The sequence below is a fragment of the Amycolatopsis sp. NPDC004378 genome (assembly GCF_053602455.1).
Map to the genome: position 1 here is coordinate 276,692 of NZ_JBSGDR010000001.1, position 57,523 is coordinate 334,214.

Below are 57,523 nucleotides of genomic sequence, written 5' to 3' on the forward strand. Positions count from 1 at the left end.
ACGGACGCCGCCAGCAGCGTCACGGTGACGACCCAGGACGCGTCGGCCGCCGAAGCGTTCAGCAGCCGCGGGAACACCGGGATGAGCGGCACGACCAGCGTCTGCATGAACGAAGCGACCAGCCCGCACGAGGCGAGCACCACGACGATCGCGGAACCGGACCGTCCGGGTCGGGACACCACCACACCCCCAGTGCGTAGTTAGTACGCATCATGCAACTTCATGCACTGTACCCACGCTCTGGGGGATTTCCGCCTCGATTGGTGCTCTCGTCACAGCCAGGTGCGCACGCCGCCGTGCCCGGAGCAGGTGCCGGAGCGGTGCTGGCTGTAGCTGTAGCTGCCGTCCTTGCAGAGCGCCGTCGCGCCGGACGGGTTGTCGCTGGGCCGGTGGACGCAGTTGCCGCTCGAGTTCACGTAGTAGTCCGCGCCGCACTCGGCGGGTTTCGGCGCGGCCTGCGCGGTGGTCTTCGGCGCGGTCTTGGGCTTCGCCGCCGCGGTCGTCTTCGGCGCGACGGCCTGCGGTGTGGTCACCGGTGCCGCAGTCGTGGTGACCGGCGCCTCGGACGTGGGCGTCTCCGTCGTGACCGGAACGGAATACGCCGGCGTCGAAGACGTCGAAGCCGGTGCTTCGAGAACGCCGACGCTGCCCGGGTCCTTGACCTGCGGAGCACCGACGCCACAGCCCGCGACCAGCAGGCCTGCGGCCAGGATCAACCCCAGTTTCTTGCTCACGAACACCCCTTAGCTACGCGAACCAATGCCGCAGAGTCGCTCGCTCCGGAGTGTTTGTTACGCCGTTGGACTCGACGCTTCGCGCGCGAAGGCCGCTGTCATGGAGGACAACGCGCGTAGCGCTGTGAAACGCCGTGAAGGCCCCCTCGCGACGCGAGGAGGCCTTCACGGACTTACGGCTTATTCGTAGATCTCGCCCTTGGCGGCCTTCTCCACCAGCGAAGCCGGCGGCTCGAAGTGGTCGCCGTACCGGGCGGCCAGCTCGCGGGACCGGTCGACGAAGCCCTGCAGGCCACCCTCGTACTGGTTGATGTACTGGATGACACCGCCGGTCCACGCCGGGAAGCCGATGCCGAAGATCGAGCCGATGTTGGCGTCCGCGACCGACGTCAGCACGCCTTCGTCGAAGCACTTCACCGTCTCGAGCGCCTCGGCGAACAGCATCCGCTCCTTGAGGTCCTCGAACGGCACCTCGGTCGAGCCGGACTTGAACGCGTCACGCAGGCCCGGCCACAGCCCGACGCGCTTGCCTTCGGCGTCGTACTCGTAGAAGCCCGCGCCGGTCGAGCGGCCCTTGCGGTCGTACTCGTCGAGCATCTTGTCGATGACGGCCTCGGACGCGTGCGCCTTCCACGTACCGCCCGCGGCTTCGATCGCCTCGCGGGTCTCCTTGCGGATCTTGCGCGGCAGCGTCAGGGTCAGCTCGTCCATCAGCTGCAGCGGCGGCGCCGGGTAGCCGGCCTGCGAACCCGCCTGCTCGATCGACGCCGGCTCGACACCCTCGCCCAGCGCGGCGACGGCCTCGTTGATGAACGTGCCGATGACGCGCGAGGTGAAGAAGCCGCGGCTGTCGTTGACGACGATCGGGGTCTTCTTGATCTGCAGCGTGTAGTCGAAGACCTTCGCCAGCGTCGCCGGCGACGTCTTCTCGCCGCAGATGATCTCGACCAGCGGCATCTTGTCCACCGGCGAGAAGAAGTGGATCCCGATGAAGTCCTCGGTGCGCTGCACGCCCTCGGCGAGGGTGGTGATCGGCAGCGTCGAGGTGTTGGAACCCAGGACCGCGTCGGCGTTCACGACGCTCTCGATCTCGCCGAACACCTTGTGCTTCAGCTCGACGCTCTCGAACACGGCCTCGATGACGAAGTCGACGCCCGCGAAGTCGGCCGGGTCGGCGGTCGGCTTGATCTTCGCCAGCAGCGCGTCCGACTTCTCCTGCGTGGTCTTGCCGCGTGAGAGGGCCTTCTGCTCGAGCTTCTCCGCGTAGCCTTTGCCCTTCTCGGCCGCCTCCTGCGAGACGTCCTTGAGGACGACGTCGATGCCGGCCTTCGCCGACACGTACGCGATCGCGGCGCCCATCATGCCCGCGCCGAGCACACCGACCTTCTTGGCGGTGTACTTCTCGAAGCCGTCCGGCCGCGAACCGCCGGAGTTGATCGTCTGCAGGTCGAAGAAGAACGCCTTCGTCATGTTCTTCGAGACCTGGCCGGTGACGAGGCTGATGAAGTAGCGCGTCTCGATCAGGATCGCGGTGTCGAAGTCGACCTGCGCGCCCTCGATCGCGGCGGCCAGGATCGCCCGCGGCGCCGGCATGTTCGCGCCCTTGATCTGCTTGCGCAGGTTCGCCGGGAACGCCGGGAGGTTGGCCGCGAAGCTCGGGTTGGACGGCGTGCCGCCCGGGATCTTGTAGCCCTTGACGTCCCACGGCTGGACGCCGCCCTCGGGGTTCGCCTTGATCCACGCCTTCGCGGCGGGGACGAGCTCCTCGACCGTGCCGACGAGCTCGTGCACCAGGCCGAGCTCGAGCGCCTTGGCCGGGCGGTGCCGCTGGCCCTGCAGCAGGACGTTCAGCAGCGCGCTCTGGATACCCAGCAACCGGACAGTGCGCACGACACCGCCGCCGCCGGGCAGCAGGCCCAGCGTCACCTCGGGCAGGCCGATCTGGCTGCCCTTGACGTCGGCGGCGATGCGGTGGTGCGTCGCCAGCGCGATCTCGAGACCGCCGCCGAGCGCGGCGCCGTTGATCGCCGCGACGACCGGCTTGCCGAGCTGCTCGATCCGCCGCATCTGCCCCTTCATGAGGCTCGACGACTCGGTGAACTCGACCGCGTTCTCGGGCTTCGCCTGGATGAGGTCGTTCAGGTCGCCGCCGGCGAAGAACGTCTTCTTGGCGGACGTGATGACGACGCCGGTGATGGAGTCCTTCTCGGCCTCCAGGCGGTCGACGGTGACGCCGAGCGACTCGCGGAAGTCGGCGTTCATCGTGTTCGCCGACTGCTTCGGGTCGTCCAGGGTCAGCGTGACGATGCCGTCGGAGTCCTGCTCCCAGCGGATGGTCTTGCTCTCGGCCATTGTGGTCCTCACACCCGCTCGATGATGGTCGCGACGCCCATGCCGCCGCCGATGCACAGGGTCACCAGGGCGCGGCGCGCCTGGCGGCGTTCCAGCTCGTCGACCACGGTGCCGACCAGCATCGCGCCGGTGGCGCCGAGCGGGTGGCCCATGGCGATCGCGCCGCCGTTGACGTTGACCTTCTCCTCGTCGAGGTGCAGGTCCTTGATCCACTTGAGCACGACGGACGCGAACGCCTCGTTGAGCTCCCACAGGTCGATGTCCTCGGGCTTGAGGCCCGCGGTCTTCAGCACCTTCTCGGTGGCCGGGGTCGGGCCGGTGAGCATGATCGTCGGCTCGGAGCCGATCGACGCGGTCGCCACGATCCGGGCGCGCGGCGTCAGCCCGAAAGTCTTGCCGATCTGCTCGGAACCGACGAGCACCAGCGCGGCGCCGTCGACGATGCCGGAGGAGTTGCCGCCGGTGTGGACGTGGTTGATCTTCTCCACCGAGTGGTACTTCTGCAGCGCGACGGCGTCGAAGCCGCCCAGCTCGCCGATGCCGGCGAAGGCGGGCTTGAGCTTGCCGAGACCCTCGATGGTCGAGCCCGGACGTCGGTGCTCGTCGTGGTCCAGCACGGTCACGCCGTTGATGTCCTTGACCGGCACGACGGACTTGGCGAAGTAGCCACCGGACCAGGCCGCCTCGGCGCGGTCCTGCGAGCGGACGGCCCAGCGGTCGACGTCCTCGCGGGAGAAGCCCTCGATGGTCGCGATCAGGTCGGCGCCGGTGCCCTGCGGGACGATGTAGTTGTCGTACGCGGTGGCCGGGTCCATGAACAGCGCGCCGCCGTCGGAGCCCATCGGCACGCGCGACATCGACTCGACGCCGCCGGCGATGACCAGGTTGTCCCAGCCGGAGCGGACCTTCTGCGCGGCGGTGTTGGTGGCCTCCAGGCCGGAGGCGCAGAAGCGGTTGAGCTGCACACCCGCGACGGTCTCGGGCAGGCCCGCGTTCAGCGCGGCGGTGCGCGCGATGACCGCGCCCTGCTCGCCCACCGGGGAGACGACGCCGAGGACGACGTCGTCGATCACCGCGGGGTCGAGGTTCGGGTGGCGGACCTTGAGTTCGTTGATCAGGCCGACCACCAGGTCGACCGGCTTGGTGCCGTGCAGGGCACCGCCCTTGTTCTTGCCGCGAGGCGTGCGGATCGCCTCGTAGATGTAGGCCTCGCTACTCACAGAACAACTCCTCGCGAGCGTGTGGGACGTCTTCGTACCGTGGCCGATGATACCGGCCAGTAGTGCTAATGACCATTAACATATCGCCGGACAACCCCATGGTGTCAATGGGTTGCACCTGTGCCGTTAGCCGCTATCGTCAACTCACCATGACCGACTCCGTGCGTAACGTGCGCCCCCGCGACCGCAAGGCCCAGCTGGCCGCGGTGGCGGCGGAGCTCTTCCGCGCACGGGGCTTCCCCGGCGTCGGCATCAAGGACATCGCGGACGCGGCGGGCGTCACCGGGCCGGCGCTGTACCGGCACTTCGCGGACAAGCAGGCGATCCTGGCGTACGTCGTCCTCAGCGGCTTCGAAGACCTCGAAGCGGCGACGGCGGAGGCGTTGTCGGACTCGGTTTCGCAGGCCGACCAGCTGGAATCCCTCCTCGGCCGGCTCGCGACGCAGGCCGTCGAACGCCGTGAGATCGCGGCGCTGTGGCGCTGGGAGGGCCGTCACCTCCCGAAGGAAGACCAGCGCGAAATCGCCCGCCGTTCGACGCTCGCGCTGACGTCGTGGTCGAAAGCACTGCAGGTGCGACGCCCGGAGCTGGCGGCCGACGACGCGGAGCTGCTCTGCTGGGCGGCGCTGTCGGTGTTCGGCAGCGTGTCGGTCCACCACACGTCGGTGGCGCGCCGCCGGTTCGCCCAGTTGCTGGTCGAACTGGCGCTCGGTGTGCTCAACGCCACACTCCCGACGCCGTCTTCACCACCCTCCGAACCGGTGCTGAGCCTCGGCACCCCGTCCCGCCGCGAGCAGGTCCTGGCGGCGGCGACCGGCCTGTTCGCCCAGCGCGGCTTCCACGACGTCAGCATGGAGGACATCGGCGCGGCGGCGGGCATCGCGGGCCCGAGCGTCTACCGCCACTTCCCGAGCAAAGCGGCCCTGATGGTGGCGATCGGCCACCGCGCGGCGGACCGCCTCGCCCTGGCGGCCGAGCGCGCACTACAAGCATCAGACGAACACGACGCCCTCCGCAGGCTCGCGGCGTCGTACGTGCACACGATCCTCCACACGCCGGAACTGCTCGTCTCGTTCTCGGCCGACCGCGTGACGATGCCGGACCGCGACAAGGCGGACCTGCTGCGGGTCCAGCGCGACTACGTCGCCCAGTGGGTGACGCTGCTGTCGGCGGTGCGCCCGGAACTACCCCCGCGCGAAGCGAAGATCACGGCCCACGCGGGGTTAACGATCGCTAACGACCTGGCCCGGACGCGACGGGTGGCGTCCCGGCCCCACTTCGAAGCCGAGCTGACGACTTTGCTCCACACCGTCCTCGGCGTGACATAATATCCCCGGAACGGTGGCGTTTCGAACCACTCGGGTGACAATTCTGGGACATCTCGCCGGGAACCATCACGGAAACGCGACCGAAAGCGGAAAATCACCCACCCGGAAATGACCGTTCGGATGACCGGATCCGGCACCGAACGCCACTGACTCCCGTGTGTGGACACGGAAGTAACACAGCGAAGTCGGGTGCGCGGGCCGCCGCGAGAATCGCCGGAGCGCGTAGAATGACTCGCACGGTCGCCACCTGGGGAAACGTCGAACGATGCCTCGCCTTCGGCAGCGATTCGCTTGCCTGCTAGGTTTTCACCCCTCCAGACCGGCTCCACTGAGAGGGGACGTCGCTATGCGCGGAGACCCGGAGATCTCGAGCGAACTCCTCGATCTCGGTGCCATGCCGCTGTCCGCGCTGCGCGCACTCGACTCCGTCGCGCTTCGACGTTCATTGCGGCACGCCGTCGAACGGACCGCCCACATTCCCGTCACGGCCAGCTCGAGCGGCGGGGCCAAGCGGGTCGATTGATCCAGGAAAAGGGTTTTTCGCGTGCCGAGACCGAACCACGCAGTTTCCGAACCGGCCCCCCACACCCTGTCCTGGGCGATGTTCGACCAGCTGGCCCGCGGCGAAGGCGGGGCCGACGGCGTGCGCGCGCTGCGGGCCGTGGAACGCAGCCGGCGGCTGCTCCTGCTGCGCTGGCTGATCGACGAAGCCGCGGCGGTGCCGGGACCACTCCCCTCGCCCGAGGCAGCTTGGGAACTGCTCACCCAGGTCGAAGAAGCGGCCCCGGAAGCGCTGAACACGGTGCTCGCCCATCCGTACACCGGCTTCTGGGCCGGCTACGCGACGCGGATGCTCCACGAGCACCTGACTCCCTCGCAGCCACCGTGGATGATCGTCGGGCACATCCACGCCCTCGCCGCGGCCGCCGCCGTCCACGCGGGGCTCGGCTTCGTGCTCGACGTCCCGGCCTGGGAGGGCCGGGTCGCGCTGCCCACGCTCGGGCTGGCCCGGCTCACGCACCCGGACACGTTCTCGGTCGCCCGCGTGCGCAGCGAACACGGCGTCGTCCGGATAGCCAACGAGCACGCGTCGGTGACCCTGCCGGCCGACCCGGCGACCGACGCCGACGGCTGGTCGGGCATCCGGACCATCGCGCCGGGCTCCGGGGACGCCAGGCTGAAGCTGCGCATCGACGACGTCGACCCGTACCGCGGGCTGTTCGAGCCGGTCGCCCCCGACCGGCTGCGCCCCGAGGCTTTCGAAGCCTGGCGGGACGTCCTCGGCCGGGCCTGGCGGATGATCGCCGACCACCTGCCGGAGTTCGCCGCGGCCCTGCCGGCCGGGCTCGACTCCGTCGTCCCGGCGCCCGCGGTCCCCTTCCGGCTGCCCAGCGCGTCGACCGGGGAAGCCTTCGGCAGCGCGGTGATCGCCGAGCCCGACGACCCGGCGCCGCTGGCGGCCGCGCTGGTTCACGAGTTCCACCACATCCGGCTCGGCGGGCTCCTGCACCTGGTCCGGCTGCACGACGACGACCGCACCGAACGGCTCTACGCGCCCTGGCGCGAGGACCCGCGACCGCTCGGCGGCGTCGTCCACGGCATCTACGCCTTCTTCGGCGTGACGTGGTGCTGGATGGCGTTTTCGGCCGCGGCCCCGGCCGACCGGCTCGCGGCGTTCGAGTTCGCGCACTGGCGTGGCCAGACCTGGCGGACGCTGCTGGCGGTCCGGGACGACCCGGCGCTGACCGACGCCGGGAAGCGCTTCCTCGACGGGATCGCGCAGCAGCTGAGGCCGTGGCAGGACCTGCCCGTCCCGGCCGAAGCGGCGGACTGGGCGGACACCCTGACGACCGACCACTACGCCGGCTGGCGGACGCGTCACCTCCGGCCCGCGCCGGAAACGGTGAAGGAGCTCGTGAGCGCGTGGCTGGCGGGCGACCCCCGGCCACCCGCCGTCGACCTCACGGGATCCGTCGTCCTGGACACCGTTTCGGACGGCGAATGGCACAACGCCCGCACGGACCTCGTCCGGCTGCGGCTCGGCGATGACGGCGAGGCGCGGCTGGCGGAGCTCTGGCGGAAGGTCCACGGCGCGCTCGAAGCCGACTACGCGTACGTGGACGGGCGGATCGGCGACGCCGCGGCCGGCTACCGGGCCGTGCTCGCGGCCGACCCGGACAGCCCGGCCGCGCTCGTCGGGCTCGGCCTCACGCTGTCCGGCACGGGCAGCGGCGCCGCGGAAACCCTGCTGCGCTGCCCGGAACTGGTCCGCTCGGTCCACCGGGACCTGCGGACCGGCACGCCCGAACCCCCGGCGGTCGAGGAGCTCGCCGAATGGCTCGGCCAGGGCTACAGCGGCATCGGGTCGATGTCGCATTCGGCCCGGACGCCGCCTTCGGCCGCCGCCAGCATCGGGTGACCGTCCCGCAGCACGTGCTGGAGCCGGGCCACCACGGCCAGCTGTTCGGCCCGGCCCTCCAGGTCCCGGCCCAGCCGCTGCAGGTCGATGGCCCGGTTGAGCCGGACCGCCAGCGTGCCGGGGTGGTGGTCGCCCTGCGTGCTGCGCGCCCGGATCAGCACTTCGGTGTCGAGCAACAAAGCGCGTTCCAGCTCGCCCAGCTCGAACCAGCCGTTGGCCAGGTTCGTCGCGCACGCGATGGTGTGCGGGTGGTCGCCGCCGAGCCGGTCGCGGAGCCGCTCGAGCGACCGTTCGTCCTGCCGCACCGCGGCTTCGGCGTTTCCCCGCCGGCGCAACGTGACAGCCAGGTCCACCTCGGCGGCCACGGTGTGCGGGTGGTGCTCGCCGAGACTGCGGCGGTAGAGCTCCAAGGCACGCAGCCCCAGCTCGAGGGCTTCGTCCGGGCGGCCCGCGTGGCGCAAGTCGATGGAGTGCGCGAGCGCGCACGCCACGGCGTTCGGGTGCGCTTCGCCGTAGCTGAGCCGGAACTGCTCTAGCGCCCGGCCCGAAAGCGTCAGCGCCGCGGGGAAGTCGCCGTCCTTGCGCCGGGCCACGGCGAGGAAGTGGTTGCGCCGCAACACCCCGACCGTGCCCTCGCCGAACAGCTCGCGCACCCGCTGGACCACTTTCTCCTGCTCGACCCGGGCCCACGTGTAGTCGCCCAGCTCGCGGCGGCTGATCACCAGCAGCGTCAACGTGGTGATCGTCGCCGCGTTGTCCTGGCCCAGGACCTGGTGCCGGAGCCGGTAGGTCTCCGTGCAGAGCCGGCGCGCCTTCTCGTACTCGCCGGTGAGCAGCCACGAGACGACCAGGTCGGAAGCCGCGTCGAGGGTGACCGGGTCGTCGACGCCGAAGAGCTTGCTGGCCTTCGTGTAGGTCCGCAGGTTCAGGTCCCTGGCCTCGAAGAAGTCGCCTGCCGCCTTCTTGTCCACCGCCACCGAGAGCTGCGCGTTGAGCACCTCTTCGGAGTCTTCGTCGGCGATCTCGCGGTACAGCTGCAACGTCCGCTGGTTGATCTCGGCCGCTTCGGCGTAGCGGCCGAGCATGCAGAGGAAGAACCCGAGCCGCTCGGAGGCTTCGAGCGTCTGCGGGTCCGGGCGCTCGGCGCTGCGCTCCCGCGACCGCTCGGACCAGCGCCGGACCGCGTGCCCCGCGAGCGCGACGGCGCCGTGGTGGTCACCCCAGTGGTAGAGGAACTTCATCAGGTTGATCACGAGCTGGCGGACCCAGTGATCGTCGCTCTCGATCAGCTCGGCCGCGTACATGTGCGGCACGATTTCCTGGTAGCGCGGCCATTCCCGGGTCGACGCCGGGGCGTTCGGGTCGGTCTTGGCCAGCAGCATGTGCGCCCCGTGCTGCATGACGGCGCGTCGCGACGGTGACATCCGGTTGCGCAGCACCAGCTGCACGAGCCGGTGCAGCAGCAGGGTGTCGCTGCGGTGGTCGAGCCGGGCCAGCCCGCACCGGTTGATGTCGCGCAGGACCCGGCCGAGCCGCATGGGGTCGCGCAGCGCGAGGTCGAGCTCCGGGGCGATCGAGACGCCGTGAACGCCGGTGAACAGGTTCCGGGAAATGGGTTCGGGCGCGAAGAACGCGCAGACCTGCAGCAGCTGGTACGCGGCCGGGTCCAGCGTCCGCAGCTGGTCGAACGAGACGCTCCAGGCGGCCGCGATCGGCACCTCGTACTCGGCGGGCATCGAGGCGTCGAGGATCTCGGCGACCTTCTCGTCGAACAGCCGCAGGTACTCCTCGATCGGCATGCCCGTTTCGGCGCGCCAGGTCGCCGCCTGGGCCAGGGCGAGCGGGAGGTCGCCGAGCTTGCCCGCGAGTTCGTCGGCCTGCTCGTCGGTGATCACCGGGTCCCGCCGGCACAGCAGGTCCTTGCTCTCCGCCCGCTCGAACAGGCCGACCTCGATCGGCTCGGCGACGGTGCCCGTCCAGCCCGGTGCGCGGGAGGTGATCAGGATCCGGCCGGGACCGCCGGGGAGGAACGGGGCGACCTGCTCGGGTGCTTCGGCCGAGTCGAAGACGAGCAGCCAGCGGACGTGGGGCGTGCCGGTCCGCAGCGCTTCCAGCACGGCGGGCACCGCCGTGACCGACTCGTCGGCCCCGGGCAGGTGCAGCTGGCGCGCCAGCTCGGTCAGCGACGCCCGGATCTGCATCTCCTGCGCGGCCCGGATCCACCAGACGACGTCGTAGTCCTGCAGGTGGCGGTGGACGTACTCGATGGCCAGCTGCGTCTTCCCGAGCCCGCCCATCCCGTGCAGCACCGCCCGCGAGTCGCGGTCGAGCTCGCGCGCGAGGGTCGCGAGAAGGTCGCGCCGGCCGACGAAACCCGGGTTGCGGCTGGGCACTTCGCCGAGGACCGCGGGCGAGTCGGTGCTCACCGGCCCGGCGCTCCGGGACGGCTCGGTCTCTTCGTCCTCCGGGCGGGCGCGCCCTTCCGCCCTCGGCTCGGCCTCTTCCAGCTCGAGCTCCAGCGCGCGCAGCCGGTCGGCCCGGGCCAGGTACGGCCCGGACAGCGCCCGCATGACCGCCTGCTCCAGCCGCACCTCCGGGGCCAGTTCGACGGCCGGTTCGGGCAGCCGGGCCCGCTCCGGATCGGCCAGCGCGTCCCGCAGCCGCACCAGCACCGGGTACTCGGCGCCGAAGCGGTCGGTGGCCGCGACCACGACCTCCGCCGTCTCCGACCGGCGCCCGGCGGCCAGCAGTGCCGCCCGCACCGGCGCCGGGATCTCGAAGACGACGTCGTCCCAGCTCCGCTCCGGGCCGGTGTCGCCGGGGAGCTCCAGCAGACCGCTGGTGAACACCTCGGCGAGGTGCGTCGTGCCCGCCTCCGGCACCAGCTCGGCCTGGACGAACCGGGCGATCGGCAGCGTGACGGGCACCGCGGCCAGGAGCTTGGCCAGCCGGAACGCCGGCTCCGACGCGACGCCGTGGAACCGCCGCACGCGTTCCTGCGGAGTCACCGGAAGTGCCTGGTCGTCCGCGCGGGTGACCGGGTTCGGCTCGCCGGACACCAGCAGCACGGTCGCGGTGACGGGGTCCCGGTGCGTCCGGGTCACCAGCCGCGCCCACCAGCCGAGCCACCGCGCGTCCAGTTCGAGGAGCGGGATCGGTACCGGGCGCGGTCCCGGCTCGGCGGGCTCGTCGGCGGTCAGCCAGGCGTCCGGCAGCTCGACGCCGTAGGTCCCGTTGGGCCGGAGCGGCCCGGGGGTCTCGAGGAGGGCCTGCTGCGGGTTCAGCCCGCCGTGGCCCCACAACCACTGCGGCAGCAGGTGCACGACGGCCACCGGCATCGCGCCGCCCCACTGCGCGAGCAGCGGGGCGACGAGGTCGTCGCGCCACAGCTCGTTCGCACCGTCGGTCAGCACCAGCAGCACCCGGTGCCCGGCCGGGTCCAGCAGCTCCGCCGGCGGCCGTTCCGGTGCGTCCGCGGTGCCGCCGCGGAGCACGGCCCGCACGGCTCCGCCGGGACCGCGTTCGGCCGCCAGGAGCCGGATCCGGATCGACTGGAACGCACCGAGCTGCTTCAGCAGGGCGAGGAACGCGTCGATCGTCGGCTGCCAGAGGGCCATCGACGGTCCCGTGTCCAGCACGACGGTGAGGTCGAGCCCGCGGACCCGCCCGGGAACCGTGACCGGCAGCCAGATCCGGTCCTGGACACCGGTCTCCGCGGTGAGCTCCTCGTCGAGGACGGCGTCTTCCGCCCACGGCGACGACCGGGTCAGCTTGAGCAGCCGGAGTGCGCGGACGATGTCCGCCGCCCCCGGCAAGGGCGACGCCGGGGACCTGCTGCCCGCGCCCGGGTTCGCCGAGAGCGACGCGACGGCCTCACGCGAGAGGCCGGCGACCATCCGGTGCGGCGGTCGGGCTTCCGAGACCACCGGTTCGGGCGGCTCGCCGGCCGGCTCGGGCGCCCGGCGCGGTGCTTCCGGCACCGCTTCGGGGGCGTGCTCCGGCCCCGGCGCGCGCGGGGAACCGGTGTCCGCGTCCCTGATCGCGGCCGCCAGCCACAGCGCGTCGCCGACCTCGCTCCAGGTCGCTCCGGAGCCCGGCGAACCGCCACCCGGCCGGTCCACGTCAGCGCGCCAAGGGGTTCAGCTGCCGCCACAACGCGTCGACGAGATCCGACCACGACTCGTCGTCCGGCCGGTACGCCCCCGAAGTGGCCAGGAAGATGGCGTCGAGCAGCTTGTCCGCCGGAAGACCACCCGCGGCGGCACTGCGGGCGAGGAACTCGGCGATGAGCCCGGGACTTTCCGGGCCGTCGAGGGCGTGGCTGGCGACGATCGCGGCGAGTTGCTCGGCGTTCGGCTCCTTGGTCTCGAGGCGGAGGCACCGGCGCAGGAAGGCCGGCGGGAAGTCCCGTTCACCGTTGCTGGTGATCACGATGACCGGGAACGCGCAGCAGAGCACGCGACCGCCGTCGATCTCGGCCGTGCCCTCCGGGTCCGCGGTGAACACCTCGACCGAGCGCATGCGGTTGCGCACCCGGACCAGTTCGGGGATGTCGAACTCGCCGTCTTCGAACACGCTGAGAAGGTCGTTCGGCAGGTCCGCCTCGGACTTGTCCAGCTCGTCGATGAGCAGCACCCGCGGCAGCCGCCGGGGCAGGAAGGCCGTGCCCAGCGGGCCGAGCCGGACGAACTCGCCGATCGGCGGCTCGCCCGCGCCGGGCTCGTCGGCGGCCAGACGGGCGCCCGCGGCCTGGGCGCGGCCGATGGCGTCGTAGCCGTACAAGCCCGCTTTGACCGTCGTCCGGGATCCGATCGGCCAGCGCAGCACCCGGCCGAGCCGCAGCTCCCGCGCGATCCGGTAGGCGAGGCTGGACTTCCCGCTGCCCGGCCGCCCGGTGACCAGCAGCGGACGCCGCAGGTACAGCGCCGAGTTGACCATCATGACCTCGAGCGGGTCGACGTGGCGAGTCGTGCGGATGTGTTCGGCGCCGAGCCGGCGATCCGTTTCCCGCTCGTCCTCGGGTGCCGGGCCGGCACCGGGCGGCGGCACGCCGGAGAACCGCCGCCACGGCGGCGGCTCCGGCAGCACGTCCATCAGGTCGATGCCGTCGAGCGGCCGTCCCGAGCCCTGGTAGACCGACCAGACCGGCGGGCCGTCAGGATGCGCGGTCTCGCTCATCCGGGCCTCCCTTCCGCGCACCGGCGGGGAACGGCGGGCCGTCGAGGAAGACCAGGCGGGCCGGGTCGTCCCAGAGGATCACCAGGTTGCGCGCCAGGGTCAGGTGCACCGGAATGGCGACCTCGCGGAACGCCTCCCGGCGGGACGCCTGGACGCGCGCCGGGAGGTCGTCGAGCCCGCCTTTTTCGACGAGCCACGAGACCACCTCCCGCAGGAGGTCCGGCGAGGCGTCGGGGTGCCAGAGCAAAGCCGGCAGACCGGACCGCAATCCCGCCGCGAGTGCGTCCGAGCCCGGCCGCGGACGGGGCGGCGGAGCACAGTCGAGTATCATGACCACCCATTTCTCGTCGCTCAGGATCGCGTCGAGCTGGTGCCTTTTCCCGGTATCTTCACTGTCGCAGAAATACACCCGTTCAGCCGAGGGATCGGCCATCATCGCTTCCCACCGTATCCGCCAGGCGCGGTGCCATTGGCGGGACCGCATCCGTTCCAGTGACCGGACGACGATCGGGTAATCGAGGAACAACGGCCGCGGGTCGCCGCTTTCGTGCTCCTTGCACCACAGGTGCACCGGCAGGTTCAGCAATGAACGCGGCAACACGAACTCGAGCGCGACTTCGCCGCGGTACTCCGCCCACGCCCGTTCGGCGTCCACGACGAGCGCGTCGACGTGGTGTTCCAGCTGCTCGACCTCGACGGCGACGAGACCGCCGCGCGCGGGTGGCCATTCCGCCGGATCCTCCTGCCGCCAATGGGAAACCAGGTGCCGGTCCGGGTCGATCCCGTCGGGTTGCACGACGATCATCAGGTGCAGCCGCGCGCCTTCCGGCACCGCCCGTTCGCGTTCCGCGCGCAGTTCGTGCAGCCGTGGTTCGGCCTGCAACCGCCGCGCCTGGGCCGTGTTCCAGTCGCGCAGCCGCTCGCCGAGCGCGGGAGCGCATTTCGCCGCGAGCAGTTCGACGAACGTGAGCGACGGCGGCAACCCGCTCGCCGGGGTGTTGAAGTCGGAGAGGACGTAGAAGGCTTCCCACGCGTCCCGCACCTCGGGCACCGGGCCGGCTTGCCCGGCCGCGCGCCGGACCAGCGCCGTCAGGTGCGGGGGCACGACGCCCGACAGCACCGAGCGCAGCCACGCCGATTCCGGCTCCGGCAACAGGTCGTGCATGCGCGGCTGGTGCACGAGCCGGCGGATCGCGTCGGATTCCGGGGAGCCCGGGCGCATCATGCGGACCGCACCGGCGAGCGCGCTCATCCCGCCGTCCGCTTTCGCGCACGCGTTGACGACTTCGATCAGGTGGTCCCGCCCGGTGGCCTGTTCCGGAACGGTCAGGGGAAAACCCAGGTTGTCGTGGATCAGGTCGAGCAGCAACGCCCGCCCGGCCGGATCGACGGCGAGCCCGGCGGCCGCGAGGACGTTCACGATCGCTTCCCGGACCGCGACCCTGGTCCCCGGCGAAGCCCGGTATTCCTGCCGCGGTCCGTAGACCCTTTCGCCGGCCGACACCTGCCGAACACCTCCCCGTCGTGCGAGCCCGGGAAACGTGAGTTTACCTATCCGGACCCGGCGGAAAAGGGGCAAAAGCTGGACAAAGAATCAGGCGGGCCAGTTCGCGATGATCTCCGCGAGCGCGGTGACCTGGGGCGATTCCGGCTCGATCGTCTTGATCGCGTCCAAGAGGTCGTCGAGACCGTTCGTGAAACGCAGGCAAGTGCGCGCCAGCGCGATCACGTGCAGGCGGTCTTCGGCGTGGTAGGGCACCACGTCGGCGATTTCCCGGCGGGGGAACAGGTCCAGCAGCAACCGGCGGCTGTCGGCCTTGCGGACGCACGGAACCGCGAGCAGCGCGTCCACCAGAACCATCAGATCGGCGGGGGTCGACGGCCGGGTCACGCGCACCGGGAAGCCGTTCGCCACCGCGCCCAGCAGGCGCAGCCACGCTTCCGTCTTCGTTTCCTTGACCTCGACGGGGATTCGGCGGTAGGAATCGGCGTCGGCCGCCGGATCCGCGCGCACGACGTCGCGGAAGAACGTGTCGGAAACGATCAGCGCCAACGCGGCACCCGATTCCTTCAGCGCTTTCTTCACCGCGGGCTCTTCCAGGAGGCGGAACGCGAAACTCGTCGCGTCGCTGATGGTGCCGTGGCTGCCCTGGTAGACCTCGCCGGCGTGGAGGGCCACCCGCAGGCGGACGTTCGCCTCCTCCGCGTGCACCGCGTTGTACCGGCGCAGCTCCGCGAGCATCCGGTCGGGCAGCTCCGCCACCAGGTCGGCCTTCGCCACCTCCGGGGGCAGCTGGATCATCGCGCCGTCGCCGGTGTTCTCCATGAAGAGGACGTCCCAGGGCACCCCGACGTCCGCGAAGGCCGAGCGCATGAGCTTCCAGAACCCCTCGTGGACGACGAGCCGGTGGGCCGTCGTGCGCCTGGGGTCGTTGTAGCCGGCGATGTCGACGGCCATGATCGTCTTGTGGTGCGCGGCCGCATAGGAATGCACGACCCACCTCCCCACGTCCGCCGTCCATTGTCCCAGACGTATGCACGTCCGGCCATGTTCGCGCAGGGCGTTACCGCGAAACGGGACCTCCTTGACCTGCTTTCGTCCATAATTCGGCGTGCCCACGAGACGCCTGCACCTGGTGAGCGCGGACGAGGACCACCGCGTCTCCACCATCGAGCTCTTCTTCGACCTGGTCTTCGTCTACGCCATCACCCAGACGACCCAGCTGATGGCCGACCACCTGAGCCCCACGGGCGTCGGGCAGGGGCTGGCCATGCTCGCCGTCCTGTGGTGGTGCTGGTGCAGCTACGCCTGGCTCGGGAACACCATCCACGTCGACCACGGGGTCGCGCGGCTGGCGATGTTCGGCGCGATGGCCGTGATGTTCCTGGTGTCGCTGACCATTCCCGAGGCCTTCGTCGACCACCCCGGCGGGCTGTTCGCGCCCGCGTTGTTCGTCGTCTGCTACGCGCTCGTGCGGTTGCTGCACCTGGTCGCCTACCTCGGCGCCGCGCGCCACGACCCGGGGTTGCGGCACGTGCTGCTGCGGATGTTCGTGGGGCTGCTGCCGAGCGTCGCGCTGCTGGGCGTGGCCGCGTTCCTGAGCGGGCCGTGGCAGCTGGGGCTGTGGGTCGTGGCGCTGCTCGCCGACTACCTCAACGTCTACCTCACCGGGCCCGAGGGCTGGCGGCTGAACTCGCCCGCGCACTTCGCGGAGCGGTTCGGGCTGATCGTGATCATCGCGCTCGGGGAGTCGATCGTCGCGATCGGCATCGGGATCGGGGCGCTGCCGATGTCGTGGCTCGTCGCGGGCGCGGCGGTGTGCGGGCTGGCGCTGGCCGCCGGGATGTGGTGGACCTACTTCGACGTCGTCGCGCGCGTCTCCGAGCACCGGCTGACCCGGGCCACCGGGATCGAACGCACGAAGCTCGCCACGGACTCCTACACCTTCCTGCACCTGCCGCTGATCGCCGGGATCGTGCTCGTCGCCCTCGGCCTGAAGAAGGCGTTCCTCTACATCGCCGACACCGAGCACCACACGCCCGGCGAAGCACTGCACGGCGTGCCGATCTGGACGCTGACCGGCGGGCTCGCGCTCTACCTCGTCGCGCTCAGCTCCCTGCGCAAGCGCAACCTCGGCAGCTGGAACCACCAGCGTGTGGTGCTCGCGGTGCTGCTGGTCGCGGCGACGCCGCTGCTGGAGCACGTGCCCGCCGCCGCGCTGCTCCTCATCGTCGCCGGGCTGGTGCTCGGGCTCATCACTTTCGAACGACTCCGGTTCGCCGAGTGGCGCAGAAAAGTGCACACCGCTCACTCGTAAGTGAGCCCACACTGGCGCCGAGCGGCCTCCCGCGTTAACCTACTGGCGAGTAGGTAACGGATGGAGGGCCACATGGCTGCGCCAAGGAAACGGGACGCGATGGGCTGGGGCCTTTCCGCGCTGACCCGGCTGGCCGGGAGCAAGGCCGTCGACCGGGCGGGGCTGCGCAAGCCCCTCGAAGGCCTGGTCACGGCGGGAACGCGCAACGGGTTCCGCGTCGCCGGCGCGGCGACGCGGTCGTTCAAGTCGGTGCAGAAGCTGGGCAAGCCCGCCCGTCTCGCGCCGGCCGGTGACACCGGGTTGTTCGATCTCACGCCGAGTGAAGACCAGCAGCTCATCGTCGAGACGGTGACGGAGTTCGCCGCCGAGCAGCTGCGCCCGGCCGCCGCGGACGCCGACGCCAAGCTCGAGGCACCCGAGGGACTGCTGACCAGGGCCGCCGAGCTGGGCATCAGCCTGGTCGGCATCCCCGAGGAGCTCGGCGGGGTCGGCACCGAACGCTCGGTCGTGACCAACGCGCTCGTCGCGGAAGCGCTTGCGCACGGCGACCTCGGCCTGGCCGTGGCCGTGCTCGCGCCGTCCGCCGTCAGCACCGCGCTGGTGAGCTGGGGCGACGAGCAGCAGCAGGCCGACTACCTGCCCGCGTTCGTCGGCGAGAACGTGCCCGCCGCGGCCCTGGCGCTGCAGGAGCAGAAAGCGCTCTACGACCCGTTCAAGCCGGCGACGAAGGCGCGTCGCACGCCCAAGGGTTACCAGCTCGACGGCGTCAAGTCGCTGGTCCCGCGCGCGGCGCAGGCCGAGCTGTTCATCGTGTCGGCCGACCTCGAAGGCCGCGGCCCGGCGCTGTTCCTCGTCGAGTCTTCGAACGCCGGCGTGACCATCGAGGCCGAGCCGGCGATGGGCCTGCGCGGCGCCGCGACCGGCAAGCTGCACCTGGAGAAGGTGTCACTGCCCGCGGGCGCGCTGCTCGGCGGCGGCAAGCTCGACGTCTTCACCGACCTCGTCCGGCTTTCGCGGCTGGGCTGGGCGGCGCTGGCCGCCGGCACCGCGAAGGCCGTCCTCGACTACGTCGTGCCCTACGTGAACGAGCGCGTCGCGTTCGGCGAGCCGATCAGCCACCGGCAGGCGGTGGCGTTCTCCGTCGCCGACATCGCGATCGAGCTGGAGGGCCTGCGGCTGGTGACGCTGCGCGCGGCGGCGCGGGCCGAGCAGGGCAAGCCTTACGCGCGAGAGGTCGCGCTGGCCCGGAAGCTCGCCGTCGACAAGGGCATGCAGATCGGCAACGCGGGTGTGCAGCTGCTGGGCGGGCACGGCTTCGTCAAGGAGCACCCGGTCGAGCGCTGGTACCGCGACCTGCGTGCCATCGGCGTGATGGAAGGCGCCGTCCTTCTTTAGGCTTCGGAAAGGCGTTAACGATGATTAACCTGGAAACCCCCAAGAAGGCCGGCGCGCTGATCAACCAGGCGTACCAGGCCGCGGCCGAGGTGTTCCGGCCGATCTCGCGCAAGTACGACCGCGCGGAGCACACGTACCCGGCCGAGCTGGACATGTTCGCGGCCCTGCTGGACGGCCTGAACTCGTCGGGCGAGGGCGGCGCGGGCGCGGCGGGCGTCCGGCGGTCCGCCTCCGAGAAGGAGGAGAAGGGCAACCGCAACGGCGCCAACCTGAACGTCGTGCTCGGCACGATCGAGATGTGCTGGGGCGACGTCGGGCTGCTGCTGTCGATGCCGCGCCAGGGCCTCGGCAACGCGGCGATCAGCTCGGTGGCGACGGACGAGCAGCTCGAGAAGTTCTCCGGCATGTGGGCGGCGATGGCGATCACCGAGCCGAGCTTCGGCTCGGACTCGGCGGCGGTGACGACGACGGCCCGCCTCGACGGCGACGAGTACGTGCTGAACGGCGAGAAGATCTTCGTGACGTCGGGCGAGCGCGCGGACGCGGTGGTCGTCTGGGCGACGCTGGACAAGTCCAAGGGCCGCGCGGCGATCAAGTCGTTCGTGGTGGAGAAGGGCACGCCGGGCTTCGAGGTGGTGCGCGTCGAGCACAAGCTCGGCATCCGCGCGTCGGACACGGCGGTGCTGCGCTTCGAGAACTGCCGAGTGCCTCGCGAGAACTTGCTGGGCTCACCGGAGATCGACACGAAAAAGGGCTTCGCGGGCGTCATGCAGACGTTCGACAACACGCGCCCCCTGGTGGCGGCGATGGCGATCGGCGTCGCGCGGGCGGCGCTGGAGGAGACCCGGAACATCCTGACCGCCGCGGGCGTCAAGATCGACTACGACCGCCCGGCGAACTCCCAGCACGCGGCAGCGGCGGAGTTCCTGCGCCTGGAGGCGGACTACGAGTCGGCGTACCTCCTGACACTGGAGTCGGCCTGGATGGCGGACAACCGCAAGCCGAACTCCCTGCAGGCGTCGATGGCCAAGGCCAAAGCGGGGCGTTCGGTGGTGGAGATCGCACTCAAGTGCGTCGAACTGACCGGGGCTTACGGCGAGGAATCACTCCTCGAGAAGTGGGCCCGGGACGCGAAGATTCTGGACATCTTCGAGGGGACGCAGCAGATCCAGCAGTTGATCGTGGCTCGGCGGATTCTGGGGAAGTCCAGCGCCGAACTGAAGTAGTTGCGACGCAACGGAAAGCCGCCCGGTCGCTTGCCCTTCTCGGGGCTCTGCGACCGGGCGGCTTTCGCGTCGGCGGGGGCGGGGCTTCATGATCAGGCCGCCTCCAGGCCGTCATCAAGGGCAGGCCGTCCGAACACCGCGTCGACCGCCTCCCGCGCCCGCTGGTGACTCGACGGGACCAAGTGCGTGTACGTCCGGAGCGTGAAGCCCGGGTCCGCGTGGCCAAGGTAGTCGGCCAGCTCCGTAATCGACACCGCACGGGCCAGGAGCGTCGAGGCGTAGAAGTGACGGAGCGCATGCATTCCGTCGGCCCGCCTCCGGTACTCGATCCCGGCTTTCCGGGACGCTCCGTACCAGACAACCTTTCGTGAACAGGTCCCCCGAGTACAGCCGGAGTCAGCAAGAGCCGCCTGCGACAGCCCACGCCGCCGCCGGTAGAACGCGATCCGCTCATCGATGCTGAGCCGGTCACCCGCACCACGCATGGCTACAGACTAGCAGCGTCCCCTCAGTACAAATCTACTTCATCGAGCACGGGCAGCAGCGATCAGTTTTACCTTGATCTCATCAGTCAGCCCAACCTCTCCAGCGTTTCCTTTTGGACCGAGCAATCGACGCGCGTCTTCTAGCGTCTCCCTAATCTTTCGCCTTACCACTCGGGCCGGAAGATCTGCCAGCTTCGAACGAAGCTCATCCGCGAGAACTAGAAGATCCTCTGGAACCGCGTCAAGAACCGACATGTTCAACATCAAGGGTAGATTAGCGGTCTTCCGACCAGCTCGCTTCCGCACTGGCCCTATTGCAAGATAGTTGAGCATGAAGTCTGGACTAATAGCAGGGGTAGCGGGAGGCTTACCTTCGATTTCTCCGGCTATCTTATCCCGAACCCTGAACGCTGTTCGGTCGAGCGTTAGCCACCAACTCTTATAGCCGAAAGCTGATCGATTCTCACGCCGCTCTTGCCTTCGCATAACAATGCCTACATAGTTCTCCACGTCGTGGTTAACCAGACGGTCGCGCGTCGCCGCATCCATCACAGGTATACCCAAGGCGGCCTGCCGACGTTCTTTATACTCCCGACTCCGGTACCACACTTCGGCGACAGCTGCGCGCAACTCCACAGGAGCCCGATTAACAAAATCAGTCAGCGACTCATTTTCAACACCATGCTCCTCTGCGAGATATTCGGCAATATCCACCTCCGGCTCAACCTTACCGCAAAAATTCTCTAACCAATTCTCAAAATCAGAATCCTCGCGGCCTGCAAGTCGATGAGCATTGAAAAGGAAGGGTATTGAACCGTGGGCACCCTCGCGCGAGATGGCCCGGAAATACGTTCGACAACGACGAATATGCGTAGCCAGTTCTTCGATTACACCGTCGGTAACCCGCAAATAAAGGCCACACTCTTTGGCGGCCGCCAAAAGTTCCGAATGCGCGCGCTGATCTTCCTCAAGCAACTCTTCAGCGAAAAGCGGCAAGACAACAGATGAGTCCAACCAAATATCGCCTTCCGCGAATATCTTCACAACGGCCGACTGCACATCCGGAGTCTCCCTCATAAAGGAGAAAAGAGTGTACGTGTCCGCAAGGCTTCTCAAATAAACCCGCACATCCGGAGGCGGCGAGACCAGAAGAGTCTGAAGTGTAGCGGCGATCACATGAACGGGCAACAAAGGCTGCTTTCCAGATTTAGTAACCACGTCAGAAACAACCGCTTCGATATCAGCGGGCTTGACGTCGGCACCTTGATCACGCGACACCGCAATCGCGAAAGCTTCCCCGCGACTTAAGAGAACATTTTCGATCATAGCCCGACAGGAATCGATCAATTCATCAAGATCTACTTGCTTTATGTCGACGCCAGATTCAGACGCGGAAGTAGTTAACGCCGTGGCCAAGTGGGTTCGCAGGGCGGAATCCTGCACCTCAAGATCCGTTAGGCGATTAGCCAGTCGAACACGCTCAGCCCAAGTGAGGCAAAATTCGTCGATTTTTTGCCAATGCCGCAGGTATTTCTTATTCAACCTGATTAGCGCACCGTCAACTTGCTCCTGCAGGATTCGCCCGTGATGACCCGGCAGAAGAGACGACACCATCTCATAGACTTTATTCCGAGTTAGCCTATTATCGCTATCAGTGTCGCGAAGCACAGATCTAACAATCGCCTCAAAGCAAACTTTTGTCAATCCCTTTTCACGACTGTCGTCTTGCCACTGTAACCCTAAATATACGAAGGCTGCCTTCGCTTCAGTGTCATCCAAAGCTTGCGCTTGTCGCTTGATTAGGTTATCTGGTTCGACAATCAAAGGATCAACGACCAACCTGGCCAACTCTTCAGCCTCAGCCATCGAAGCCGAACTCTCGTTGCGCACCGAAATAAGCCAGTCCAAGCCGCGCGGGTCGAGGTGAATACCGTACTTTGCGCGAGCAGTCCGACGAAGCTCCACACTCTTTGAATCAATCGGCTGGTTTGTTACATACACTAACACTTTGACGTTTGGAAACGTATCCTTGATACGCTTGCATGTCTCCGATATTTTCGTCGCAAAGTCCACGCGAACCGAGTACTGAACTAGCGTCGAAGGATCATCTTCCACTGAAAACAGGAGAGCATCAGCGCCGCCGTCCCCGGACATACCACTAACTGGTCGTATGTTGGGAAATTCATCTGCCAGGAAGACCGTCGCCAGCCGTTCAAACGGCCGCCACTGCGTGGGGTCAAGATTCTTCAGCGCAAGCGCAAAACGCTCGGTCGTAATGCTCATCTGCGACGTCCTCACAAAGCTAATCTAACTATCGTTTCAACATCAACGAAATATCTTCACCCACTCAGGGCAAGATGCCCCCAGAGGTGTTGCCGAACTTGGCTCTATGGGATCAAGGGCGCGCCGCCGCTTGCGGCGCGCCTGTCGCCTACGTAGCCCCTCGCCTGGGCAGCCGCATCCGCTTCCGACACGGCGGGCTGCCACTCCGCTCCGCCCGCCCGCCCGCCGGCCGGGCGGGCGGGCGGGCGGGCGGGCGGGCGGAGCGGCCGCCAGCAGGTCAACTGGCGTGGCGCCGCCCGGCGGCGGCAAACGGGTCCCCTGAGCCAACGTTGGCCTCCCTCCACGAGCGCTTGTGCCATTCGGGTCGTCCGTGACTCAATCTCCGTTACGCACTGTCGTAAGGGACCTCCATCCCGACGCCCGATCGTGACAACCGCCGGTAGCACCGCGTCAAGACGGTGAAGCGTGTCTTGACCCGGCACCACCGGCCACGTGCTGGCTTCGTATCGAGATGCAGGGCGAGTGTGGCTGGGGTCCGCCAGGCCGTCTCCAGGCCGTCAGAGGCCAGGGAGCAGCGACAGACGACGGGAACTAGCGAGACGCATCAGCGCAGCTCAGAAGCGGTTTTCGCCCAAGATCACGAGGCCAAGGAAAACCGGCTGAGAAATCCTCGACATCTTCGAGGGGACTCAGCAGATTCAGCAGCTCATCGTGGCTCGCCGGGTCCTCGGCAAGACCTCCGCGAAACTCAAGTAAGTCCGTGAAGGCCACCTTGCCCCCTCAAGGTGGCCTTCACGGTTTTCAGGATGTGGCGAGCCGGTCGTCCAGGAACTCGTCCAAGTAGCGCCACGTCGTGCCGCGGGCCTTGCGGCCCGTCAGGACGCCCAGGTGGCCGCCCGGGGCGGTCTTGAAGCGGACCTCCGGGGCCTTGTCCAGCAGCTCCACCACTCGCTCCACCGAAGGCCTCGGGGCGATCGTGTCGTTTTCGCCCGCCACCACCAGGGTCGGGACGCGGACCGAGGACAGGGAGATGATGCGGCCGTTCAGGTCCACCTTGCCCTCCGCCAGGTCGTTCGTGCGGAACAGGCGGTGGTACAGCTGGCCGAACGTGCGGCCCGGGTAGGCGTACATGTTGCTCATGAAGTGGTCGACCGCTTCGATCTGGGCCAGGTAGTCGCGGTCGTCGAGGTGGGACAGGATCGCGATCGGTTTCGTGATTTCCTTGCTGATGCCCGTCGCGCGGAAGACCCGGCTGACCAAATAGGACGGTGCGCCGCCGAAAGCCCGGTAGATCGGGGTCAGCAGGTGGCCGCCCGTCAGGTCCACCAGGGGGCGGAACGGGGCGACGATCGGGATCGCCGTGAAGTCCACCGGGGAGCCGATCGCCGTGATCGACGCGATCGGGAGGTCCGGTTGGTCCGCGTTCACCAGCAGCGAGAAGATCCCGCCCAGCGACCACGACACCAGGTGCACCGGCTGGCCGCCCGCGTCCGCGCTCACCTTGCGGATCGCGCGCGGCAGGACCTCGTCGATCCAGTGCTCGATGCCCAGGCGGCGGTCCGAAAACGCGACCATGCCGTAGTCGACGAGGTACGCGTTGCGGCCGCCCTCGACCAGGTGCTCGATGAGGCTGCAGCCGCGGCGCAGGTCGAAGCAGATCGCCGGCGCGGCCAGCGGCGGCACCAGCAGGATCGGCGGCCCGGACACCGGACGGCTGCTGTGCGTCATCCGGTACACCGAGCGGTTGGGGCCCTGGTCGATCAGCACCCGCGGCATCGGGCGCAGGTCGGCGACACCGCCGTGCAGCACCTTGCCGACCACGTTCGAAGCCGCGGCGGCCAGCCGTGCGGGCGGTGAAACCATTGTTCGAGCCTCCTGGACGTCGATTCCCGTCAATCTTGCCGGGTACCACCGGCGGACTCAACACCGCCCACGTCCAAATCGGACACTCGCTAGGCCGTCCGAGTTACTCCGTGCCCGCCCCGGGCGCGCTTTCCGCCGCGCGCGCCTCGTAGTCCGCGCGAGCCGGGGAATGGGCCGCTGAAGCCAAAAGCTGGTCCGCCTTCAACGCCCGCGCGAGGACTTCGCCCGCCCGCCGCGGCAGCAGGCGGGTGAGCTTGCCCATAGTTCCCACGGACCGGGGCACGTAGACGTCGAAACGAGGTTTGCGCAGCGTGGATACGATGGCATCGGCCACATCTTCCGGGCGCGAGGACTTGAACAGCTTCGCTTCGCCGAGGCCGCTCGCCAGCTCGGTCCGCACGATCGCGGGCATCACGCACGAAACGTGCACACCCGACCCGTGCAGCTCCAGGTGCACCGCCTCGGACAATCCGACCACGGCGTGCTTGGTCGCGCAGTACGTCGCCGCGCCCGGGAACCCTGCCTTGCCGGCGAACGAAGCGACGTTCACGATGTGCCCGGACCGCCGCGGCCGCATCCGTTTCATCGCTTCGCGCGTGCCGTGGATGACCGCGTGCACGTTGATCTCCAGCTGACGCCGGGTCGTCGCGTCGCTCTCCTCCTCGAGGTGCGAGAGCGGCATGATGCCCGCGTTGTTGATCAGGACGTCGATGCGGCCGTGGCGGCGCTCCACCTCGTCGAGGAACTCGGTGAAGCCGCGGATGTCGGTGACGTCCAAGGGGAGCGCCTCGGCGTCCAGCTCGCCGGCGGTCTTCTCGGCCCGGACCTGGTCGAGGTCGCCGATCACCACCTTCGCGCCCAGCCGGGACAGCGCCGACGCGGTCGCCGCGCCGATCCCCTGCCCGCCGCCGGTGATGACGACGACCTTGCCCGCGAGCTCCTCGGCCATGGCGACTCCTTCGTCTGTTGGCAACCCGTCAACAGTGTCACCCCTGGCTCGCGATCGCGCTACCCCACGCGCTGCTCCAGCACCTGCCCGACCCACTCCTCGACGTGGAACCGCACTGTCGGCTTGAAGCCCTGGCTCTCGTAGTAGCGCTGCAGCGCGCCGTCGCCGCCCGCCCAGCAGTCGACGCGCACGAGGTCGATGCCGCGCCGCCGCGCTTCGTCGAGCGCGTACTCGACCAGCCGCCCGCCGACGCGCCGCCCGGTGAACCGCCGCGACGTGATCAGCAACCGGACGTACAGTTCACGCTCGTCAACCGGCGGCACGTGCGGGTCGTGCTCCTCCGACACGATCAAGGCGCCGGCCGCCTCGCCGTCGACCATCGCGATGCGCAGGCCCGGGTCCGCGGCCATGCCTTCGACGCGTTCGACGCGGCTCGGGACGCGGCTCCACGGCTCGGTCCCCCACTGCTTCGCGCTGCCCCGCGCGACCAGCCATTCGACGGCTTCGTCGAAGAAGCCGAGCAACGTCTCGACGTCCCCGGAATCACCCGAACGGATGACGATGTTCTCCATGTGCCCTGTCTTACCGCATGCGGGGGTACGCGCGGGCCGACTTCGGCGATCCACGCCTCGTTCAGCCCGCGGCTCGGTTCGCTTCATCCGAGCTTCAAGGAGCGCTGATTGACTTCGTCCGTTCCCCACCTCTCTCGCGACGAGGACGAATTGACTCATTCAGTGCCTCCCGACGGCGATCCGTTGGCCGCGTTCACCGTCGAACTCGAAGAAATCAAGGCAAAAGCGGCAGCCGCGCAGGAACGGCTCCAGTCGGCCACCGCCAGCGCGCAGTCGCCGGACGGCGCGGTCTCGGTGACGGTCGGCCCGAGCGGCGTGCTGCAGGACCTCCGGTTCGGCCCCCGCGCGTACGAGCGGCCGCCGCACGCCCTGGCCGGAATGGTGATGCAGCTGGTCGGCCGGGCGCAGCAGAAGGTCTCGGCCCAGGTCGCCGACGCGTTCGGCGGCATGGTCGGCGAGAGCTCGGCCGCCCGCGAGCTGCTGGACGAGTTCCTGCCGCAGCCCGAACCGGAGACGCCGCCGCCCCCGGGCAAGAGCGATGTGTTCATGCCGGAGCAGGAGGCCGAAGACCGGCCGCCCGCGCCGCCGCACCGCCCGCCGCCCGGCCCGCCGCCGCAGCAAGGCCCGCCGCGCCGTCGTCCCCGGCCCGCGCCGGAAGAGGACGAGGGCGAAAGCAACCCCTGGTAGTACGGAGGAGATCCGGTGGTTTCCGGAGAAGGTTTCTCGGTCGACCCGGCCGAGCTGCAGAAGTTCAGCCAGTTCCTGTCCGGCACCACGCAACCGGCGGTGCAGGACGCCGCGAACCGGATGCAGGCCGCCAACGGGTTCGACAACGCCGCGTTCGGCATCCTGCTCGCCCAGGTGCTCGCCGTGCCCTCGCGGATCACGATGGGCGTGATCACCGGAGAGATCACCAAGCTCGTGGGGGACATCGGCAAGTCCGCCGACGACGTCAAGAAGGCCGCCGAGACGTACTCGACCCACGACTCGAACACGGCGCAGGGTTTGAGCACCTTCGAAACGGAGCTGGGCAAGTGACCGTCCCCATCACGTCCGCGAACTCCACCACGGGCGCCGGCGTCTTCGACAGCTGGAAGCAGGTCGGCGACTCGATCGGCAAGGTCCAGACCGAGCACGGCGGCGACCTCGCGGCCGTCAGCGTCGAGCTGGGCGTCAACGTCGTCAGCGCCGTGCTCGACACCGTCGCGTTCGCCATGGACCCGCTGGCCAAGCTGATCGCGGCCGGCCTGGGCTGGCTGATCGAGCACGTCTCGTTCCTGAAGTGGCCGCTGGACCAGGTCGCGGGCAACCCGTCCGAGGTCACGAAGGTCGCCAACGAGCTGCACAAGATCGGCGAATCGCTGCGCAACACCAGCACCGAGCTGGACGAGACGCTCAAGGCGACGATCACCCAGTGGCAGGGCAAGGGCTACGACAGCTTCCTCAAGTCGATCAACGACCGCAAGGGCTGGATCGACGCCAACGCCAAGGCGGCCGACGTCGCCGGCTACATGGTCGAGACGACCGGGGCCCTGATCGGCGCGGTCCGCTCACTGCTGCGCGACATCATCACGACGATCCTCGGCGACATCATCTCCACGATGCTGATCGCGCTCGCGCTGGCCATCCCCACCTTCGGCGCGTCGATCGCGGTCGGCGTGACCAAGTGCGTCGCGACGGTCTCGGTGCAGGTCGCGGCGATGATGGCGAAGCTCGCCAAGGTCGTCGCCTACGCCGGTCGCACGCTGGGCCGGCTCACCGGCCTTTCGAAGCTGGTCAAGGGGAAGCCGGGTTCCTCGGGCGCGGGTCACGAGCTGAGCAACCTGCCCCCGCACGGCGGCGGCGTGCCGAACTTCTCGCGGCCGCTGCCGAAGCCGCCCGGCACCGCCGTCACGCACGACGGTCCCGGCGGCGGTGGCGCGACGCCGAGCACCCGGCCCCCGGGCGACGGCACGACCCCGAACTTCTCGCGGCCGTTGCCCCCGCCGGGAACGGCGGTCACCCACGACGGACCGGGTGGGGGCGCGACGCCGAGCACCCGGCCCCCGGGCGACGGCACCACGCCGAACTTCTCGCGCCCGCTGCCCCCGCCGGCCGCCCCGCCGAAGCCGACGCCGCCGAAGTCGCACCTGAGCGACCACGACATCTCGACGATCAAGAAGCACGAGGACTGGCTGAAGACGAAGTTCGGCGACAGCTACAAGAAGATGAAGTTCGTCGACGACTGGCTGAAGGCGAAGGCCCCGGACTACTACCCGATGCTGAAGGCCCTCTCCGACGCCAAGAGCTCGAAGAACTTCGTGGGCTGGGCCGGCAAGGACATCGTGCAGGTCGACCGCGGCCTCACCGACATCCAGATGCAGGCGGAGGCCGCCTGGGCCGAGGAAGACAAGAAGGAACAGCAGCAACCGAAGTGAGCCGCGCGAAAGGGCTCCTCACCGGCTGGTGAGGAGCCCTTCGTGGTTTCAGGCGACGCCGAGGTGGCGCGAGATCAGCATCTTCTGGACCTCGCTCGTGCCCTCGCCGATCTCGAGGATCTTGGCGTCGCGGTAGAAGCGGCTCACCGGGAACTCGTTCATGAAGCCGTAGCCGCCGAAGATCTGCGTCGCGTCGCGCGCGTTGTCCATCGCCGCGTTCGAGGCCACCAGCTTCGCGATCGAGGCTTCCTTCTTGAACGGCTCGCCGCGCAGCATCTTCGACGCGGCCTGGTAGTAGGCCAGGCGCGCGGTGTGCGTGCGGACCTCCATGTCGGCGATCTTGAACTGGATCGCCTGGTACTCCCCGATCCGCTTGCCGAACGCGACGCGGTCCTTGACGTACTGCAGGCACTCGTCGACGCACCCCTGCGCCAAGCCCACCGACAGCGCGGCGATCGCGACGCGACCTTCGTCCAAAATGGACAGGAACTGCGCGTAGCCGCGGCCGCGGACGCCGACCAGGTTCTCCGCCGGGACCCGGACGTCCGAAAAGGACAGTTCGTGGGTGTCCGAGCAGTTCCAGCCGACCTTCGAGTACTTCGGCGCCACCTCGAAGCCGGGCGTGCCGGACGGGATGAGGATCGCCGAGATCTCCTTGCGGCCGTTTTCCATCACGTCCGTCACGGCCGTGACCGTGACCAGGCGCGTGATGTCCGTGCCCGAGTTCGTGATGAACGCCTTGCTGCCGTTGACGACCCACTCGTCACCGTCCAAAGAGGCCCGGGTGCGCGTCGCGCCCGCGTCCGAGCCGCCGCCCGGCTCGGTGAGGCCGAAGCCGCCCAAGGCTGTCCCCGCGCACAGGTCGGGGAGCCACTTCTCCTTCTGCTCCTGGGTGCCGAAGCGGAAGATCGGCATCGCGCCGAGCGAAACGCCGGCCTCCAGGGTGATCGCGACCGACGAGTCGACCCGCGCCAGCTCTTCCAGGGCCAGGCACAGCGCGAAGTAGTCGCCGCCCATGCCGCCGAACTCTTCGGGGAACGGCAGGCCGAACAGGCCCATCTCGCCCATCTTGGCGACGATCGCGTACGGGAACTCTTCCTTCTCGTACAGCTCGCCGATCACGGGCGCGACTTCGGCGTGCGCGAAGTCCTCGACGGTCTTGCGGAGGGCCTCGTACTCCTCGTCCAGGCGGAAGTCGATCACTGCTGCTCCTCTTGGGGCGAAACTACGGCTAGGGTTTCGTCGAGCGCGACCTGCTGGCCGGTCCGGACGGGCAGTTCGCTGACCACGCCGTCGATCGGCGCGGTGACGGTGTGTTCCATCTTCATCGCTTCGACGACCAGCAAGGGTGTTCCGGCCTTCACGACGTCACCCGCCGCGACCTTCACCACGAGCACCGTGCCCGGCATCGGACTGGTGACCGGCCCGGCCCCCGCGGTCTCGCCGCGCGAAGACAGCACGAATTCCTGCTCCCCGAAGGGAAAGCTCAGGCCGTCACGCGCCAGCCAGACCGTCCGGTCCGGACCGCAGGCCTGGCGGTAGCGGTGGAAGCCGCCGGCGTGCCGGACTTCGAGCACGTCGCCGTCGCGGCGGGCCGAGACCTCGACCGGCTCGCCGTCGTCGACGAAGACGGTCGCGGCCGACGGCGTGCCCTGCACCCGGACCGCGGCACGCGCCGCGCCGGACTTCAGCCGGAACGTCACCCCGCCGGAGCCGCCCATCCGCCAGCCGTCCGGGACGTCCCACGGGTCCACGACGGACCCAGCCGGCTGCAGCTCCAGCAAGCGGTCCAACGCGGCCGCGACGAAGAACTCCGGCGGCACGCCGGAAGAGACCAGATCGGACAGCCGCCGGTCGACCAGTTCGGTGTCGAGCCGTCCTTCGCGGACGTCGGAATCGGCCAGGAGCCCCCGGAGGAACGCGGTGTTGGTGCCGACGCCCAGCAAGGCCGTGTCGGCGAGGGCCCGGTCCAGCCGGTGCAGCGCCGACGCGCGGTCCGGGCCCCAGGCGATGACCTTGGCCAGCATGGGGTCGTAGTTCGAGCCGATCACCGCGCCGCGCGTCATCCACGAGTCGACGCGCACGCCGTCGCCGGACGGCTCGTGCACCGCCAGCACCGTCCCGCCCGTCGGGATGAACCCGCGCGCCGGGTCTTCGGCGTACACCCGTGCTTCGACGGCGTGTCCATTGAGGACGACGTCTTCCTGGTTGACGGTCAGGTGTTCCCCGGCCGCCACCCGGACCTGCCACTCGACGAGGTCGAGGCCGGTGACGAGCTCGGTGACCGGGTGCTCGACCTGCAGCCGGGTGTTCATCTCCATGAAGAAGAACTCGTCGGGGTTCTTCGCCGACATGATGAACTCGACAGTGCCCGCGCCGACGTACCCGACCGAGCGCGCCGCTTCGGCGGCGGCGGTGCCCATCTTCTCGCGGGTGGCCTCGTCGAGAAGCACCGACGGCGCTTCTTCGATGATCTTCTGGTGCCGCCGCTGCAGGCTGCACTCGCGCTCGCCGAGGTGGATGACGTTGCCGTGCTCGTCGGCCAGCACCTGGATCTCGATGTGCCGCGGCGTCGTCACGAACCGCTCCATCAGGAGCGTGTCGTCGCCGAACGAGCCCTTGGCCTCGCGCCGCGCGGACTCGATCGCCGCGTCCAGCTCCCCGGGCGCGTGCACCAGCCGCATGCCCTTGCCGCCACCACCGGCGGACGGCTTGAGCAGCAGCGGATAGCCGACTTCCGCCGCGGCGGCCGCGAACCCGCCCTCGGGGATGTCCGCATCGGACGCGCCGGGCACGACGGGGACCCCGGCCTTCGACACCGTCGCCTTGGCGCGGATCTTGTCGCCCATGGCGTCGATCGCCGCGACCGGCGGGCCGATGAACACCAGCCCGGCGTCCTCGCAGGCCTTCGCGAATTCGGCGTTTTCGGCCAGGAAGCCGTAGCCCGGGTGCACGGCCTGCGCGCCCGACGCCCTGGCGGCGTCGACGATGGCCGGAATCGAGAGGTAACTGCGCGCGGCTTCGGCCGGGCCGATGCGCATCGCCGTGTCGGCCTCGCGGACGTGCCGCGCGTCGGCGTCGGCGTCGCTGTAGACGGCGACCGCCCGGATGCCGAGCGCACGCAGCGTGCGGATGACGCGGACGGCGATCTCGCCGCGGTTCGCTACCAGCACTGAGTCGAACATGATCACATCCGGAAGACGCCGTAGTTGACATCGGAAAGCGGTGCGTTGGCCGCGGTCGAGAGCGCGAGGCCGAGCACCGTGCGGGTGTCCGCCGGGTCGATCACGCCGTCGTCCCACAGCCGCGCCGTCGAGTAGTAGGGGCTGCCCTGCGCCTCGTACTGCTCGCGGATCGGGTCCTTGAACGCCTCTTCGTCCTCGGTGGACCATTCGCCGCCGCGGGCCTCGATGGCGTCACGGCGGACCGTCGAGAGCACCGACGCCGCCTGCTCGCCGCCCATCACCGAGATCCGCGCGTTCGGCCACATCCAGAGGAACCGTGGCGAGTACGCCCGGCCGCACATCGAATAGTTGCCGGCCCCGAACGAGCCGCCGATAACGACCGTTAACTTCGGCACCCGCGCGCAGGCCACCGCGGTGACCATCTTCGCGCCGTGCTTCGCGATGCCGCCGGCCTCGTACGCGCGCCCGACCATGAAGCCCGTGATGTTCTGCAGGAACAGCAGCGGGATCGAGCGCTTGTCGCACAGTTCGATGAAGTGCGCGCCCTTCATCGCGGACTCGGCGAACAGCACGCCGTTGTTCGCGACGATGCCCACCGGGTGGCCGTGGATCCGGGCGAACCCGGTGACCAGTGTCGACCCGTACTCCTTCTTGAACTCGCCGAACCGGCTGCCGTCGACGATCCGCGCGATGACTTCGCGCACGTCGTACGGCGTGCGCGGGTCGGTCGGCACCACGCCGTACAGCTCGGCGGGGTCGACGGCCGGTGCCTCGGTCGGCAGCACGTCCCACGGCCGCGGCGTGCGCGGGCCCAGCGTGGACACGATGGACCGGACGATCCGCAGCGCGTGCGCGTCGTCGTCGGCCAGGTGGTCGGTGACGCCGGACTGGCGCGCGTGGACGTCGCCGCCGCCGAGCTCTTCGGCCGTGACGACCTCGCCGGTCGCGGCCTTCACCAGGGGCGGCCCGCCGAGGAAGATCGTGCCCTGGTTCCGGACGATGACGGCTTCGTCGCTCATCGCCGGGACGTACGCGCCGCCCGCCGTGCAGGAGCCGAGGACGGCCGCGATCTGCGGGATGCCGCGCGCGGACATCGTCGCCTGGTTGTAGAAGATCCGGCCGAAGTGTTCACGATCCGGGAAGACCTCGTCCTGCCTGGGCAGGAACGCGCCGCCGGAGTCCACCAGGTAGACGCACGGCAGGTTGTTGTGCAGCGCGACCTCCTGGGCGCGCAGGTGCTTCTTGACCGTCATCGGGTAGTACGTGCCGCCCTTGACGGTGGCGTCGTTCGCGACGACCACGCATTCGCGGCCCGAGACCCGCCCGATCCCGGTGATGATCCCGGCCGACGGCGCCTCGTCGTCGTACAGTCCATTCGCCGCCAGGGGCGAGAGTTCGAGGAACGGCGAGCCCGGGTCGAGCAGCGTGTCGACGCGGTCGCGCGGCAGCAGCTTGCCGCGGTCGACGTGCCGGGTGCGGGCCTTCTCCGGCCCGCCCAGCCGCGCGGCGGCCAAGCGTTTGCGGAGGTCTTCGACCAGCTCCGCGTGGGATGTGGCGTTGCGGGCGTAGGCCTCGCTGTCCGGGGCAGCGGTGGTCCCCAGTGCCGGCGTGTCCATGGTCTCCCTCGAAGTTAGCAGTCGTTAACCTCGGCTCCGATGTTAGCGACCGCTAACGTGGGTGTCCAGTGACGCCGCACGCGAAAAGGCCCCCTCGTCGCCGAGGGGGCCTTTCCCGGTGGGGACGTCAGCCGATCGCGCCGCGCAGCGGGGCGTAGTAGCCGCCCGACTGCCCGGCCGCGGTCGGGTGGTACGACTCGACCACCGGCCAGGTCAGGCTGTGCAGGTAGTCGTCCGCCGACGAACAGATGTTGTGGCCGACGAACGACGGCCGGACGTCGACGAACGTCGCGCCGGCCGAGGCCGCCCGCGACTGGGTCACCGACGCCAGGGCGTCGGCGCCGGAGTTGATCGCCGACCGCTTGGTGTCGCTCAGCCCGACCCAGCAGGAGCCGGGCACGGTGTAGAAGCGCGGGTAGGACAGGACGACGAGGCGAGCGCCCGGCGCCTTGGCCTTGATCGCGTTGTAGGTGTTGGTCAGCAACGCGGGCAGGGTGTTGTTGACGTAGGTCTTCGCGGTGTTGACCCGGTTGGTGCAGTCCGAGTCGCTGCCGAGGGTGCAGGTGGTGATCACGTCGGTGAAGCCGGCGTCGTTGCCGCCGACGGTGACCGTCACCAGGTTCGCGTTGGAGGGGATGGAGTTGGCCTGGTTGATGACGTCCCCGGTTTTGGCACCGGAGCAGGCCAGGAAGGTGAACGACGTGCCGCTGTGGGCGTTGGCCCAGAGCTGGCCGTAGGCGTTCGAGCTGCGGTAGCAGCTCCCGGAGCTGCCGTAGCTCCCGGCCCCGACCCCGGAGGAGTAGGAGTCGCCGAGCGCGGCGTAGACGGTCCCGGCGGCGTGCGCGGTGCCCACGACGCCGAGAGTGGACAGGACTACGGCCCCGAGGGCCGTGCTCAACCGCAGGAAAAACCGTCGCGACAGACGGATCGGAACCCCCATGGGCCACTCCTTTGTGACAGAACCGACCCCAAAAGCACACCAGGTTGAAGCCCCACAAGGAACCCCTGGTTACCTGTAAGTAACCCACTCGGCCCACGCCGGAAGACGGGAACAGTGTTAGCGGTCGCTAACCTCCCGCTCTAATATGACGGGATGCCGGCCAACCCGACCCCGCTCGTGAACGGCGAGAAGGCGAGCAGACGCGAGCAGATCCTGGCCGCGGCCGCCGAGCTGTTCGCCCACCACGGCTTCCACGGCGTCGGCATCGACGACATCGGCGCCGCGGTCGGCATCTCCGGCCCGGCGCTCTACCGGCACTTCCGCAGCAAGGACGCGATCCTCGGGGAGATGCTGAACTCGATCAGCCGCTACCTGCTCGACGGCGGCACGAGGTGGGCGGCCAGGCCCGGCTCGCCGGACGACACGCTGGCCGGGCTCGTGGCGTTCCACGTCGGCTTCGCGCTCGCGCACCCGGCGCTGATCACGGTCCAGGAGCGCAACCTCGCGAACCTCACCGACGCCGACCGCAAGCAGGTGCGCGCGCTGCAGCGCCAGTACGTCGAGGTGTGGGTCCGCGCGATCCGGGAAGCCATGCCGGAGCTGGAAGAACGGCAGGCGCGGTCGGCGGCACACGCCGTGTTCGGACTGATCAACTCGACCCCGTACAACCGCCATCTCGGTGACGGGGAACTCGCCGAACTGCTCTCCCGGCTCGCGCTGGGTGCCCTCCGCGCGGCCGGATGACCGACCCGGATCAAGGTATCCCCACGACCGCCGCCGCTGGTGTTTGATGGGGCACGTGGATGCGGACTGGAACGAGCAGGAGCTCGTCGAGAAGGCCCAGCGCGCGCTGACGGCGCTGAGCCTCGGAGACGACGCCGAAGCCCTCGTCGAGGTCGCGCCGACGGCCGTCGAACCGCAGGCCCGCGCGGACGAGACGAAGGCGCTGATGCTGCTGCTGTTCGGCGAATGCAGCGCGATGGTCTCCACCCTCGGCGACGGCGGCAGCGCGCCGGTGAAGGTCCAGGTCTTCGACGAAGACGGCGAAGAGGTGTCGATCGACCAGGCCGACCCGCCGGTGCGGACCGCGGTGCGGACCCTGCTGGCGGAGGTCCACGGCAACACCGAGGCCGCGCAGGAGCAGGTCGAGATCGCGCTGGCCAGCGCGGCGCCGGACGAGGTGGACAGCCTGGTGCTGCAGGCCCTGCGGTGGACGATCCGGCTGTCGGTCGAGTGCCTGGACCGCGACCTGCCGGTGGCGCCGTGGATCTCGGAAGCGGTGTCGGACTAGGCGGTCCCGGCCCGGATCGCGGCGACCAGCGTGCGCACGAGCTCGTCGCCGTCGACCTCCCACTTCTCCTTCGCCAGGTGACCGCTGAGCTCGAGCCCGGCGATGCCGTGCGCACTCGACATCAGCAGCGCTCCGTAGCGCCGGGCGTCGCGCTCGCCGACCAGGTCGGCGACGAGCGCCAAGTAGACGCTTTCGACGCGGCTCGCCGCTTCGGCGGCCACCGGGTCGCCGGCCACCGGTGTGCTGAACATCAGTGCGTACAGGTGCGGTTGCCGCCGGCCCACCGCGATGAGCGCGAGCAGAGCCCGCTCCAGGCGCGCGCTCGGCGTGGCGGCCCGTAGGTCGCCGACTTCGTCCGCCAGGGCGTTCCAGGCGTTGACGGCCAGTTCGGTCAGCAGATGCGCCTTGTCCTCGAAATGGCCGTAGGGCGCGCCGCGCGAAACACCCGCGCGGGCGCCGACCGCGCGGAGCGTCACGGCGCCCGGCCCGCCTTCGTCGAGCAGCTCGGACGCGGCGCGCACGAGCGCCTCCCGGGTCGCCGCGGCGGTTTCGGCTCGGGTCACCATGACGCCGCAGTGTAGTTGACAGTGTCACGCGAAACCCGGACAGTAGGCACCGGCAGCGGTACGGCGGGCTCGTCGAAGCCGTCGTCGCGCAGTCGCTCGCGTACACCAGGAACGGCATGCCGGCGGACAAGGCCGGCGTCATCGTCGCCGAGGCCGCCACCGCGCGACGGCCGCGCACGCGCTACACCATCGGCCGCGACGCCGCGCTCATCACGCGCCTCGTGCGCGTCCTCCCCGACCGGGTGCTCGACCGCGTCGTCGCGGCGAACCTCCGGCGGTACTTCCCGATGGCCGGGCGTTAACGTGCGTTAACTCGGGCGCAGCGAGCGGACGACCGGCGTCAGGTACAGCTCGGCCAGCCGGCGCCGCTGGGTGTCGTCGTCCACCGGCAGCACCGTTTCCGGCGTCAGGACCAGCGAGACGACGATCCGGATCAGCAGCTCCGCCATGCCGTCGATGTCCTCGGCCGGCAGGCTGAGCCGGCCCGCCGCGATCTCCGCGTGGAAGTGCGCCGCGATCCTCGACCGCGCCGCCGCGAACAGGCCGCCCGCCTGCACCGTCAGGTGCGGCAGGATCAGCTCCGGCTCGGTGCGCAGCAGCCGGTTGAGCAGCCGGTGCCCGCGCAGGTAGACCAGGGAGAAGCTCAACCCCTCGATGAGCTTCTCCTCCGGCGTCGCCTGCGCCTCGACGACGGCGTCGACCTTCGTCAGGAACCGCTTCATCTCCCGCAGGATCAGCGCGTTGAGCAGCTGGTCCTTCTTCGGGAAGTACCGGTAGATCGTCACGCGCGAAAGGCCGACGCGGCGCGCGACGTCGTCGACCGTGAACCGGCGCAGCCCGAAGTCCTCGGCCTGGGTCAGCGCCGCGCCCATGATCCGCTCCGCGGTCTCGTCGCCGGGCAGGTCGGCTTCGAGGGCGTGCTTCAGGAGATCGCGCATGGGCCAACCTTAGGCGGGTTTACAACTTGACGAAGATTGTTTCATGCGTTCTAGTGTTACACGACACAGGGAGGTGCGGCATGGGTGATCGCGAAGCCACGGCGGAACGCCTGCTCCGCTCGAGCGCCCGGCTCTCCTACGACCCGGACGTCGACGTGCACTGGGCAGCGCCGCTGAACGACGACCAGTTCTTCATCCCCGAAAAGCTGGTCTCGCTGTACGGCACGCCGGTGTGGGACACGCTCAGCCGCGAGCAGCGGATCGAGCTGTCACGCCAGGAGCTGGTGAACACCGTCAGCGTCGGGATCTGGTTCGAGCTGATCCTCATGCAGATGCTGCTTCGCGCGTCCTACCGGCAGGACCCGACGACCCGGCACGTGCACTACGCGCTCACCGAGATCGCCGACGAATGCCGGCACTCCACGATGTTCGCGACGCTCATCGAGCGCGTCGGCGGCCGCCCCTACCGCAACAACCGCTGGCTCCAGCTTTCCGCGCAAGCGCTTCCGGCGATCCTGCACGGGCCGGCGATGTGGGTGGCGACGCTGATCGGCGAGGAGATCTTCGACGCGCTGCAGCGCGAGCACCTCGACGACGAGTCGGTGCAGCCGGTGGTGCGCGCGGTGATGCGGATCCACGTCACCGAAGAGGCCCGGCACGTCAAGTACGCGCGCGACGACCTGGTCCGCTCGCTGGCGAGCGCCCCGCGGTGGCGCAAGGAGTTCGCGCGGCTCGTGGTCGCGGTGGGTGCGCTGCTGATGTCGCGGCTGCTGTCCCGGCCGCGCCAGTACCTGCGCGCGGGGATCGACCCCGGCGTCGCGGTACCGGCGGCGCGCAGCAGCGAGCACCGGCGGGAAACGCTGACGTTCGGGGCCCGGAAGCTCGTCCGGTTCCTGCGGGAGAACGACCTGATCGGCGGCCCGAGCGCGGTGCTGTGGCGCCGCGCCGGAATGCTCTAGGCGGAGGGGAAGCCATGGCACTCAAGGACTTGCTGGCCGCGGGAACCGGCAGGCTCGCCGACCGCATCACCACGGCGGGCGACGAGGCGGGCGACCGCGCGGACGACGTCGCCTGGCGGGTGGCGAAGCTGTCCGACCGCGCGGCCGAACGGCTCGGCGACTACGCGGCCGGCGCCTCACGACGGGTCGCGAACCGCTTGGTGCGCCTGGGCGAGCGCGTCTCCGGCCGCTGACCCGGCCGCCTACCCCAGCAGCTGCTTCACCAGCGCCGCGATCTGGTCGGTCTCGATGAGGAACGAATCGTGGCCGTACGGCGAAGAAACCACCGACGGCTCGGGCGCGCCCGGGATCCCCGCCGCGATCTCCGCCGACTGGTACAGCGGGTAGAGCCGGTCGCTGTCCACGCCGCCGATCACCGTCCGGGCCGTCACGCGGCCCAGTGCCGAGGCCACGCCGCCGCGGTCGCGGCCGACGTCGTGGGTGTTCATCGACTCCGTCAGCACCAGGTAGCTGTTCGCGTCGAAGCGCCGGACCAGTTTGTCCGCGTGGTGGTCCAAATAGGACTCGACCGCGAACCGGCCGCCCCGCAGCGGATCCTCGTCGCCCTGGTATTTCCGGCCGAACCGCTGGGCCAGCTCCGGTTCGCTGCGGTAGGTGACGTGCGCGATCCGCCGCGCGACGCCCAGGCCGCGCCACGGCCCCGAAGGCTCCGAGTAGTAGTCACCACCGTGGAAGAACGGGTCCGACCGGATGGCGTGCAGCTGCGGCGACGCCCAGGCGATCTGCTCGGCAGACGCCCGCGCCGTGGACGCCAGCACCAGCACGGAGGCCACGCGCGCGGGGAACGTCACCGCCCACTCCAGCGCGCGCATCCCGCCCATGGACCCGCCGACGACCGCCGCCCAGCGCTCGATGCCCAGGTGGTCGGCCAGAACCGCTTCCGAAACGACCTGGTCCCGCGAGGTCACCACCGGGAACCGGCTGCCCCACGGCGTCCCGCCGGGGTCCGGGGAGGACGGCCCGGTCGAACCCTGGCAGCCGCCGAGCACGTTGGGCACCACGACGAAGAACTCGCTGGTGTCCAAGGCTTTTCCCGGCCCGATCAGGCCGTCCCACCAGCCCGCGCTGGGGTGTCCCGGCTCCGGGGGCCCGGCCGCGTGGCTGTCGCCGGTCAGGGCGTGCTCGACCAGGACGGCGTTGGACGCGTCGGAGTTCAGCGTCCCCCACGTCTCGTAGGCGAGGGTGAACGACGGCAGCACGCCACCGGCCTCCAGCGCGAGCGCGCCGGGGCCGGTGACGAACTCCCGGCGGCCCGGCGGATCACCGATCCGCCAGGCGCCGGTAACGGTCACAGTTCCGCCTTGGCCGCCCGGAATCCGGCCTCCAGGTCAGCCTTGAGGTCCTCGATCCCCTCCAGCCCGACGGCGATCCGGACCAGGCCCGGCGTCACGCCGCTGGCGAGCTGCTCCTCCGCCGAAAGCTGGCTGTGCGTGGTCGACGCCGGGTGCACGATCAGGCTCCGGACGTCGCCGAGGTTCACCAGCTGGCTGTGCAGTTCGGTGCCGTCGACGAACTTCCGGCCCGCCTCGACGCCGCCGCGCAGGTCGAACGACAGGACCGCGCCCGCGCCGCGCGGCAGGTACTTCTGCTTGGCCGCGTAGAAGGGGCTCGACGGCAGGCCGGCGTAGTACACCTTCTCGACCTCATCGCGCTGTTCCAGCCACTCGGCGAGGGCCTGCGCGTTCTGCACGTGCCGCTCGACGCGCAGCGACAGGGTCTCGATGCCCTGCAGGATCAGGAAGCTGTTCAGCGGGGCGATCGCCGCGCCCGTGTCGCGCAGCAGCTGGACGCGCGCCTTCGCCGCGTACGCGCCCGGGCCGAGCGCCTCCCAGTACTTCAGGCCGTGGTAGCTCGGGTCCGGCTCGGTGAAGCCCGGGAACTTCGCCGGGTCCTTGCCGAAGTCGAACGTGCCGCCGTCGACCAGGACACCGGCGATCGTCGTGCCGTGGCCGCCGAGGTACTTGGTGGCCGAGTGGATCACGACGTCGGCGCCGTGCTCGATCGGGCGGACCAGGTACGGCGTCGGGATGGTGTTGTCGACCAGCAGCGGGACGCCGGCCTCGTGCGCGGTGTCGGCGACGCCGCGGATGTCGAGGACGTTGCTGCCCGGGTTGGCGAGCGTCTCGGCGAAGAAGAACTTCGTGTTCGGCCGGACGGCGGCGCGCCACTGCTCGAGGTCGTCCTGGTCGTCGATGAACGTGACCTCGATGCCGAGCTTCGGCAGCGTGTAGTGGAAGAGGTTGTAGGTGCCGCCGTAGAGCGACTGGCTGGACACGAAGTGGTCGCCCGCGCCCGCCAGGTTCAGGATCGCCGCCGTGGTCGCGGCCGAGCCGGACGCGAACGCCAGCGCCGCGACCCCGCCTTCGAGGGAGGCGACGCGCTGCTCCAGCACGTCCTGCGTCGGGTTCATGATCCGCGTGTAGATGTTGCCGGGCTCGGCCAGGCTGAACAGGTCGGCGCCGTGCTGGCTGTCGCGGAAGACGTACGACGTCGTCTGGTAGATCGGGGTCGCCCGCGCGCCCGTGGCCGGATCCGGCGCGGCGCCCGCGTGGATCTGCCTGGTCTCGAAGGACCACGCCGAGGTGTCGTCCGCGCTCATCGGTTTCTCCTTGCGGGTCAAGGGGTTAGTCCGCCCCCGAAGCTACTTCGGCCGAACGGAGTACCCAACCGTTCCCACGTCCTGGGAGCCCACTCCCCTTGCCTGTCAAATATCTCTGTGTCTAAGATATCTCCATAGGGAGATTCACGGACTGGGAGGAAGTCATGTCGGAGCGGGTACAGGTGCTGGTCGTGGGGGCCGGGCTGGGCGGATTGTCGGCGTCGCTGTTCCTGGCGCGGGCGGGAGTGGACGTGCTGACCGTCGAACGCCACGCCGGAACGTCGGTCCACTCACGGGCCGCCGGGCAGAACTGGCGCACGATGGAGTTGTTCCACTGGGCAGGAATCGACCGCGAAGTCCTCGAAGTGAGCCCGCGGGCGTCCCAGGGACTGCGGATCACCGTCGCGACCAGCCTGGCCGGCCGCGTCCTGCACCGGCTGATGGAGGACGGCAGCGAGTTCGACGTCTCGGCGTCGACGACGATGCCCGCCGGGATGGCGGGCCAGGACGTCGTCGAGCCGATCCTGCTGGCCCACGCGGAGAAGGCGGGCGCCCGGGTGCGGTTCCGGACCGAACTCGCCGACCTCGCGCAGGACGAAGCCGGTGTCACCGCGACACTGCGGCACCGCGACTCCGGCGAGGAGACGGTGGTGCGCGCGGACTACGTCGTCGCGGCCGACGGCGGCCGCAGCGGCATCCGGGCCCGCCTCGGCATCGGGACCACGGGGCTGGACGCACTGAGCCACTGCCTCGGCGTGGTGTTCGACGCCGACCTCGGCGACCGCGTCCAGGCCGGCGTGACCGACCTGTTCTACCTGCAGCACGGCGACTTCACGGCCGGGCTGGTCAACACCGACGTCCCGAACCGGTACGTCTTCGCGCCCGACTACTTCCCCGAGAAGGGCGAGAGCCCGGCGGACTTCACCCACGACCGGCTGGTGGCGATGATCCGCGCCGCCACCGACCTGCCGGACCTCGAGCCGGAGATCGTCTGGACCGGCTCGTGGGAGGTCGCCGCGCGCCTGGCCGACCGGTTCCGCGACGGGCGCGTCTTCCTGGTCGGCGACGCGGCGAAGGTGACGCCGCCGACCGGTGGCCAGGGTGGCAACACGGCGGTCGGCGACGGCGCGGACCTGGCGTGGAAGCTCGCCGCCGTGCTGCGCGGCGAAGCGGGCCCGGCCCTGCTCGACACCTACGAAGCCGAGCGGCGGCCGATCGCGCGGATGATCATCGACACGTCGCTGCACAACATGAAGCAGCGGATGCACCCCGGCCTCGACGTCTCGGGGATCACCGAGCCCGAGGACATGCTGAACGCCGTCCTCGGGTTCCGGTACCGCTCGACCGCGGTGCTGACGGAGGAGCCGGACGACGGTTCCCGGGTCGAGGACATCCACGCGCCGACCGGGCGGCCCGGCGTCCGCGCGCCGGGCCTGGCGTCCACTTTGGACCTGCTCGGCCGGGGGTGGGTGCTGCTGTGCGCGGGCGACGGCTGGACTTCGGCCGCGGCCGACGCCGGCATCGACTGCCACGTCGTCGACGACGACCGGTTCGCCCCGCGCTACGGGCTTTCGCGAGGGGGCGCGTCGCTCGTGCGCCCGGACGGGATCGTCGCCTGGCGGGCCCCGGAGCCGGTCGCCGACCCCGCGGCCGAGCTGCGGCGGGTGCTGGACGCGGTCCTCTCGCGCTAGACACGTCGTGAGCGGGAAACCAGTGCAGGAACCCGGTTTCCCGCTCACGACGTGCTTCACCGGGCCGCGGGCCGCCGGGCCGCGCGCACGAAGTGCTCGTGGAGGTCGCGCACGTGCTCGGCCCAGAACGCCTGGCGCCCGCCGCGGCTGCGCGGCACCGCCAGGCCCTTGCGGCTCGCGAGCCGGTAGAACCCGGGTCCGGCGTCGTCGGCGCCGAGGTCCCGCACGAACGCCCCGAGCAGCCGGCCACCCGCCTCTTCGAAGGCGGCCTCCGAGACGCGGTCGACCAGGTGGGCCATGCCCGCGCGGCCGTCGCCGGTGGTGAAGTCGAACCGGGCGTGTCCCGTGCAGCGGGCCAGCGCGGACGCGAATTCCCCGTAGGAGATCGTCCGGTTCACCACGGCTCTCGCGATCAGGATCGCCTTCCCCGCCACGACCAGCCTTTCCCATTCCGCCTCGTCACGCCCGTACACTTCATCACCTCGCGTTTTCCCGAAAAACCGTGTGATCGCCATTCCCGCGTCAACCGCCCAGGACGCGCGGGACGAGAGGATGCCACAAGGCCCCGGAACGTCGGATGGCGGGCCGGTCTTCTTGTCCTGCAAGGAAAATTCGGACACCTGTGTCGGCGCGGCCGTCCCCGCGGTATGCCACGCGGTGGTTTCTTTTCGCTCCCAACGGTTCATCGGCAGGAATTTTCGGCGATTGCGAAAAACGGGGGAACCCTCTGGGAATGCGCCCGCGACTGTCATAGAGTCGGCCCTCTCCTCGGGCCTGAATTCGATCAGTCCCGCCATTTCCGGAAATTCCAGGGAGCGCGGTGGCCGACACCCGAGACCGGTCTTCGTTCGACTTTCTCGCCTGGGTGCTGGGCGCGTGCCGGACCGACCGGGTCACCGGCTGCCTCTACCTCGCGGGCCGTCCCGGTGGCGTCGTCCACCTGCGGGACGGCGCGGTGGTGGCGGTCGACAGCCCGGGCGCGCCGGGGGTGGACGCGCTGCTGCTGCGCTCGGGCCGGATCAGCGAGGCGGACTGGTCCGCGGTCGTGCGCGCCGGCGCGGACCCGCACGACGAGCTGCGCGAGCGCGCCGGGATCGGGGGCGCCGAGCTGCGGCTGGTCACGACGACGGCCTGCCACGACGGGGTGTTCGCGGTCGTCGCGGGCTCGATCGACGAGTACGCCGTGGACCGCCGGCCGCTGGACGTCGCGCTGCCGATCACGCCGGGCGTGGACCTCGATCGGCTGCTGGCCGAAACCTCGCGGCGGATCGACGCGCTCGCGTCGCTGGCCACGCCGGTCGCCCCGCACCGCGAACGGCTCGAGCCCGCGCCCGGCGCCGACCCGCCCGCTGCCGCGCTGAGCCCGGCGCGCCGCGACATCATCGCGTGCGCCGACGGCCGCCGCTGCGCCCGCGACATCGCGTTCGTGCTGGGCCGCAACGTCTTCCCGGTGACGGTCGAGGTGTCCAGGATGGTCGGCGACGGGCTTCTGGCCGTGGCCGGCGCCGCGCCGGTGGCCATCGCCGGCCCGCTCCCGTCACTGCGCCCCCGCGCCCCCGAGCCGCCCGGGACCGAAGGCGACACCGACCCGAAACCACCCCTGCCGCGGCGCGAACCCGGCGCGAGCGGCGTCACGGACGACGCGCGTGCGCCCCGCGTTTCCGGCTGGCAGGTGCTGCCCCGGCTCTTCAACCGCATCCGGGCCGGCCCCTCGCACCAGGAGGACCCCGACCCTTCGTGACCCCATCCCCCACCCGCAAAGGAGAACCGCCGTGCTGGGCCAAGGCCAGAACATGTCGGACCAGATGAACATCATGGTCAAGCGGCTGCGGCAGGAGGTGTCCGACTGCCTGGCCGCCGGCGTCGTCGACCTGGCGACCGGGATGCTGCTGGCCGTCGACACGACCGACGCGCACCCGCCCGAAGTGCTGGACCTGCTCGCCGGCGCGACCCTGGACCTGTTCCAGGGCCGCACGGTCGTGATGATCGAGGACGTGTTCAAGGAACGCCGCGGCGTCGCGAGCAGCGAGCACTACTTCCAGGAAATCCTCGTGAACAGCGCCAACCTGACGCACCTGTTCATCCGGAACAACCGCGACGAAGACGTCGTCGCGGTCGTCGTCTGCCCGCGCTCGGTGAACATCGGCATGCTCTTCGCCGGCGCCCGCCGGGCGGTCAAGACCCTGCTGGTCTGACCCCACGATCGCCTGCCGGGGCGGCGCGTCCGCCCGCCGCCGCCCCGGTAGGCCCGCTCAAGTCCGGCCGAGCACCCAGTGGAACGTCGCGGGGCCTTCGGGTTCCCGCATGGTCACCGGCTCGTCGACGAGGAGCGTGAACCCGCTCGCCGCGAGCAGGCGCCGGTTCTCCGCCGTCGAGTGGCTGCTGAAGAACATCGGCGTGCCGAGCCAGTCGTCCTCGACGCCGTTCGCTTCGCTGCAGCCCAGCGAGGCCAGGAACCAGCCGCCGGGCCGGAGCCAGCGGGCGATCCGCGCGAACAACGCGCCCTGTTCCTCACGCGGGACGTGCAGCACCGAGTAGAACGCCGTGACGGCGTCGAACGTCCCGTCCGGAAAGGACACCTCGGTCATGTCGGCCCGCTCGAAACGCGCCGCGGGGACGTTGCGCCGGGCGAGGTCGAGTTGCGCCGAAGACACGTCGACGCCGAGGACGTGGTGGCGCTCGGCCAGCAGCGCCGTGCCGGGCACGCCCGCGCCGCAGCCGAGGTCGAGCACGTCGGCGCCGTCGGCGAGGCGGCCGGTCAGCTCGGCCAGGAAGCGCGACCGCGGGTCGTCCGGGATCCGGGCGCTCCATTCGAGGTATCGCCGCGCCGAACGGTCGTAGCCGGATTCGACGATCCGCCGGGCATCGCTCACCCGTCGACCCTACCGAGCCGTCCAGCGGTTTCTCGGCCAGAATGAGCCCGTGGTCTCGGTGCGCAGCGTGGTCGACCGGGTGGGGCCGACGCTGCTCCACGCGCTCCAGGTGCCCGACGACCCGCCCGCCGTGGCCGACGTCGTCATCGCCGAACCCGGCGGGGCCGTCGCCGCGGGGGACCTCGTGCTCGGCGTCGCCACCACCGGTCCCGAAGACGCCGCGGACCTGGTGAAGCAAAGCGCCGAGCAGGGCGCGGCCGCGGTGCTCCTGAAGCCGCCGCTCGCCGCGAAGCCCGCCGTGAAACGGGCCGCGAAGGCCAGCGGGATCGCGCTCGTCCAGGTGCACGCCGCGACATCGTGGGCCCAGCTCGTCTGGCTGCTCCGGACCGTCCTCGACGCCCTCGCCGACGAGTCCGAGGACCTCGATCCCGGCTCGGGTGACCTGTTCCGGCTGGCCGACGCCGTCGCGTCCGTCGTGGACGCGCCGGTGACCATCGAGGACACCAACTCGCGCGTGCTCGCCTACTCCGCGCGCCAGGACCTCACCGACCCCGCGCGCGTCGCCACGATCATGGGCCGCCGCATCCCGGACGACGTCCTCGCGCGCTTTCGCTCGCGCGGGGTGTTCCGCGAGCTGTCCCGTGGCCGGCAGACGATCTTCGTCCCCGCCCAGCGCGACGGCACGCTGCCGCGGCTGATCGTGCCGATCCGGATGGGCGGCGAGCTGCTCGGGTCGATGTGGGCGGTGGTCGCCGGGCCGGTGTCCGACGAGCGCGCGGCCGCGTTCGCCGACGCCGCGCCCGTCGTCGCGTTGCACCTGCTGCGGCGGCGCGCGCACACGGACGCGCAGCGCCGTGCGTCGGCCGAGCTGCTGCGCGGGGTGCTCGAAGGCCGCGCGAACCCGCGCAAGGCGATGGCCGAGCTGGACCTGTCCGACGAGCCGCACCGCGTGGTCGTCATCGAGGTCACCGGCGGCGACGGCCGCGACGCGGAAGGCCTGCGGCTCGCGCTGCTCGAGCGGATCGCCCAGGGCATCGGCCGCCGTCCGGTGACGACCGAGCTGGCCGGGCTGCTCTACGCCGTGGTGCCGGACCGGCCGGGCCCCGGCGGCTGGGAGGAGCTGCGCGAAGCACTGACGACGACGGCTTCGAGGCGCGGCGGCGCCCCGCGCGCCGCGGCCGGAGCGCCCGGCGAAATCGGCGACCTCTCCGCGTCACGCCTGCAGGCCGACGAAGCCCTCGGCCTGCTGCGCGCCGAGCTGCTCGACCAGCGCGTGATCACCTTCGACGAAGCTTGGACGGCGTTGACGCTGCACCGCGGCGCGACGGCGGCCGTCGCGGCGAAGGTCGCAGAACTCGGCCCGTTGGGCGCCCTGCGCGCGCACGACGAGACGGGCAAAGCCGGCTACGTCGAGACGCTCTACGAGTGGCTGCGGCACCCGGGCGACCCCCGGGCGGCGGCGCGCGAGCTGCGGATCCACCCGAACACCCTGCGGTACCGGATGCGCAAGCTCCTCGAGCTGGTGCCGCTGGACCTCGACGACCCCGACGTCCGGCTGGCCCTGCTCACCCAGCTGGTCGCGCTGCGCTGGAGCTGATGGGCCGTTCGGCCCAGCCTGCGACGTATGCACTACTTCGCATGGATCGCGCCGATCGTTCGGATTGTCTTTTCCAGCCGAAAGATGGTGGATTCCGGTGGTCGCCTGACGCATTTTCTCTTCCACCACCCGGGGTGGCCGGGTCGTCGCAGAGGAGTGTCCATGAGCAGTTCGGAGCGGATTCGCAGAGCCGTCAAGCTGGGTGCGGTGTCCGCGCTCTCCTTGGTCGCCCTGGTCGTCCCGGGCGCAGGCGCCGGCAGCTCGGTGGCCGCGCCCGCCGGTGACTGCTTCACCCCGACCCACAGCGCGGACCGCAGCAAGGACGGCCACGCCGACAGCCTGTCGCCGGCCGAAGCGGCCCGCGTCGAAGCGGACATGCAGAGCAAGCTCGCCGGCAAGCGGACGGCGTTCAAGGCCGCGGCCGCCGTCTCGATCCCCGTCTACTTCCACGTGATCACCAGCGGCTCGACCGGCAACCTGCCGGCCTCGACGATCACCAAGCAGATCTCGGTCCTCAACAGCGCGTACGCCGCGAGCGGCTACAGCTTCTCGCTGGTGAGCACGGACTACACGAACAACTCCACCTGGTACAACGGCATCACCGACGGCACGTCGGCCGAGCGCAACATGAAGAACGCGCTGCGCAAGGGCGGCAAGAACGCGCTGAACATCTACACCGCCAACCTCGGCGACGACCTGCTCGGCTGGGCGACGTTCCCGTGGAACTACAGCTCGCAGCCCAAGATGGACGGCGTCGTCATCCTCGACGAGTCCCTCCCGGGCCGCTCGGCGACGAACTACAACGAGGGCGACACGGCCACGCACGAAATCGGCCACTGGATGGGGCTCTACCACACCTTCCAGGGCGGCTGCTCCGGCTCGGGCGACTACGTGTCGGACACCCCGGCCGAGGCGACGGCGACGTCCGGCTGCCCCGCGAACAAGGACACCTGCACCTCGACGGGCAAGGACCCGGTCCACAACTTCATGGACTACAGCTACGACTCGTGCATGTACGAGTTCACCGCGGGCCAGACCGCGCGGATGAACAGCTCGTGGTCGGCCTACCGCGCCTGACGAAATGCCCGTGAAGGCCACCTCGGGGTGGCCTTCACGGCACGCGGTCACGCGACCAGGAGCGTCTTGCCGATCGTGGCGCGGGATTCGATCGCCGTGTGCGCGTCGGCAGCCTTCTCCAGCGGGAAGCGCTGCCCGATCACCGGAACCAACCGCCCGGCCGCGGCTTCCGTCAGCGCGGACTCCGTGAACGCCCGCATCTCCGCCGGGCTCCCGATCGAGCGCACCAGCGAGACGTCCCGGCGCGCAGCGTCCTCTTCGGACACTTCGGCCCACGACCCACCCGCCAGGCCGTAGACCGCCATCCGGCCGCCCGGGCGCAGCAGCCCGAACGCCGCCGTGCCGATCTCCCCTCCCACGCCGTCGAACACGACGTCCACCTCGCCGGCGCGGGCCGTCCAGTCCGGCGCCAGGTAGTCGACGACGACATCGGCGCCCTGGACGTTGGCCGCCTTCGCCGGCCCGCCCGCCGCGCCGACCACCGACGCTCCCGCCGCCTTCGCCAGCTGCACCAGCAGGCCGCCGACGCCGCCCGCCGCCGCCTCGACGAGGACCCGGTCGCCGGGGCGGACGCCGGTCGCGCGCACCAGGCCCGTCGCCGTCCGGCCGTCCGCGAGCAGGGCCACCGCCGCGTCGAGCCCCAGCGCGTCCGGCACCGGGAACACCCCTGCCGCGTCCACCGCGACGCGCTGCGCGTACCCGCCCGAGCCGCCGGTCGACGTCACCACCCGCAGCCCGGCCAGCCCCGGGTCCACGCCCGCGCCGACCGCGCTGACCACACCGCCGACGCCGTTGCCGGGGATGACCGGCAGCACCGGGCGGAAGGGGCCCGTCCCGGCGCGCACCTGCGTCTCGACGAACGTGATGTTCGCGAACGCCACTTCCACCAGCACCTGACCGGGCCCGGCGACCGGATCGGGCGCGTCCTCCGGGACGAGCGCCTCCGGCCCGCCGAACTCCCGCAACCACACAGCTCTCATGTGTTCACGCTGCAACCTCCAGTGAGATCGAAGTCAACACTCTTGTCCGCGGAGCACTACGATCACGGCGGAAAAATGTCCGAGCAGCACGATGACACCGCCGTCCGGGTGGCTCACCGTAAGTGGCACCACCGCATTCGCATCCGACGCGACCGACCCTGGAGGCCGACCGTGCGCATCGCTGTTCCCCGTGAGATCAAGAAGCACGAATACCGGGTCGCGCTGACCCCGGCCGGGGTCCACGAGCTGGTCGGCCGCGGGCACGACGTGTTCGTCGAGACCGGCGCGGGCGTCGGCTCGTCCATCACCGACGACGAGTACGTCGCCGCCGGCGCGAAGATCCTCGCCACCGCCGCCGAGACGTGGGCCGAGGGCGAGCTCGTGCTCAAGGTCAAGGAGCCGATCGCCGAGGAGTACCCCCGGCTGCGCGCGGACCAGGTCCTCTTCACCTACCTGCACATCGCCGCCGACCGCCCGCTGACCGACGCGCTGCTCGCCGCCGGCACGACGGCGATCGCCTACGAGACGGTGCAGACCGCGAACGGCGCGCTGCCGCTGCTCGCCCCGATGTCCGAGGTCGCGGGCCGGCTGGCCCCGCAGGTCGGCGCGTTCTCGCTGATGAAGCCGAGTGGCGGCCGCGGGGTGCTGCCGGGCGGCATCCCGGGCGTGCACCCGGCGCGCGTGGTCGTCATCGGCGGCGGTGTCGCGGGCCTCAACGCCGCCCGCGTCGCGCTGGGCCTCGGCTCGGACGTCGAGATCCTGGACACGAACGTCGACCGTCTCCGCCAGATCGACAACGACTTCGGTGGCCGCATCCGCACGGTGACGTCGAACCGCCTGTCGGTGGAGGAGTCGGTGCTGCAGGCCGACATGGTCGTCGGCGCGGTGCTGGTCCCGGGCGCGAAGGCGCCGAAGCTGGTCTCGAACGATCTCGTGTCCCGCATGAAGCCGGGCAGCGTCCTCGTGGACATCGCGATCGACCAGGGCGGCTGCTTCGCCGACTCGCGGCCGACCACGCACGACGACCCGACGTACACCGTGCACGAGTCGGTCTTCTACTGCGTCGCGAACATGCCGGGCGCGGTGCCGCGGACGTCGACCTACGGGCTGACGAACGTCACGCTGCCGTACGCGGTGCAGCTGGCCGAGCACGGCTGGAAGGCCGCGCTGCAGGCCGACGCCGCGCTGGCGAAGGGCCTCAACACGCACGCGGGCGCCCTGACGAACGGCCCGGTCGCGGTGGCCCACGACCTGCCGCACACGCCGCTGGACACCGTCCTCGCCTGACCTTATTTCACCCGAGCAGGTCCCTGTCGCACCGCGGCAGGGGCCCGCTCCCCTTTTGCGGCGAGCCGACGTCCGAACGCGATGGCCGGCAGCTCGACCCACCGCCGCAACCCGCAAGCGAAGAGCAGCGCGACGGCAGAGGTGGCAGCGGCCTTGGCCAGACCGGTCGGCAGCAGCAACCCGGTCACACCCGCGGCCCCGGTCTGGGCGAGGTAAAGGGCGTACGACCGGCCGCCGACGAACTTCAGCGGCCGGCTCGCCACCACGCGCCGCACAGGCCCCTGACCCACAACCGCGACGAGCAGCAGCGCCGCACCCACCGCATAAACGGGCACAACGAACTGCCAGTACCCGCCGAACCACTGCCCAAGCGGCTTGACGGACAGCTGCAGCCCGCAAAACCCCAGCGCGACCAGCAAGGCAGCACCCGGACTGGTGAACGGCCGCAAAACGGCGAACCCACGCGGGTGATGCAAGGCGAGCCCGAGCAGACAGCCCACGACGAGCGAGCCGTAGTGCACGCTCAAGCTCGCCCACTGGTGCGCCGGCGCGAGCGGCAGCACACCGAGCACAAGGCCGAGCGCACCGGCACCGATCAGCGGACGCAGCGCGGCCTTCCTCGACGTCACCAGCAGCACCGCGGGCCAGATGAGGTAGAACTTCTCCTCCACACCCAGCGACCAAGACGTCGGATAGGGCGTGTTGTAGTCGACGACTTCGTTGAAGAAGGTCAGGTAGAACGGCATGGCGTCACCGAGCCGGCTGCTCTGGTAGGTCCCGGCGAGCGTCACGGCCAACGCCGTCAGCCCGAGCAGCAGGAAGTAGACGGGCATGATCCGAAAAACGCGACGTAGGTAGAAGCCGCGAAGCGAAATCCGTCCGGCGCGGTCCTCCTCACGCAACGCCAGGGTCGTGATGAGAAACCCGGAGAGCACGAAGAACAGCTGAACGGCGATCCAGCCCTGGAGCCGATCGACACCGGGCCCGCCGTAGTGGAAGAACACGACGGCGAGCGCGGCAAGCGCACGCAGCCCGGTGAGCCCGGGAAACCACGAAGACGCCCGGTATTCCGCGTACTCGAGCGGCCGCCAAGAGAGGATCATGCCCGCAGCGTCGGCCGCGAACGCTGAACGAAGCCTGAAGCTGCCTTAAGACGTCTTCAGCTCCGGAAGCCGGACGGCGAACCGGCTCCCACCCTCGGCCTCGGCCGTCCCACCATGGGCACGAGCGATCTCGGCAACGATGGCCAGCCCCAGCCCGGAGCCCCCCTCATCACGATCCCGGGCGTCGTCGAGCCGGACAAACCGATCGAAAACCCGTTCACGGTCGGCCTCGGGAACCCCCGGCCCATCATCAGCGACGACGAGCACGACAGCCCCGTCCACAACGGACACGCTGACCACGACGCGAGACAAGGCATGCCTCAGCGCGTTGTCGACAAGGTTGCGCACGAGCCGTTCAAGCCGGGCCCGATGCCCCAGCACCACAGGCGCACCGTCCACCTCGACGACGACGCCCGCACGCCCGGCCACCACGACATCGATCACATCGGACAGTGCAACGGCCGTGAACCGATCAGGCCCACCGTGGTCGAGCTTGCCGAGCAGCACAAGATCGGCGACGAGATCCTGCAACCGGGTGACATCGAGCAACGCACCTTCACAGGTCCGCCGCCAGTCGACCCGGTCGGGATGAGCAAGCAGCACCTCGAGCTGCGTCCGCAGAGAAGCCAGCGGAGTCCGCAGCTCATGAGAAGCATCCGAGGTGAACCGGCCTTGCCGCGCAACAGCCTCGTCGAGCCGCCCGAGCATGGAGTTCATGGTCCCGGCAAGCCGCGCGATCTCGTCACCGGTGCCGGGATCGGGAACCCGCCGCCCGAGATCCCCGGCCCCGATCTCGGCAACCTCGCTCCGAATGGCCTCAACCGGCCGCAGGGACCGCCGAACGGCAAGCCAGGCGACCACCCCGACGAGCAAGGCAACAGCAGGAACTCCCACCGCGAGAACGTCCCGGACGAAGTCGACAGCAGCCTGTCCCTCGGGATCCACGGAGACCCCGGCGAAGACGTCGTACCTGCTGTCCCCGCTGACGGCATGAGAAACGAACAGGGAGAGGTAGTCCTCGGTACCCCCGAGCTGAGGAGCACAACCGACAGAGGCGGAAGAGGCGCGATCGATCTGATAAGGCGCCAAGGTGACATCCCCACCCAGCCGAGCACCGCGCAAGGCAGGGCAGGACACGAGCACCCTGCCGGACCGATCGGCAACCTCATAAACAGAGTCACGAACGAGAAGGGTCAAGTCGGCCGGCCGGGCCCCGGTATCGAGCAACTGGACAACGGCATCGGCATGAGCTCCGGCAAGCTGCCGGGCAGCGTCCTCAAGCCGCCCCTGTGCCTGCAGAACAAACCAAAGGGAAACACCTCCCAGCGCAACCCCGGAGGCAAGAAAAGCCGAAACGGCAACCCGAAACCGAGTGGACCGAAGAACCCTAAGCACCGGAGTTCACCACGAGGTACCCGGCCCCCCGAACGGTCCGAATGGTCTCGACCCCAAAGGGAGCATCGATCTTCCGCCGCAGGGCACTGATATGAACCTCGACATGATTGGCGGTGGCAGCGGAGGCGAAATCCCAAAGGTTCTCAACCAACTCAGCCTTCCCGACAACCCGCCCAGCCCGCTGCAGGAGATAGGAAAGAAGAGCAAATTCCTTACCCGTAAGAGCAATATCGACGGCTCCTCGCCGGCAAACCCGCCGAGCAAGATCGAGCTCAAGATCCCCCACCCGAAGAATCCCAGGAAGAACAGAGCCCCCACGCCGAATCAAAGCCCGCAACCGAGAAAGCAGAACAGCATAAGAAAAAGGCTTGGCAAGAAAGTCATCGGCCCCGGTATCCAAAGCCTCGATCTCATCATCCTCGCCATCCTTGGCGGTGAGCATGAGCACAGGAGTGGAATCCCCACCCTCCCGAAGCCGCCGACAAACCCGATAACCGTTCAACCCAGGCAACATGACATCAAGAACAATGGCAGCATAAGAATGCTCCCCGGCAAGCCAAACCCCATCCCGCCCGGTGAAGGCAAGATCAACGGCATACCCCTCGGCCCCCAACCCGGCCCGAAGAGCCTCAGCAAGCCGCCGCTCATCCTCAACAACCAAGATCCGCACCCACCAAAGATGCCACGCAACCCCCACCCCCGCCCAAAACCCGCCAGCCCGGCACCCGCACCCCGACCCACCCCACCCGGAACCGAGCCGGAACCCACCCCGCTGGAAGCCGCACCAGAGGCACCGTGGGGGTCCGGGGGCTCGGCCCCCGGGAGACAGGGATGAGTTGACGTGAAGGGCGAAGCCCGAAGCAGAAACGAGGGCGACCCGCTCAACCAGCCTGGGGGTCACTGGGAGCGGGTCGCCGGTTCCTAGCTTAGAGGGGTCTGGCGGACTTTGCTGCACCGGGTGGGCAAGTCGAGCGAATTCTTTACCGAGTTGATCTGGCTCCGACGTGTGAGCGGAGGGTAAACGCTGAGGTCAGGACCCTTTCGGGGGTGCTGCGGGGGACCGGCTACGGTTGCGGAAAGTGACGAAGGTCGCTCTGCGTGGGTTCGTGCGTTCCGTGGGCGGGTGCGGCGCGGGTAGGGCAGGATGACGCCGCATCAGCGGGAACGTTAGGGGACGGTATGCACGACGGCAGTGGCCGGATTGTGGTGCAGAACCTGAGCAAGCAGTTCGGCGCGGTGAACGCGGTGCAGAACCTCAGTTTCACGGTCGAGCCGGGTTCGGTGACGGGGTTCCTGGGGCCGAACGGTGCCGGGAAGACGACGACGTTGCGGATGTTGCTCGGGTTGGTGACGCCGACGGCGGGGCAGGCGACGATCAACGGGCGGCCACACTCGCAGCTGGGGAATCCGGCGCGGGTGGTGGGTTCGGTGCTGGAGAACGAGGGGTTCCACCCGAGCCGGACGGCGCGCAACCACCTTCGGGTGTACGCCGCGGCGATCGGGGTGCCGGATCAGCGCGCGGACCAGGTGCTGGGGCTGGTGGGGCTGGGGAGTGCCGCGGACCGGAAGGCGGGCGGGTTCTCGCTGGGGATGCGGCAGCGGCTGGCGCTGGCGACGGCGTTGCTCGGTGATCCGCAGGTGCTGGTGCTGGACGAGCCGACGAACGGCCTGGACCCCGAACGCATCCTCTGGTTGCGGAACTTCCTGCGTTCTTACGCGCGGGAGCAGGGGCGGACGGTGCTCGTGTCGAGCCACCTGCTGAACGAGGTCGAGCAGTTGATCGACCAGGTGGTGATCATCAGCCAGGGTGTCACGCGGTACTACGGGTCGCTGGACCAGCTGCGCAAGAGCCAGCAGTCGCGGGTGCTGGTGCAGCCGGCGGATCCGGCCGCGCTGGTGAAGGCGTTGCAGGAGAACGGCGTCCAGCAGGTGTCGCCGACGCCGGACGGGCGGGTCGCGGTCGCCGGGTCGAGTGTGCAGCAGATCGGTGACCTGGCCGCGAAGGCCGGGATCGCGGTCTACGGGATGCAGGAGGACCACGCTGATCTGGAGCGGATGTTCTTCCAGCTGACGCAGGGTCAGTACGCCGGCGGGCCGGGTCATCCGCCGCAGCCGCAGTACCAGGGTCCGCCGCCGGGGTACCCGCCTCAGGGGTATCCGCCCCAGGGGCCGCCGTCGGGTCCGCAGCAGCAGTACTGGGGAGGACCGCAGCAGTGATGGGCAACCTGATCAAGGCGGAGTTCCGCAAGACGCTCTCGCTGAACACCTGGTGGGTGCTGCTGATCCCGCTGGCGCTGGTCGCGTTCTGGCTGACGTTCGCGTGGGGCAAGATCACCAACGACTTCGCGGACTTCCTGGGGTCGGACGAGGCCCGGCAGGTCACCGAGCTGATCGGCCTGGACCCGGCGAAGGTGCCGGTGGGACTGCTCGCGCTGGCGCACGGCGTGAACATCGCGCAGCTGGTCCCCGGGTTGTTCGGCATCTTCGCGCTGGCCGGGGAGTACCGCAGCAAGACGATCACGACGACGTTCCTCACCGCGCCCAACCGGATCTCGGCGCTGACCGCGAAGATGCTCACCTACGTCGGGTGGGGCGCGATCTACGGGCTGGTCAGCTTCGGTGTCTCGGCGGTGGCCGTGATGGCGTCGGTCGACTCGGGCCGGTGGCCGTCGGCGGGGCAGTGGCTGGCCGCGCTGGGCGGCACGGTGCTGGCCGCGGTGCTGGTGACGTTGTTCGGCATCGGGTTCGGCGCGGTGCTGCGCAGTGTGCCGCTGGCCGTCGTGCTGTTCCTGGTGTGGTTCCTGATCATCGAGAACGTGCTCGTGATCCTGCTCTGGGGCCAGACGACGCTGCTGGGCGGGATCCTGCCGAACGGCACCGCGAACGGGATCGTGGGCGGGATCGCCGCGGACGCGTTCGGGTTCAACTCGCTCAACCTGCCCGCGGACGTCAGTTCGGGCGCGCAGTTGCTGCTGCAGTACACCGCGGCGGCGCCGGGTGTGCTGTCGTGGTGGGCCGCGGCGTTGATCTTCTTCGCGTGGACGCTGGTGTTCTTCGGCCTCGGCTGGGCGGGCAACCAGAAGCGCGACATCACCTAGGTTCACCCTTCCGTGAAGGCCACCTCGAAGTCTTCGAGGTGGCCTTCACGGCTTTCCGGGAAATATTTTGTCGGTGGGGACGCTTACTGTGACAACGTGACCATCGCTCCGCCCCGCTCCCGTCAAGAGCTCCCACCCGCTGAGACCGTCGGCTGGGTCCGCCGGCTGTCCGCCGCGGCCTGGGAGCACCGTGCCCTCGTCGTGCTCTCGCTGCTCGCGGCCGTGTTCAGCGTCGGCGTACAGGCCGCGAGCCCGCTGCTGGTGCGCTCGGCGGTCGACGACGCGGTGGCCGGGCACACGTCGGCGCTGGGCGGGATCGCCGCGGTTCTGGTCGCCTTGCAGCTGGTGGCGTTCGGCACCGCGTTCATGCGGCGGTACTTCGGCGGGAAGCTCGCCCTCGACGTCCAGCACGACCTGCGGCAACGCGTCTTCAACGCGGTCTCGAGGCTCGACGGCGGCAAGCAGGACGCGCTGCGCACCGGCCAGGTCGTCTCGCGGGCCATCTCCGACCTGCAGCTCGTCGTCGGGATCCTCATGCAGATCCCGCTGTCGTTCGGCTCGGTGATCTTCGCGGTGCTGTCGTTCGCGGCGATGCTGTGGATGTCGCCGGTGCTGACGCTGATCGCGCTGGTCGTCACGCCCGCGGTCGGCGTCGTCATCGCCCGCAGCCGCAAGCGGCTCTTCCCGGCGACGTGGTCGGCGCAGCAGCGCGCGGCGGACGTCGCGCAGCAGGTCGAGGAGACCGTCACCGGCGTCCGCGTGGTCAAGGGCTTCGGCCAGGAGACGCGGGAGGTCTCGAAGCTCGAGAAGACCGCGCGCAAGTTGTTCGCGGAGCGGCTTCGCGCGGCGAAGCTGTCCGCGGTGCCGGCGGCGACGACGGCGGCGCTGCCCGCCGCCGGCCAGGTCGCCGTGCTCGGCATCGGCGGTGTCCTCGCGCTGAACGGCTCGATCAGCCTCGGCACGTTCCTCGCCTTCGCGACCTACCTGGCGACGCTGATCGGCCCGGCCCGGATGCTGTCCGGCCTGGTCGTGCAGGCCCAGCTGACCCGCGCCGGCGCCGAGCGCGTGTACGAGCTGATCGACGCGCAGCCGGAGGTCGTCGACTCCCCCGGCGCACGGCCGCTGCCGCCGGGGCCGATCGGCGTCGAACTCGAAGACGTCCGGTTCGGCTACACGCGCAACGAGCCCGTGCTGGCCGGCCTCTCGGTCACCGCGAACCCGGGCGAGACGCTCGCGCTGGTCGGCACCGCGGGCTCCGGGAAGTCGACGATCTCCCTGCTGCTGCCCCGGTTCTACGACGTCCACGCGGGCGCGGTGCGGGTCGGTGGCCTCGACGTCCGGGACGTCCCGCTGCGGCAGCTGCGGCAGGCGATCGGCGTGGTGTTCGAGGAGGCGTTCCTGTTCTCCTCGTCGATCCGGGACAACATCGCGTACGGCCGCCCGGACGCGAGCGAAGAGGAGATCGTCGCGGCCGCGCGCGCCGCGGAGGCGGACGGCTTCATCCGCGAGCTGCCCGAGGGCTACGACACGCTGGTCGGCGAGCGCGGGCTCACCCTGTCCGGCGGCCAGCGGCAGCGGCTCGGGCTGGCCCGCGCCCTGATCACCGACCCGCGGATCCTGATCCTCGACGACGCGACGTCGGCCATCGACACCGTCACCGAGGCGGCGATCCACGACACCCTGCGCTCGGTCACCGCCGGCCGGACGACGCTGCTGATCGCGCACCGGCGCTCGACGCTGGCGCTGGCCGACCGGATCGCGGTGCTCGACGAAGGCCGCGTCGTCGACGTCGGCACCGAAGCAGAGCTGATGGCGCGCTGCCCGCTGTTCCGCGAGCTGGTCGCGGGCCCGGGCGACGACGTCGAGGAGAAGCACCGCTGCGAGGGTCTCGACTGCGGCCCGGCCGGGATCACGCCGGCGCTCTGGCCGCGGGACGAGAGCCGCGACGAGGTCGACGACCTGGCCGACGCGGCGCGGCAGCGCAGCGGCAACCCGAACAACAGCGGCTTCGTCGGCGGGGGCGGCGGCC

General features: G+C 69.9%; 50 protein-coding genes (2 of these 50 cut by a window edge). 23 read left to right on the forward strand and 27 right to left on the reverse strand.

From position 1 onward, the window contains the following. From ACWEN0_RS01430 to ACWEN0_RS01445, 4 genes are all read right to left on the reverse strand, one after another. On the reverse strand, positions 1-185 hold the beginning of the coding sequence (locus ACWEN0_RS01430; protein ID WP_451967889.1) for an MFS transporter. 1,228 nt of this gene lie to the left of the window's left edge; only the first 185 of its 1,413 coding nucleotides appear in the window; its start codon is at positions 183-185; its stop codon lies beyond the left edge, outside the window. Positions 186-272: 87 nt separating this feature from the next. Then, on the reverse strand, positions 273-734 hold the full coding sequence (locus ACWEN0_RS01435; protein ID WP_451967891.1) for a DUF3761 domain-containing protein: 462 nt from the start codon (positions 732-734) through the stop codon (positions 273-275). 180 nt (positions 735-914) lie between these two features. Further along, positions 915-3,086 carry a 3-hydroxyacyl-CoA dehydrogenase NAD-binding domain-containing protein gene (locus ACWEN0_RS01440; RefSeq protein ID WP_451967893.1) on the reverse strand — a complete coding sequence of 724 codons (2,172 nt, stop codon included), beginning with the start codon at positions 3,084-3,086 and terminating at the stop codon, positions 915-917. Between the two features lie 8 nt (positions 3,087-3,094). Then, complete coding sequence (locus ACWEN0_RS01445; RefSeq protein ID WP_451967894.1) at positions 3,095-4,306, reverse strand: acetyl-CoA C-acetyltransferase; 1,212 nt, start codon at positions 4,304-4,306, stop codon at positions 3,095-3,097. Positions 4,307-4,455: 149 nt separating this feature from the next. On the opposite strand from ACWEN0_RS01445, the gene ACWEN0_RS01450 reads away from it, so the two are divergent. From ACWEN0_RS01450 to ACWEN0_RS01460, 3 genes are all read left to right on the forward strand, one after another. Next, complete coding sequence (locus ACWEN0_RS01450) at positions 4,456-5,634, forward strand: TetR/AcrR family transcriptional regulator (RefSeq protein ID WP_451967895.1); 1,179 nt, start codon at positions 4,456-4,458, stop codon at positions 5,632-5,634. 346 nt (positions 5,635-5,980) lie between these two features. Beyond that, entirely contained in the window at positions 5,981-6,157 is a 177-nt protein-coding gene (locus ACWEN0_RS01455; RefSeq protein ID WP_451967897.1) for a hypothetical protein, read from the forward strand. Between the two features lie 21 nt (positions 6,158-6,178). Continuing rightward, positions 6,179-8,053 carry an HEXXH motif domain-containing protein gene (locus ACWEN0_RS01460; protein WP_451967898.1) on the forward strand — a complete coding sequence of 625 codons (1,875 nt, stop codon included), beginning with the start codon at positions 6,179-6,181 and terminating at the stop codon, positions 8,051-8,053. Here the strand turns inward: ACWEN0_RS01460 and fxsT are convergent. The 4 genes from fxsT to ACWEN0_RS01480 all read right to left on the reverse strand — a co-directional run bounded on the left by fxsT (position 7,984) and on the right by ACWEN0_RS01480 (position 15,740). After that, complete coding sequence (gene fxsT, locus ACWEN0_RS01465; RefSeq protein ID WP_451967900.1) at positions 7,984-12,174, reverse strand: FxSxx-COOH system tetratricopeptide repeat protein; 4,191 nt, start codon at positions 12,172-12,174, stop codon at positions 7,984-7,986. The two genes, ACWEN0_RS01460 and fxsT, sit on opposite strands and share 70 nt — an antisense overlap. A gap of 1 nt (position 12,175) precedes the next feature. Next, complete coding sequence (locus ACWEN0_RS01470) at positions 12,176-13,231, reverse strand: AAA family ATPase (RefSeq protein ID WP_451967901.1); 1,056 nt, start codon at positions 13,229-13,231, stop codon at positions 12,176-12,178. Further along, the gene (locus ACWEN0_RS01475) at positions 13,209-14,651 is read right to left on the reverse strand and encodes a VMAP-C domain-containing protein (protein WP_451967903.1); all 1,443 of its coding nucleotides are present in this window, start codon (positions 14,649-14,651) and stop codon (positions 13,209-13,211) included. The genes ACWEN0_RS01470 and ACWEN0_RS01475 overlap by 23 nt, the downstream gene beginning before the upstream one ends. 174 nt (positions 14,652-14,825) lie before the next feature. Continuing rightward, positions 14,826-15,740 carry an effector-associated domain 2-containing protein gene (locus ACWEN0_RS01480; RefSeq protein ID WP_451967905.1) on the reverse strand — a complete coding sequence of 305 codons (915 nt, stop codon included), beginning with the start codon at positions 15,738-15,740 and terminating at the stop codon, positions 14,826-14,828. A 103-nt stretch (positions 15,741-15,843) separates the two neighbouring features. Between ACWEN0_RS01480 and ACWEN0_RS01485 the strand changes: the two genes are divergently transcribed. The 3 genes from ACWEN0_RS01485 to ACWEN0_RS01495 all read left to right on the forward strand — a co-directional run bounded on the left by ACWEN0_RS01485 (position 15,844) and on the right by ACWEN0_RS01495 (position 19,670). Then, on the forward strand, positions 15,844-17,049 hold the full coding sequence (locus ACWEN0_RS01485; RefSeq protein WP_451967907.1) for a low temperature requirement protein A: 1,206 nt from the start codon (positions 15,844-15,846) through the stop codon (positions 17,047-17,049). A gap of 99 nt (positions 17,050-17,148) precedes the next feature. Further along, positions 17,149-18,444, forward strand: coding sequence for an acyl-CoA dehydrogenase family protein (locus tag ACWEN0_RS01490; RefSeq protein WP_451969796.1), 1,296 nt, complete (start codon positions 17,149-17,151; stop codon positions 18,442-18,444). Between the two features lie 20 nt (positions 18,445-18,464). After that, positions 18,465-19,670, forward strand: a complete 1,206-nt coding sequence (locus ACWEN0_RS01495) for an acyl-CoA dehydrogenase family protein (protein WP_451967909.1) — start codon at positions 18,465-18,467, stop codon at positions 19,668-19,670. A 92-nt stretch (positions 19,671-19,762) separates the two neighbouring features. On the opposite strand, the gene ACWEN0_RS01500 is transcribed toward ACWEN0_RS01495, so the two are convergent. From ACWEN0_RS01500 to ACWEN0_RS01520, 5 genes are all read right to left on the reverse strand, one after another. After that, positions 19,763-19,972 carry a tyrosine-type recombinase/integrase gene (locus tag ACWEN0_RS01500; RefSeq protein WP_451969798.1) on the reverse strand — a complete coding sequence of 70 codons (210 nt, stop codon included), beginning with the start codon at positions 19,970-19,972 and terminating at the stop codon, positions 19,763-19,765. Positions 19,973-20,194: 222 nt separating this feature from the next. Beyond that, a complete protein-coding gene (locus ACWEN0_RS01505; RefSeq protein WP_451967911.1) occupies positions 20,195-22,438 on the reverse strand; it encodes a hypothetical protein in 2,244 nt (747 codons plus the stop codon). Positions 22,439-23,239: 801 nt separating this feature from the next. Beyond that, positions 23,240-24,301 (reverse strand): alpha/beta hydrolase, encoded by a 1,062-nt coding sequence (locus tag ACWEN0_RS01510; protein ID WP_451967912.1) that lies wholly within the window; start codon positions 24,299-24,301, stop codon positions 23,240-23,242. Between the two features lie 103 nt (positions 24,302-24,404). Then, positions 24,405-25,250 carry an SDR family oxidoreductase gene (locus ACWEN0_RS01515; protein ID WP_451967914.1) on the reverse strand — a complete coding sequence of 282 codons (846 nt, stop codon included), beginning with the start codon at positions 25,248-25,250 and terminating at the stop codon, positions 24,405-24,407. A 59-nt stretch (positions 25,251-25,309) separates the two neighbouring features. Further along, positions 25,310-25,822, reverse strand: a complete 513-nt coding sequence (locus tag ACWEN0_RS01520; RefSeq protein ID WP_451967915.1) for a GNAT family N-acetyltransferase — start codon at positions 25,820-25,822, stop codon at positions 25,310-25,312. 162 nt (positions 25,823-25,984) lie between these two features. Here ACWEN0_RS01520 and ACWEN0_RS01525 point away from each other — a divergent pair, with 162 nt between their 5' ends. Genes ACWEN0_RS01525 through ACWEN0_RS01535 form a run of 3 tightly spaced genes read left to right on the forward strand, consistent with a single transcriptional unit; the run spans position 25,985 to position 28,239 of the window. Continuing rightward, positions 25,985-26,509: a YbaB/EbfC family nucleoid-associated protein gene (locus tag ACWEN0_RS01525; protein WP_451967916.1), complete on the forward strand. Its 525-nt coding sequence runs from the start codon at positions 25,985-25,987 to the stop codon at positions 26,507-26,509. A 15-nt stretch (positions 26,510-26,524) separates the two neighbouring features. Then, the gene (locus tag ACWEN0_RS01530) at positions 26,525-26,860 is read left to right on the forward strand and encodes a hypothetical protein (RefSeq protein WP_451967917.1); all 336 of its coding nucleotides are present in this window, start codon (positions 26,525-26,527) and stop codon (positions 26,858-26,860) included. Continuing rightward, on the forward strand, positions 26,857-28,239 hold the full coding sequence (locus tag ACWEN0_RS01535; RefSeq protein ID WP_451967919.1) for a hypothetical protein: 1,383 nt from the start codon (positions 26,857-26,859) through the stop codon (positions 28,237-28,239). Before ACWEN0_RS01530 ends, ACWEN0_RS01535 begins: the two co-directional genes overlap by 4 nt. A gap of 48 nt (positions 28,240-28,287) precedes the next feature. Here ACWEN0_RS01535 and ACWEN0_RS01540 read toward each other — a convergent pair whose 3' ends face one another. From ACWEN0_RS01540 to ACWEN0_RS01555, 4 genes are all read right to left on the reverse strand, one after another. Continuing rightward, positions 28,288-29,442 (reverse strand): acyl-CoA dehydrogenase family protein, encoded by a 1,155-nt coding sequence (locus tag ACWEN0_RS01540; protein ID WP_451967920.1) that lies wholly within the window; start codon positions 29,440-29,442, stop codon positions 28,288-28,290. Beyond that, positions 29,439-31,424, reverse strand: a complete 1,986-nt coding sequence (locus ACWEN0_RS01545) for an acetyl-CoA carboxylase biotin carboxylase subunit (RefSeq protein ID WP_451967921.1) — start codon at positions 31,422-31,424, stop codon at positions 29,439-29,441. Before ACWEN0_RS01545 ends, ACWEN0_RS01540 begins: the two co-directional genes overlap by 4 nt. Before the next feature lie 2 nt (positions 31,425-31,426). After that, positions 31,427-33,040 (reverse strand): carboxyl transferase domain-containing protein, encoded by a 1,614-nt coding sequence (locus tag ACWEN0_RS01550; protein WP_451967922.1) that lies wholly within the window; start codon positions 33,038-33,040, stop codon positions 31,427-31,429. Positions 33,041-33,167: 127 nt separating this feature from the next. Further along, positions 33,168-33,938 carry an SGNH/GDSL hydrolase family protein gene (locus ACWEN0_RS01555; protein ID WP_451969800.1) on the reverse strand — a complete coding sequence of 257 codons (771 nt, stop codon included), beginning with the start codon at positions 33,936-33,938 and terminating at the stop codon, positions 33,168-33,170. 195 nt (positions 33,939-34,133) lie between these two features. On the opposite strand from ACWEN0_RS01555, the gene ACWEN0_RS01560 reads away from it, so the two are divergent. Further along, complete coding sequence (locus tag ACWEN0_RS01560; protein ID WP_451967923.1) at positions 34,134-34,724, forward strand: SACE_7040 family transcriptional regulator; 591 nt, start codon at positions 34,134-34,136, stop codon at positions 34,722-34,724. 46 nt (positions 34,725-34,770) lie between these two features. Next, entirely contained in the window at positions 34,771-35,271 is a 501-nt protein-coding gene (locus tag ACWEN0_RS01565; protein ID WP_451967926.1) for a hypothetical protein, read from the forward strand. On the opposite strand, the gene ACWEN0_RS01570 is transcribed toward ACWEN0_RS01565, so the two are convergent. After that, on the reverse strand, positions 35,268-35,837 hold the full coding sequence (locus ACWEN0_RS01570; protein ID WP_451967928.1) for a TetR/AcrR family transcriptional regulator: 570 nt from the start codon (positions 35,835-35,837) through the stop codon (positions 35,268-35,270). The genes ACWEN0_RS01565 and ACWEN0_RS01570 overlap by 4 nt on opposite strands. 116 nt (positions 35,838-35,953) lie before the next feature. On the opposite strand from ACWEN0_RS01570, the gene ACWEN0_RS01575 reads away from it, so the two are divergent. Continuing rightward, a complete protein-coding gene (locus ACWEN0_RS01575) occupies positions 35,954-36,139 on the forward strand; it encodes a hypothetical protein (protein ID WP_451967930.1) in 186 nt (61 codons plus the stop codon). 6 nt (positions 36,140-36,145) lie between these two features. On the opposite strand, the gene ACWEN0_RS01580 is transcribed toward ACWEN0_RS01575, so the two are convergent. Continuing rightward, on the reverse strand, positions 36,146-36,775 hold the full coding sequence (locus ACWEN0_RS01580; RefSeq protein WP_451967932.1) for a TetR/AcrR family transcriptional regulator: 630 nt from the start codon (positions 36,773-36,775) through the stop codon (positions 36,146-36,148). 80 nt (positions 36,776-36,855) lie between these two features. Between ACWEN0_RS01580 and ACWEN0_RS01585 the strand changes: the two genes are divergently transcribed. Continuing rightward, positions 36,856-37,734, forward strand: coding sequence for an AurF N-oxygenase family protein (locus ACWEN0_RS01585; protein WP_451967934.1), 879 nt, complete (start codon positions 36,856-36,858; stop codon positions 37,732-37,734). 14 nt (positions 37,735-37,748) lie between these two features. Then, positions 37,749-37,967: a hypothetical protein gene (locus ACWEN0_RS01590; RefSeq protein WP_451967936.1), complete on the forward strand. Its 219-nt coding sequence runs from the start codon at positions 37,749-37,751 to the stop codon at positions 37,965-37,967. 9 nt (positions 37,968-37,976) lie between these two features. Here ACWEN0_RS01590 and metX read toward each other — a convergent pair whose 3' ends face one another. Further along, a complete protein-coding gene (metX, locus tag ACWEN0_RS01595; RefSeq protein WP_451967938.1) occupies positions 37,977-39,086 on the reverse strand; it encodes a homoserine O-acetyltransferase MetX in 1,110 nt (369 codons plus the stop codon). Continuing rightward, positions 39,083-40,393: a bifunctional o-acetylhomoserine/o-acetylserine sulfhydrylase gene (locus ACWEN0_RS01600; RefSeq protein ID WP_451967940.1), complete on the reverse strand. Its 1,311-nt coding sequence runs from the start codon at positions 40,391-40,393 to the stop codon at positions 39,083-39,085. Before ACWEN0_RS01600 ends, metX begins: the two co-directional genes overlap by 4 nt. Before the next feature lie 164 nt (positions 40,394-40,557). Here ACWEN0_RS01600 and rdmE point away from each other — a divergent pair, with 164 nt between their 5' ends. Further along, positions 40,558-42,084: an aklavinone 12-hydroxylase RdmE gene (gene rdmE, locus ACWEN0_RS01605; RefSeq protein ID WP_451967942.1), complete on the forward strand. Its 1,527-nt coding sequence runs from the start codon at positions 40,558-40,560 to the stop codon at positions 42,082-42,084. A gap of 56 nt (positions 42,085-42,140) precedes the next feature. Here rdmE and ACWEN0_RS01610 read toward each other — a convergent pair whose 3' ends face one another. After that, entirely contained in the window at positions 42,141-42,557 is a 417-nt protein-coding gene (locus ACWEN0_RS01610; protein WP_451967944.1) for a hypothetical protein, read from the reverse strand. Positions 42,558-42,904: 347 nt separating this feature from the next. Here ACWEN0_RS01610 and ACWEN0_RS01615 point away from each other — a divergent pair, with 347 nt between their 5' ends. Together ACWEN0_RS01615 and ACWEN0_RS01620 are read left to right on the forward strand one after the other, a co-directional pair. Continuing rightward, positions 42,905-43,825: a hypothetical protein gene (locus tag ACWEN0_RS01615; RefSeq protein WP_451967946.1), complete on the forward strand. Its 921-nt coding sequence runs from the start codon at positions 42,905-42,907 to the stop codon at positions 43,823-43,825. Positions 43,826-43,856: 31 nt separating this feature from the next. Continuing rightward, positions 43,857-44,279, forward strand: a complete 423-nt coding sequence (locus ACWEN0_RS01620) for a hypothetical protein (protein WP_451967948.1) — start codon at positions 43,857-43,859, stop codon at positions 44,277-44,279. A 57-nt stretch (positions 44,280-44,336) separates the two neighbouring features. On the opposite strand, the gene ACWEN0_RS01625 is transcribed toward ACWEN0_RS01620, so the two are convergent. Beyond that, positions 44,337-44,957: a class I SAM-dependent methyltransferase gene (locus tag ACWEN0_RS01625; RefSeq protein ID WP_451967950.1), complete on the reverse strand. Its 621-nt coding sequence runs from the start codon at positions 44,955-44,957 to the stop codon at positions 44,337-44,339. Between the two features lie 49 nt (positions 44,958-45,006). On the opposite strand from ACWEN0_RS01625, the gene ACWEN0_RS01630 reads away from it, so the two are divergent. Together ACWEN0_RS01630 and ACWEN0_RS01635 are read left to right on the forward strand one after the other, a co-directional pair. Further along, positions 45,007-46,554 carry a PucR family transcriptional regulator gene (locus ACWEN0_RS01630; protein WP_451967952.1) on the forward strand — a complete coding sequence of 516 codons (1,548 nt, stop codon included), beginning with the start codon at positions 45,007-45,009 and terminating at the stop codon, positions 46,552-46,554. Between the two features lie 162 nt (positions 46,555-46,716). Then, positions 46,717-47,631 carry a zinc metalloprotease gene (locus ACWEN0_RS01635; protein ID WP_451967954.1) on the forward strand — a complete coding sequence of 305 codons (915 nt, stop codon included), beginning with the start codon at positions 46,717-46,719 and terminating at the stop codon, positions 47,629-47,631. 47 nt (positions 47,632-47,678) lie between these two features. On the opposite strand, the gene ACWEN0_RS01640 is transcribed toward ACWEN0_RS01635, so the two are convergent. After that, a complete protein-coding gene (locus ACWEN0_RS01640; RefSeq protein ID WP_451967956.1) occupies positions 47,679-48,611 on the reverse strand; it encodes a zinc-binding dehydrogenase in 933 nt (310 codons plus the stop codon). A gap of 171 nt (positions 48,612-48,782) precedes the next feature. Between ACWEN0_RS01640 and ald the strand changes: the two genes are divergently transcribed. Then, positions 48,783-49,898, forward strand: coding sequence for an alanine dehydrogenase (gene ald, locus ACWEN0_RS01645; protein WP_451967958.1), 1,116 nt, complete (start codon positions 48,783-48,785; stop codon positions 49,896-49,898). A 2-nt stretch (positions 49,899-49,900) separates the two neighbouring features. Here the strand turns inward: ald and ACWEN0_RS01650 are convergent, their stop codons facing one another. The 3 genes from ACWEN0_RS01650 to ACWEN0_RS01660 all read right to left on the reverse strand — a co-directional run bounded on the left by ACWEN0_RS01650 (position 49,901) and on the right by ACWEN0_RS01660 (position 53,066). Beyond that, positions 49,901-51,001 carry an acyltransferase family protein gene (locus ACWEN0_RS01650; RefSeq protein WP_451967960.1) on the reverse strand — a complete coding sequence of 367 codons (1,101 nt, stop codon included), beginning with the start codon at positions 50,999-51,001 and terminating at the stop codon, positions 49,901-49,903. 45 nt (positions 51,002-51,046) lie between these two features. Then, the gene (locus ACWEN0_RS01655) at positions 51,047-51,946 is read right to left on the reverse strand and encodes a sensor histidine kinase (RefSeq protein WP_451967962.1); all 900 of its coding nucleotides are present in this window, start codon (positions 51,944-51,946) and stop codon (positions 51,047-51,049) included. Between the two features lie 442 nt (positions 51,947-52,388). Further along, entirely contained in the window at positions 52,389-53,066 is a 678-nt protein-coding gene (locus ACWEN0_RS01660; protein ID WP_451967964.1) for a response regulator transcription factor, read from the reverse strand. Positions 53,067-53,575: 509 nt separating this feature from the next. On the opposite strand from ACWEN0_RS01660, the gene ACWEN0_RS01665 reads away from it, so the two are divergent. From ACWEN0_RS01665 to ACWEN0_RS01675, 3 genes are all read left to right on the forward strand, one after another. Beyond that, on the forward strand, positions 53,576-54,613 hold the full coding sequence (locus ACWEN0_RS01665; protein WP_451967966.1) for an ABC transporter ATP-binding protein: 1,038 nt from the start codon (positions 53,576-53,578) through the stop codon (positions 54,611-54,613). Then, positions 54,613-55,494 (forward strand): ABC transporter permease, encoded by an 882-nt coding sequence (locus ACWEN0_RS01670; protein ID WP_451967968.1) that lies wholly within the window; start codon positions 54,613-54,615, stop codon positions 55,492-55,494. The genes ACWEN0_RS01665 and ACWEN0_RS01670 overlap by 1 nt, the downstream gene beginning before the upstream one ends. Before the next feature lie 96 nt (positions 55,495-55,590). Next, positions 55,591-57,523: the 5' portion of an ABC transporter ATP-binding protein gene (locus ACWEN0_RS01675; protein WP_451967969.1), read on the forward strand. The gene runs 1,814 nt beyond the window's last position; only the first 1,933 of its 3,747 coding nucleotides appear in the window; its start codon is at positions 55,591-55,593; its stop codon lies beyond the right edge, outside the window.

Coding starts and splice junctions, on each gene's coding strand:
- ACWEN0_RS01440 (WP_451967893.1), bottom strand. CDS start 3,086: ATGGCCGAGAGCAAGACCATCCGCTGGGAGCAGGACTCCGACGGCATC.
- ACWEN0_RS01450 (WP_451967895.1), top strand. CDS start 4,456: ATGACCGACTCCGTGCGTAACGTGCGCCCCCGCGACCGCAAGGCCCAG.
- ACWEN0_RS01455 (WP_451967897.1), top strand. CDS start 5,981: ATGCGCGGAGACCCGGAGATCTCGAGCGAACTCCTCGATCTCGGTGCC.
- ACWEN0_RS01470 (WP_451967901.1), bottom strand. CDS start 13,231: ATGAGCGAGACCGCGCATCCTGACGGCCCGCCGGTCTGGTCGGTCTAC.
- ACWEN0_RS01490 (WP_451969796.1), top strand. CDS start 17,149: ATGGGCTGGGGCCTTTCCGCGCTGACCCGGCTGGCCGGGAGCAAGGCC.
- ACWEN0_RS01495 (WP_451967909.1), top strand. CDS start 18,465: ATGATTAACCTGGAAACCCCCAAGAAGGCCGGCGCGCTGATCAACCAG.
- ACWEN0_RS01500 (WP_451969798.1), bottom strand. CDS start 19,972: ATGCATGCGCTCCGTCACTTCTACGCCTCGACGCTCCTGGCCCGTGCG.
- ACWEN0_RS01505 (WP_451967911.1), bottom strand. CDS start 22,438: ATGAGCATTACGACCGAGCGTTTTGCGCTTGCGCTGAAGAATCTTGAC.
- ACWEN0_RS01510 (WP_451967912.1), bottom strand. CDS start 24,301: ATGGTTTCACCGCCCGCACGGCTGGCCGCCGCGGCTTCGAACGTGGTC.
- ACWEN0_RS01515 (WP_451967914.1), bottom strand. CDS start 25,250: ATGGCCGAGGAGCTCGCGGGCAAGGTCGTCGTCATCACCGGCGGCGGG.
- ACWEN0_RS01520 (WP_451967915.1), bottom strand. CDS start 25,822: ATGGAGAACATCGTCATCCGTTCGGGTGATTCCGGGGACGTCGAGACG.
- ACWEN0_RS01545 (WP_451967921.1), bottom strand. CDS start 31,424: ATGTTCGACTCAGTGCTGGTAGCGAACCGCGGCGAGATCGCCGTCCGC.
- ACWEN0_RS01550 (WP_451967922.1), bottom strand. CDS start 33,040: ATGGACACGCCGGCACTGGGGACCACCGCTGCCCCGGACAGCGAGGCC.
- ACWEN0_RS01560 (WP_451967923.1), top strand. CDS start 34,134: ATGCCGGCCAACCCGACCCCGCTCGTGAACGGCGAGAAGGCGAGCAGA.
- ACWEN0_RS01565 (WP_451967926.1), top strand. CDS start 34,771: ATGGGGCACGTGGATGCGGACTGGAACGAGCAGGAGCTCGTCGAGAAG.
- ACWEN0_RS01570 (WP_451967928.1), bottom strand. CDS start 35,837: ATGGTGACCCGAGCCGAAACCGCCGCGGCGACCCGGGAGGCGCTCGTG.
- ACWEN0_RS01575 (WP_451967930.1), top strand. CDS start 35,954: ATGCCGGCGGACAAGGCCGGCGTCATCGTCGCCGAGGCCGCCACCGCG.
- ACWEN0_RS01580 (WP_451967932.1), bottom strand. CDS start 36,775: ATGCGCGATCTCCTGAAGCACGCCCTCGAAGCCGACCTGCCCGGCGAC.
- ACWEN0_RS01585 (WP_451967934.1), top strand. CDS start 36,856: ATGGGTGATCGCGAAGCCACGGCGGAACGCCTGCTCCGCTCGAGCGCC.
- ACWEN0_RS01590 (WP_451967936.1), top strand. CDS start 37,749: ATGGCACTCAAGGACTTGCTGGCCGCGGGAACCGGCAGGCTCGCCGAC.
- ACWEN0_RS01600 (WP_451967940.1), bottom strand. CDS start 40,393: ATGAGCGCGGACGACACCTCGGCGTGGTCCTTCGAGACCAGGCAGATC.
- rdmE (WP_451967942.1), top strand. CDS start 40,558: ATGTCGGAGCGGGTACAGGTGCTGGTCGTGGGGGCCGGGCTGGGCGGA.
- ACWEN0_RS01635 (WP_451967954.1), top strand. CDS start 46,717: ATGAGCAGTTCGGAGCGGATTCGCAGAGCCGTCAAGCTGGGTGCGGTG.
- ACWEN0_RS01640 (WP_451967956.1), bottom strand. CDS start 48,611: ATGAGAGCTGTGTGGTTGCGGGAGTTCGGCGGGCCGGAGGCGCTCGTC.
- ACWEN0_RS01650 (WP_451967960.1), bottom strand. CDS start 51,001: ATGATCCTCTCTTGGCGGCCGCTCGAGTACGCGGAATACCGGGCGTCT.
- ACWEN0_RS01665 (WP_451967966.1), top strand. CDS start 53,576: ATGCACGACGGCAGTGGCCGGATTGTGGTGCAGAACCTGAGCAAGCAG.
- ACWEN0_RS01670 (WP_451967968.1), top strand. CDS start 54,613: ATGGGCAACCTGATCAAGGCGGAGTTCCGCAAGACGCTCTCGCTGAAC.